We start from the raw sequence: 55773 nt of genomic DNA, 5'->3' as shown, positions 1-55773 counted from the left end.
GCAGACCGCGTCGAACAGCGCCGACTGGAGGCCAGCAGCGGTCTCAACCGCGCCCTCCTGCGGGGCTGTGTCCGCTTGATCGCGACCGGCACTCATACTTACGCGTCCTACATCTGTCCGAATGGATTGTATTCTCGGCGGGGTACTATCGGCAAAATGCCAGTTTTGTCTTAAGGCGTGCTTAACATTAAGCAGCGGAATCCTAGGGTCTGGACAAGCCCCAAGATCGTCGTTTTCACCCTTCCCTATCCCCGTCGAATCCGCGAAAATGGCGGCATGTCGATCAAGCAGCTTTCCGAAACGCTCATCAACCAAATCGCCGCCGGCGAGGTCATCGAACGGCCGGCCAGTGCCGCCAAGGAATTGATCGAGAATGCGCTCGACGCGGGGGCGACGCGCATCGAGATCGCCACATCAGGCGGTGGCAAGAGCCTGCTGCGCGTTACCGACAACGGTTCGGGCATGGACGAGCGCGATCTGGAGCTTGCGGTGCGCCGGCATTGCACCTCGAAGATCACCGATACACTCGACGATATCAGCACGCTCGGCTTTCGCGGCGAGGCACTGCCCTCGATCGGCTCGGTGGCGCGGCTGACGATTTCGAGCCGCCGCCGCGACAGCGATGGCGGGGCGGAGATTTCGGTGGCCGGCGGCAAACTGCAGCATCTCAGGCCCTCGGCGCTCAACCCCGGCACCATCGTCGAGGTGCGCGACCTGTTCTTCGCGACGCCGGCGCGGCTCAAGTTCTTGAAGACAGAAAAGGCGGAGGCGGCCGCGATCACCGAGATCGTCAAGCGCATGGCAATCGCCTTCCCGCAGGTGCGCTTCGTGCTCTCGGGCACCGACCGCACGACGCTGGAATTTCCGGCGACCGGCGAGGACCATCTGGCGCGCATGGCGCAGATCCTCGGCAAGGATTTCCGCGACAACGCGATCGAGATCAATGCCGAGCGCGAGGATGTGACGCTGACGGGCTTTGCCGGCGTACCGACCTTCAATCGCGGCAACGCGGCGCATCAGTATGCTTTCGTCAACGGCCGGCCGGTGCAGGACAAGCTGGTGCTTTCGGCAATCCGCGGCGCCTATGCCGAGACGATCCCCTCGGGGCGCTACGCGGTGGCGGTACTGTCGATCGGGCTCGACCCGGCGCTTGTCGACGTCAATGTGCATCCGGCCAAGTCCGACGTGCGCTTCCGCGATCCGCAGCTGGTGCGCGGGCTGATCGTCGGCGCGATCCGCGAGGCGCTGGCGCGCGACGGCAGCCGGGCGGCAACCACAGGTGCCGACGGCATGCTGCGCGCCTTCCGCCCCGGCTTCCAGCCGAACGGCTACCGTCCGCAGCAACAACCCCAACAACCATGGAGCGCCGAGACCTCGCCGTCACGGCCGTTCTCCGCCGCCCCTGTCGGCTCGTCCGCCTATTCCCCGTCCTATCAACGCCCTGTCGGTAATGGCTTCGGTGAGCGGCCGCAGGCTTCGTTCGATGGGCTGACAATGCCGGCGGCGCGGGCCGAGACTGCGCAGACCTCGTCCTGGACGGCGCCGTCGCCCGCAGCCGAAGCCGAGGCGCCGTCGCGGTTTCCGCTTGGGGCGGCGCGCGCGCAGTTGCACGAGAACTATATCGTGGCGCAGACAGAGACAGGTCTCGTGATCGTCGATCAGCACGCGGCGCATGAGCGGCTGGTGTTCGAGGCGATGCGCAAGGCGCTGCACTCCAAGAGATTGGCCTCGCAGGTGCTTCTGATCCCCGAAATCATCGACCTGCCGGAAGAGGATTGCGACCGGCTGATGCAGTTTTCATCCGAATTCGGCGAGCTCGGGCTTGGTATCGAGCGCTTCGGGCCGGGGGCGATTGCGGTGCGCGAGACGCCGGCGATGCTGGGCGAGGTCGATGCATCCGGGCTGATCCGGCAGCTGGCCGACGAGATCGCCGAATGGGACACGGCCTCGGGGCTTTCGGCCAAGCTCGAATATGTGGCGGCGACCATGGCCTGCCACGGATCGGTGCGCTCGGGACGGCGGCTGCGGCCGGAGGAGATGAACGCGCTGCTCAGGCAGATGGAGGTGACGCCGGGCTCCGGGCAGTGCAATCACGGCCGGCCGACCTATATCGAGCTCAAGCTTTCCGACATCGAGCGGCTGTTCGGCCGGAGCTGAAAACGCTGGCAATGGCGGCTGTGGCGGGTTATGGCAATCCGATGACGGCCTCGTTTTGAGGATTGGCTTTAAGGATTGGAGCGCATGAACTTGTTTGAAGGAAACGGAAACCGCGAAGCGAAGATACGCTATCTCGATGCGGATTTTCAGATCCTGTCGCCGGGTTCCTACGTCGTCTGCGCCATGACGGGCAAGCAGATCCCGCTCGACGAACTGCGCTACTGGAGCGTCGCCCGCCAGGAGCCCTATGCCGACGCCATCTCCTCCTTCGAGGCCGACAAGCGCGCCGGCGTGTTGCCGAACCAGAAGCGCTAGCCGCAAGCCTGACCGCTTTGGCGGGACGGCGGAAACCGCGCCTCGGCCATGGAGAAAACAATGATCAAGATCCTCGCATTGCTGCACAGCGCCGTCGGCCGGGATTGGCAGACCCCTCCCAAGGAGATGGGGCTGAAAACGCTCTATGAGGCCGAAGCGCAGGGCTTCGTCGAAATCCGCGGCGAATTCCAGAAGCGGCAATTCCGCCTGACGCCGATGGGCTTCCAGACCGTCGAGCGCGACCGCCGGCGCCTGGAAGCGCGCAAGAGCTAAACCGGCTCGCCGCGACCTTTCTCACACCGCAAAGGACGAGAACTGGTGCCTATCCGTTCATCCGGCCTGCTCTTCGCCGCCCTCGCCGGGATGGCCATTCTGCTGGGTGCTGTATTTGGGACCGCGGGCTCCGCGCTTGCCGGCCCCTGCGCGCCGGAAACGGTCGAAAACACCAACTACGTGATCTGCACCATCGATCCCGCCAAGGCGGATCTGCGTCTCTTCTGGAAGCGCGACGACGGCGCGCCCTACCGCTCGTTCCCCGGCATCGCCGACGCCATGACCGCCAGGGGCAAGACGCTCGTCTTCGCGCTGAATGCCGGGATGTATCACGAGGATTTTTCCCCGATCGGGCTTTATGTCGAAGATGGCCAGGAGTTGCGGCCGGTGGCGAGCGTCAAGGCGCCCAAGGCGAGCGGTCCGGTGCCGAACTTCTACAAGAACCCCAACGGGATATTCTTTATCGGCGACAAGGGCGCGGGCATCCTGCCAACCGCGACGTTCGAGAAGCAGCGTCCTGACGTCAAGCTTGCCACGCAGTCGGGGCCGATGCTGGTGATTGCAAACAAGATCAACCCGATCTTCATCGTCGGCTCCAGCGATCGGACGCGGCGTAGCGGGGTGGGTGTCTGTGGCGATGGGATGGTGCGCTTCGCGGTCAGCGATGATCCGGTCAATTTCCACGATTTCGCGCGGCTGTTTCGCGATCACCTGCAGTGTGCCGACGCATTGTTTCTCGATGGCGGGGGTGGCGCGGGGTTCTATAGCGCGGAACTGGGGCGCAGCGATTTTTCCTGGCATGGCGGGTATGGACCGGTGTTCGGGGTGGTGGAGTAGCGTAGCTGTCTGATCGCAGACGTCGAGCCAGGATTACCCCCCTCTACCCTGCCGGGCATCTCCCCCACAGGTGGGGAGATCCGCAAGTGGTGAGGTCTACGCCAAACAATGAAGGTTGGGCGAGCGGGAAAGCCCAGCCAATCTCCCCACCTGTGGGGGAGATGTCCGGCAGGACAGAGGGGGGCGCCACACGGCACAACGCCCCTCGTCTCGACAGCGCCCTAATGAAAAGCCCGCACCTCGACAGGCGCCCGACAAGCGATGGCGGCCTTGCGGCCCCAGGCCAGCGCGTCCTCCATGCCATTCGCCTCCAGCACCCAGAAACCGCCGACATGCTCGCTGGTCTTGAGATAGGGGCCGTCGCTCACCGACACGTTTCCATCGGCATCGGCGCGCAACGACTTGGCGGTGTGCGCCCGATGCAGCCCGCCGACGAAGAGCCGGATGCCGGCCGCGACCATCTCGTCGTTGAGCGCATCGATCGCCCGATACATCGCCTCATCTTCCGAGACGGCGGGGTCGTAGTCGTCGGGGTGGTGAATGGCTACCAGATAGCGGGGCATGACGTCTCCTCCATGTTGATCCTATTGTAGAGACGGTTGGGGCTGGCGGCATCCGACATGTGATATGATCGAGGGGGATGACGTGGACATCGAGCGCGGGTTGCTCGGGGCAGACGCGGAGCGAGGATTACCCCCTCTGCCCTGCCGGGCATCTCCCCCACAGGTGGGGAGATTGGCTGGGGGCGGCCGCTCGCTCCAACCTTGATTGTCTGGCGTAAACCTAACCGCTGGCCGATCTCCCCCCTTGTGGGGGAGATGTCCGGCAGGACAGAGGGGGGTGCTCCACGGCAGAACGCCCGTTAACACGCTTACCCCGCAGCCTTCTCCTTCAACCGCCGTTCCCTGCACGCATCGAGCGCGCGGTCGATGATCAGCCCCGGCGCCAGATGGTCCTCGAAGGTCATCTCCACCTCGATCACCCGGCACTTGGACGCCAGTGTCTCGGCCTTGCCGTGATGACCCGTGAGGCGCACGAAGTCCTTGGAGGTGGTGACGATCTGGAGGTCGTCGCGGGCGGCGGTTTCGAGGATGTCGTCGATCTCGTCGTCGGTCAGATGCTCGTGATCACCGAAAGAGCGGCGGGCGACGGTTTCGGCGCCGATGCCATCCACCGTGCGGAAGAATTTCGAGGGATCGGCGATGCCGGCGAAGGCCAGAACCTTCCGGCCCTTCAGGTCGGCGCCATCGGAGACTGTGACCGATGCGGTGAAATAGGGCTTGGCGGCGCGCGCCGCGATGCGCACGATCTGGTCGGCGGCGGCACCCGCGCCGACTTTTAGAAGAGCCGTCGCGTAGCGCAGCTGCAGCTTGATTGGCGCGCGCACCGGGCCGCCCGGAACGATGTGGCCGTTGCCAAGGCCGCGCGTGGCGTCGATGACGAGCAGCGCGTAGTCGATGGCAAGGCGCGCGCTCTGGAAGCCGTCATCCATGATGATCAGGTCGGCACCTTCCTTGACGAGGCGCTTGGCGCCCTCGACACGGCGGCGGGAGATGACGGTGAGCGCCTCGCGGGCGAGAAGCAGCGGTTCGTCGCCGACGGCCACGGCGCGGTGATGGCCGGCATCGACCACGGTCGTCACGTCGAGCGAGCCGCCATAGCCTCGGCTGAGGAAGCCTGGGGTCAGACCCTTGGCCTTGGCGGCACGAGCAATGGCGATCGCGGTCGGTGTCTTGCCGGCGCCGCCGACGGTGAAATTGCCGACGCAGATGACGGGAACAGGCACGGAGGCGCGCTTGGCGTTGACCATGCGGTAGCCCGAGATACGGCCGTAAAGAAAGGAGATCGGATAAAGCGTCCAGGCGCGCCAATCGGCTTTCGTCCACCAGAACGGTGGCGCTTCGGATACCATCTTTGCCGTCCTGCCTTTCGCGCCACCGGCCCGCTCCACGCGGACGTCACCCCTAATTGGGCGAAAAGAGAAGGCAATTTTCAAGAAAAAGCAAGCCTTTGGTCGATCAGGCGAACTGCAGGTCGGGCAGCAGCCCTTCGAGTTCGGTGATATCGTTGAGGCAATGATCGCTGGCGGCGGCGAGCGATTCCCGCGATCCGGTGCCGGTCAAAACCGCGACCGTCAGGCCGACATGCGCGTTGCGGCCCATGTGCAGATCGTGGTTGTTGTCGCCGACGACGGCGACTTCCGAGGGGTCGAGACCGGTGGCCGCGCAGAAGCCAAGCACCATGCCTGGCTCCGGCTTGGTGCCATGGCCGCTGTCGTAGCCGGCGATATAATCGATGTAATCAGCAAAGCCGAAGCGCTTGGCCGTCTGGCGGATCGAGCGCTCATTGTCGCTGGAGGCGACGCCGAGCTTGAAGCCGCGCGCATGCAGGCGGGCGAAGAAAGAAGCGAGATCGGTGACCGGCACGGAGAAATCGGCGGCGTGGGAAAAGAGCTCGTCGAGCCTTACCGTCAGTTCCTCGACCGGAACCGTCGAGCCGGCGGCGACCAGCCCGTCCGATATCTGACGCGTATTGCCGGCGGCGAGCAGGCTGTCGGGAACGATGTGGCCGGTGACGGGATCCATGCCGCAGGCGAGCAGCAGGCGGTCGGCAAGTGCGGCGTCGTCCCTGGCGGCGATGCGTGCCAGCTCGCGGTTCACGGGCAGCCAGCTCTCGTCATAATCGAGAAGCGTGCCGTCCTTGTCGAACAGGATACCCTTGATCGCCTGCATGTCCGAACCTGCTCTCTAACTAGCGTTGCGCCGCCGTCTTCGGCAGCAGTCTGGCCTTCACCGTCAGCGGGTTGATGTAGGGCTCGAGACCCTTCATCGTTGCCGTCAGCGCACCGCGCATTTCTTGCACGGCGGCGGCGCCGGCCTCGATCATATTGCGGCGCGCCGGGTCGTTGGTCAGCAAATAATGCACGCCCTTGGCCAGCATTTCGGTATCGCGCACCATGCGGGCGCTGCCACGGCGGGCGAGCCGCTGATAGGCCTCGCGGAAATTCTGGACGTTGCTACCCGACAGCACCGCGCAGCCGAGCATGGCCGGCTCCAGCGGGTTCTGCCCGCCCTCGCCAAACAGCGAGCGGCCGACGAAGGCGACCTCGGTCATGCGCAGATAAAGTCCCATCTCGCCGATCGTATCGCCGAGGAAAACATCGATATCTGGCGTCAGCGCATCGTCGCGGGTGCGGCGGGCGACTTTGAGCCCCTGCTTGACCAGCTCGGCTTCGATGGCATCGGCGCGCTCGGGATGGCGCGGGACGATGATGGTCAGCTGGCCGTTGCGCTCCTTCAGCGTGCGATGGACGATGCCGGCGGCCTTCTCCTCGCCATCGAAAGTGGAGATCGCCGCCCATGTCTTGCGGTCGCCGACCTGCTGCTGGTAGCGGGCGAAGATCGCGGGATCATAGGACGGCGCGTCGGTATCAACCTTGAGATTGCCGGACATCAGCACCTGGCGGGCGCCCAGATCGCGGAAGCGCTCGGCATCGACATCGGATTGGGCGATGACGAGCGCGAGGTTCTCGAACAGCGCCTCGGCCAGCGCCTGGCGGCGCGTCCAGCGGGCGAAGGAGCGGTCGGACATGCGGGCATTGACGAGGATTTGTGGGATGCGGCGGCGGCCGAGCTCCAGAACGGTGGCAGGCCAGATTTCGGATTCGGCGATCAGCGCGCAATCGGGCTGCCAGTAATCGAGGAAGCGGCTGACGGCGGGCTTCAGGTCGAGCGGCACATATTGGTGGATGACTTCGGTGCCGACGCGCTCGGCGGCGAGTTTGGCCGAGGTCACGGTACCCGTCGTCAGGATGACGTGAACGTCGCGGCGGCGGATCTCGCGGATAAGGGGAATGACGGCGTTCATCTCGCCGACGCTTGCGGCGTGGAACCAGACCAGGGGACCGGCCGGGCGATCGGCGCTGGCATAGCCGGAGCGCTCGAGCCGCCGGGCCCTGTCTTCCTTGCCCTTGGCGGCGCGATAGGTCAGGTAGCCGCCGACGAAGGGCGTGATCAACGTCCCAACCGCCTGATAAGCGCCCAGCGCCAAACGCGCCATGCGGCCGCTCATATAACACGTCTCCGATCAACGATGATCGACATCAACCCATTCCCAAATATCATTGCGGCCGAAATGACCGATCAGTTTGTTCAGAATGCGTCAACAACCGCCCCTATGCCCGGATAAGGCAGGCGGCTGGGTAAAACAGGGCCACGAGGGCCGAAAACTTATTTGCCGGACTTGTCTTCGGGATCAAGCAAGCGGTGCATATGGACAATGAAATAGCGCATGTGGGCATTATCAACGGTCGACTGCGCCTTGGACTTCCAGGCCGTCAGTGCAGATGCGTAATCAGGGAAGATGCCGACGATATCCAGGCCAGAGAGGTCGCGGAACTGCACGTCATCGAGACTTTCCAGTTCGCCGCCAAACACGAGGTGCAACAGTTGCTTCTTTTCACCGGACTTGGTCATTTCAGTCACTTCCTTCATCTGCTCCTCCGCCGTTTCATCTGAGGGATTTTGACGGAAACGTCAACTGCTCAGCGCGCGGCGATAGGGGATAGAAATTCATTCAACAGCGGCTCGGAGCCGGCGCAAAGCTCGCCGTGTCTCACATCCGCGCGGTTATAGGTCAGCGGCGTTCCGTCGAGATTGACGAGACGGCCGCCTGCCCTTTCCAGAATGAGATCGGCGGCGGCCAGATCCCAGTCGTGGGAATTGCGCTTCACGAAGGTGCCGTCGATCGCCGCATCGGCCACCATGGCGACGCGGTAGGCGAGCGAGGGCACGTGCTTGACGCGCTCGATCTTGCCGCGCAACGGCTCTTTGAAGCCGTTCAGTACGTCCTCGGCAATGGCGAAACGGACGGGCGGCTTCGGCTTCGATACGCGGATCGGCAGGCCGTTCTTCAAGGCGATGCCACCGGCGACCGCTTCATAAAGCTCATCGAGCGCCGGCGCGTTGAGCACGCCGGCCACCGGCCTGCCCTTGTGGACGACGGCGACGCTGACGCACCAGAGCTTCTGGCCGGCGAGGAAGCCGCGCGTACCGTCGATCGGATCGATGATGAAGAGCGTGTCGCGCGACAGGCGATCGGCGCTGTCCTCGGTCTCTTCCGACAGCCAGCCGTAATCAGGGCGGGCAGCGCGCAGCAGCGTTTCGAGGATTTCATTGGCGGCGAAATCGGCGGCGCTGACCGGCGAGCGGCCCTCGTTCTTCCACCAGACCTCCGGCGACTGGTTGAAATGGCTGAGCGCCACGGCACCCGCCCGCTTTGCAGCGTCGGCGATCAGGTCCAGATCGCTCTGCCAGCGGGCATTGTCCACGTCGCTCATCCCAAGTTCCAATCCGTCAGCGGCTAGAGCATGTCGCGCAAAAGTGTGAAGCGGTTTTGCGATGAAGACATGCGGTAAAAGAAAGACCTAAAGCGCAACAAGCGAATCTGAAAGATCGCGACGCGCTTTAGCCCGCGATCACCGTCCGGCCAGCGTCATTCCCTCGATCGCGAGGGTCGGAGCAGCTACTCCGTACTTGCGGTCGATATCGTTGGCAGGCGTTACCCGCATGAACATCTCCTTGAGGTTCGATGCAATGGTCACTTCGGAAACCGCGAAGGTCAATTCACCGTTTTCGATCCAGAAACCGGTGGCGCCGCGGCTGTATTCGCCGGTGATCATGTTGACGCCCTGGCCGATCAGCTCGGTGACGTAGAAGCCGTTGCCGACGCCGCGGATCAGGTCCTCGGGCGAGATATCACCGGGCTCGAGCGCGAGGTTGGTCGAGGCGGGCGTCACGGCATTGCCGCCGCGCACGCCACGGCCGTTGGTTTCCATGCCGATCTCGCGGGCGGTCGACGTCGAAAGGAACCAGTGCTTCAACACGCCGTCCTCGATCATCACCATGCGCTCGCCGGAAACACCTTCGCCATCGAAGGGGCGCGAGGCCGGGCCGCGCACGATCATCGGATCGTCGGTGATCGAGAGGCCGGATTTCAGCACCTGCTCGCCCATCTTGTCGCGCAGGAAGCTGGTCTTGCGGGCGACCGACGCGCCGTTGATGGCGCCGGCGATGTGGCCGACGAAGCCGCGGGCGATACGCGGATCGAAGATCACGGTGACGTTCTTGCCGGTATCAACCTGGCGCGGCTTCAGGCGCTTGACGGCGCGCTCGCCGGCGCGACGGCCGATTTCCGCGGGATCATCAAGCTCGGAGAAATAGATGCGGCTGTCGAAATCGTAATCGCGCTCCATGCCGGTGCCCTCGCCGGCGATGACGCTGACGGAGCGGCCGAAGCGCGAGCCCATGTAGCTGCCTTCAAAGCCGTGCGAGGTGACGAGCACCATGCCGCCGCGACCGGCCGAAGCGCCGGCGCCCGAGGAATTGGTGACGCCATTGACCGCAAGGCCGGCCGCTTCCGTTGCAAGCGCTGCCTCGCGCAGCTGGTCGGCGGAGACCTCGGTGTTGTCGAGCAGCTGCAGGTCTGGATAGGATTTGGCGAGCCGGCTCTCATCCGCCAGACACGCGAAGGGATCTTCCGGCGAGACCTTGGCCATGGCGACCGCGCGCTCGGCGAGCACCGCCATGTCGAAGCCTGGATTGGCCGAGACGCTGGCAACACGCTTGCCGACGAAGACGCGCAGCGAAAAATCATCGCTCTCGGAGGATTCGGTTTCCTCCACCTTGCCGAGCCGCACGCTGACGGATTGCGAGCGGGAGCGGACGACCACCGCATCGGCGGCATCGGCGCCCGCTTTTTTTGCGAGATCGATCAGCTGGCTGGCGCGGGAGAGAAGCGTCGAAGAATCAATTTCAGAGGACATGGTTTGGCCTTTCCTTCGCGTTCCATTTATTGTGCGCTACGGAAAGCATCAAGGCCGACGGTGCCGATTCTTTTTCGCGCTGCTTGCGCAACCATGACCATTGAAAGAAGCTTAGCGGATGTCCGAGCCCAACGCCCTCTTCACCGAAACGATCCTGCTGCTCGGCGGCACCGTCGTTTCGGCCCCGATCTTCAAGCGGCTGGGGCTTGGAACGGTGCTCGGCTATCTCGCCGCCGGCGTGGTGATCGGCCCGATCTTTCACGGGCTGACGGATGGCGAGCAGATCCTCAACGTCGCCGAGCTCGGCGTCGTGTTCCTGCTTTTCATCATCGGCCTGGAGCTGAAGCCGAGCCGCCTATGGCAGATGCGGCGCGACATCTTCGGGCTGGGCACGGCGCAGGTCATCCTGACCGGGCTGGTGCTGACGGCGCTCGCCGATCTCTCCGGCCTGCTCGACTGGCGCGGCAGCATCATCGCCGGCTTCGGCCTGGCGCTGTCGTCCACCGCCTTTGCCATGCAGATCCTCGAGGACGACGGCGATGTGAGCACTCGATATGGCCAGCGGTCCTTCTCGATGCTGTTGTTCCAGGACCTCGCCATCGTGCCGCTTCTGGCGCTGATCAACATTCTCGACACAGGCAAGGGCCACGGCACGCCGATCGTCGATTTCGCGATCGCCATCGGCGCGGTGGGCGCGATGATCGTCATGGGGCGCTATCTGCTGACGCCGCTGTTCCAGATCATAGCCAGCACCGGCGCGCGCGAGGCGATGATCGCGGCCGCACTATTCGTCGTCATGGGATCGGCGACGCTGATGCAGATGGCCGGGCTATCGATGGCCATGGGGGCGTTCCTGGCGGGCGTGATGCTGGCGGAATCCTCTTACCGACACGAGTTGGAAGCGGATATCGAGCCCTTCCGCGGCGTGCTTCTCGCCATCTTCTTCATCGCCGTCGGCCTGTCACTGCAGCTCGACGTGCTCTGGGACAACGCACTCGTCATCCTCGTCACCGTGCCTGTTGTCATGGCCGCGAAGGCGCTCATCATCTACGGGCTCTGCCGCGTTACCGGCTCCGATCACAATGACGCGATCCGCATCGCTTTCCTGCTGCCGCAGGGCGGGGAGTTCGGCTTCGTGCTGTTTTCGACGGCGGGCGCTTCGTCGCTGATGCCTTCGAGCACGGCGTCCCTGTTGATCGCCATCGTGACGCTCTCCATGGCGCTGACGCCGATCGGCACCAAGCTTGCCAAGCGGCTAGAGAGCGGCGAGACGACGGAGACGCTGGAAGAGGATTTCGAGGGTGCGGGCGCCGATGTGCTGATGATCGGCTTCTCGCGTTTCGGCCAGATCGCGGCGCAGATCCTGCTTGCCGGCGGGCGCGCGGTGACCGTCATCGACACCTCTGCCGATCGTATCCGCCAGGCCTCCTCCTTCGGCTTCCGCATCTATTTCGGCGACGGCACACGCAAGGACGTGCTGCGGGCATCCGGCATTGACCATGCCAAGATCGTCGTCGTCTGCACGCAGAAGCGGGAAGTGACCGACAAAATCGTCGAGCTGGTGCAGGCCGACTACCCCGAAGCCAAGCTCTTCGTGCGCTCCTACGACCGCGTCCACTCGATCGCGCTGCGCAACCTCAACGTCGACTATGAGCTGCGCGAGACGCTGGAATCGGGCTTGCTGTTCGGGCGCCGGACGCTGGAAGCGCTCGGCATCAGCGAGGCCGCCGCCTACGAGATCGGCGAAGACATCCGCCGCCGCGACGAGCAGCGGCTGGTGCTCCAGGTCACCGAGGGACTGCAGGCAGGCCGCGACATGCTCTACTCGCAACCGGTCAAGCCGGAGCCGCTGGTCAAGCCGAAGCGGACCATGGATTTCTCGCAGGACCCGCTGGCGGGTACAGGGGATGCGGTGGCGGATGCATAAATCATAGCGGCGTTTGGGTAATAGGAGCGTCAAGTGGGATCAACCAGCGACAAGCGAATCGATTGGAACAGCGCACGTCAGCAGCCCTTTGCCGATGTGGATACACCCGACGATTGGCCCAAAGATGTGAAGCCGATGAGCCGGCAAGGAATGAATTTGCTCGGGGCAGACGGAAAAGGCGGTCTTTATTGGGACGGCAAGAAACTAAGGAGTGAGGTAAAGCTCGGCTGGTTCGCTAGTCTAATCGGCGCTTTGATTGCTCTTTCAACCTTCTTTGCCGCGGCAGCGACAATATCGATGTCGGTGTTGGACTTGCTACGTTACTTGGACTGCAAGTGATCAGAGCATCCGACCCGACCACCATATGTATGGCCATCATCATCCCCGCGCATGCGCCTCGATCGCCCCGTCGAGCGCATATTTCAGCTCATCCTTCACGCCTTGAGACATGGCCAGCACTTCGCGGGCTTTTAGAAAATCCATGACGCCGGTGCGGCCGACGGCGGGGCGGAGGAAGATGTGGGGGGGCTGGATGCGGAGTTTGAGGGTGATCGCCGTCTGCATCATCAGCTGGCCGGAGCCGAAGATGCTTTCCATGCGGTTCGGGATATGGGTGCCGTCGCCCTCGGGCGCGCCGACGACATCGATGCCGATGACGATATCGGCGCGGTCCATCAGGCACTCATAGGGGACAGGATTGCTGATGCCGCCGTCGATCATCACCCGGCCATGCAGCCGGACCGGCATGAAGACGGCGGGGATGGCCGAGGAGGCTGCGAGTGCCGGAAACAGCTGGCCTTCGCTCACCAGCACTTCCTGCTGGCCGTAATAATCGGTGGCGGTCACCGTCATCGGGATCGGCAGATCCTCGAAGCGATCGGGGAGATCGGCCGGGAGAAATGCTTTCAGGATGCGTTCGAGGTTGAACTGACCGATGCGCACGCCGTTCGCCACGGCGTCGCGCACCGTCTGCGGGCGCAAGCCCCAGAGACGGCTCACCACGGCGGTCTTGTTGCCGACGGTCATCAGCGCGTGTTCGCGGATGGCCTCGCCGGTCATGCCGGCCGCCATGCCGGCGCCCATGATGGCGCCGATCGAGGAACCCGATATCGCCACCGGGCGGATGCCGAGTTCATCAAGCGTTTCGATGACGTGGATATGGGCAAGCCCGCGGGCGCCGCCGCCGCCGAACGCAATCGCGATACGCGGCGACGCGCCGAAGGCGACATCTTCGAGAGCAGGGAACGCGGAACTGGTCTTTTCGGCCTGCTGTGTCACCCTTTACCCCCGATAGCCGCTACCTACTCCGGCTGGTAGCGGTAGAAATGCACCCTGGTATCGCCGAAAATCCGGCTTTCCAGGAACAGATAGGAAGGATCGACCGAAACGGCAACGTCGGCGCGCTCCTCGAGCACGGCAATCGCGCCCGGAAACAGCCAACCACCCTTGGCGGCAGCGGCCATTGCCTTCTCGCCGAGACCCTTGCCATAAGGCGGGTCGGCGAAGAGGAACTGGAACGGCTCAAGATTGCCGACGCTCCCGAGATCGGTCGCGTCGCGCCTCAGGATGCGCGTCTTGCCGTGCAGACCGAGCGCATCGATGTTTTCCCAGAGCAGACCCCTGCCCTCGACGCTATTTTCAACGAAGAGCGCATGGCGGCAGCCGCGCGAGACGGCTTCCAGACCGACCGCGCCGGTGCCGGCAAAGAGATCGAGTATCCGGGTGCCATCGACGCATTCCGGATAGGCATGGCTCAGAATATTGAACAGGCTCTCACGCGTCCGGTCGGCAGTCGGCCGGATGTCGTTGGATTTAGGCACGGCGAGCGACCGTCCGCGAAACTCACCGCCGACGATCCGCACCGCGTCCTATTCCCTTGCCTTTTGGTCCACCACGCGACGGCCCGCCCGAGGGCTTGCCTCCGCCACCGGGACGATCGCCCGAAGGCTTGCCCGAAAAACTCTTCGCACCCGGCTTGGAGCCGCTTGGCTTGCCGCCAAAGCTCTTGCCGCGTGGCTTGTCGCCACGTGGTTTGTCGCCGAAGGGACGATCACCGCGTGGGCGTTCGCCCTGGGGACGGTCACCCTGCGGACGTTCTCCACGGGGCCGGTCGCCATACGAACGCTCGCCGGCCGGACGCTCGGAGCGAGCCTCGCCGGAGAAACGGTTGGCGCGGGGACGCTCGTCGCCCTCTTCGCGCGGACGGCGCGGCTTGTCGCCGAACGGCCGGTCTCCACGTGGGGGACGATCGCTGAAGGAACGGGGACGGTCGTCGCCATCCTCACGCGGCCTGCGGTCGCCGCGAGGCTTTGCTGCGAACGGACGGTCGCCTGTCGGCCGGTCACCACGGGGAGGACGATCACCGAAAGGCCGATCGCCGCGTGGCCTGTCGCCACGAGGGGGACGGTCGCCGAAGGAGCGCGGACGGTCGCCATCCTCGCGCGGCTTGCGTTCGCCACGCGGCTTGTCGCCAAAGGGGCGGTCGCCACGGGGTGGGCGATCACCATAAGGCCGGTCGCCGCGTGCCGTGCGGTCGCCGCCGGAGCGGTCACCACGATCACCGAAGGAGCGGTCACCACGGGGACGGTCACCGAAGCCGCGATCACCACGGTCGCCGCCGCGCTTGCGGTCGTCGTCGCGGCTCACATCGCTGGAGCGGATCCATTCGCCCTCTTCGTCGCGGGCGCGGTTGATCTGTACGCGCGGACCTTCGTCGTAGCTTGTCGGCTGCGGCTTGGAGCGGCCAGGCTTTTCGCCACGGCGGAGCGCCGTCTGGGCGTTCTTCTCGGCCTTAGCGGCTGCCTTTTCGCCGAGCGGACGGGCGCCGGGCGCCATCCAGACATTGGCGTTGCGGCGGCTGCCGAGTGCGGGACGCTTCGGGCCCTCGTCCTTGCGGTCGCCACCACGGCTTGGGCCACGGCCGCCATCGCGATCGCCGCCACGGCGGTCGTCGCGTTTATCATCGCGCTTGGTGTCGAGGCGGCTCAGCGCGCGTTCGCGCTTGTCTTCCGGCTTCCACGAGCGTTCGCGGCGCTCAGGCTTGGCGTCGGCTTCCTCTTCCTCGGTCACGGCGGGCGCGTTGTAGATCGGCGCGTCGAAATTGGCCTTGGCATCCTCGATCAGGCGTGGGCCGAGCTGGTCGCGCAGGGTGCGGCCACGCACTTCGATTACCGCCCGCTCGGGGATATCGCCGAGCTGGAACGGGCCGTAGGAGATGCGGATCAGACGGTTGACGTCAAGACCGAGCGCGCCGAGCACGTTCTTGATTTCGCGGTTCTTGCCTTCACGCAGGCCCATGGTGAGCCAAACGTTGGAGCCCTGCACCTTGTCGAGCGTCGCTTCGATGGCGCCGTAGAGCACGCCGTCGACAGCGATGCCGTCCTTCAGCTTGTCGAGCGCTTCCTGGTCGATCTCGCCGTGGGCGCGCACGCGGTAGCGGCGCAGCCAGCCTGTCGTCGGCAGTTCCAGCGCACGCGCCAGGCCACCATCGTTGGTCAAGAGCAGCAAACCTTCGGTATTGATGTCGAGGCGGCCGATCGACATGACGCGCGGCAGATCGTCCGGCAGGTTGTCGAATACGGTCGGGCGGCCTTCCGGATCGGCATTGGTGGTCACCAGGCCGGCCGGCTTGTGGTAGAGCCACAGACGGGTGCGCTCGATGCCGCGGATCGGCATGCCGTCGACTTCGATCTTGTCGGTCAGCGTGACGTTGACGACGGGCGTGTCCAGCGGCTTGCCGTTCAGCGTGACGCGGCCATCGAGGATCATGCGCTCGATATCGCGACGCGAGGCAACGCCGGCGCGCGCCATCACCTTAGAGATGCGTTCCGCCTTGCTGTCGCTCGTCACGTCGGACACGGCATCCGCCTTGTCAGCCGATTTTGCGAACTTCCTTGCGGGCTTCTCGCCCGATTTCGCGCCGGTATCGCGCGGGGATGGCTTGCCACCCGGCCGTTTTGGCTTGTCTTTGAATGTCATTTGTTGTTTGCCTGCCTTTTGGGGCCTTCTATCAGTTCGCGCCCCTGCGGTTAAGTGGAAATTGTCGGATCGTGAAGACAAATCAATTTATGGAGCTGGCGCTGGATGAGGCGCGTGCCGCGGGGGCGCGCGGCGAGGTGCCGATCGGCGCGGTCGTCGTCCTCGACGGCACCGTAATCGCCTCATCCGGCAACCGCACCCGCGAGCTCAACGACATCACCGCCCACGCCGAAGTGGCCGCCATCCGCATGGCCTGCGAGGCGCTCGGCCAGGAGCGACTGACGGGTGCTGATCTCTATGTGACGCTGGAACCGTGCACGATGTGCGCGGCGGCGATCTCGTTCGCGCGCATCCGCCGGCTCTATTATGGGGCGGAAGATCCGAAGGGTGGCGGGGTGGATAGCGGGGTGCGGTTTTACGCGCAGCCGACGTGCCATCATGCGCCGGAGGTGTATTCGGGGATGAGCGAGGTGCAGGCGGCGGAGATCCTGCGGGGGTTCTTTCAGGGGAAGCGGGATTAGGGTGTTTTGGCCAACCGGGCGCTGCAGCGCGCCACTTTTCGCCGATCTTCCAATGCTATACAGTTGAAAGAAATCGGAGTTTCTGAATGGTCGGAATGACGACACTGATGGCGAGGAGACGCGACAGGCGGCACAGCGCGGCATCGGCAGCCGTTTCGCAGGTGTTACGCGACGCATCCAGCAAGGGCATCGACATCACGCTCGTCGGATCCCTTGCGCGAGGAGATTTCCGCTCGCATTCGGATGTCGACCTGCTCGTTCGCGGCCCCATGGACCGAAAGCGCCGCGCCCTGGCCGAACAGCTCGTGGCTGACGGGATACGGGCGTCGGAAATTCCGTATGACCTCGTCTTCGAGGCCGATCTTACCTACGATCGCCTTCAGGAGTTTCTGTCGGATTTATTGATTTCCTATCAATAACTTAAAAGAATCTTGGCCGCTCATTCATCCCCGCGCCCGAAACCTGCCCCTACACTATCGGCGTCCCGTCATCGGATACACCGGCAGGCGTGCCGGCAAGGCGGGATCGGCGCTGGGTGTTTGAGGAAGACGCAAGCTCTCTCATCCGGGGTTCGCAGAAAATGGTCTCCCTCCGGTGACGGCGAGTTCCGTCGCAAGACGGGCCTGAGTTGAGCCCGGACGTGCCTGTGAGGCACACATGGTCTCGTCGCGAAGTTGGGCGAGAAGGCAGAGGGACCGGAGTTGCGTTCATAAACCGCTGAACGGGGTGCTGGAAGGCACCATATTTTACCTTACTCAATCGAGGTGATTTCCAGCGCCCCGTCCGAGTGAAGTGCAGGGCATGGTGCAGCTACGGGTCCTTCGGGCGGCGTGGGGTTTTGGTGTGTTTGTGGGGTGTGGTGTGATGATAGAGAGGTCTTGCCGTGGAATACCCCCTCTGCCCTGCCGGGCATCTCCCCCCACAGGTGGGGGAGAGGACTTGTGGCCCGCTCACAGTGCCGGCGTCGACATCGCCACAAGTTAAGCCCTCCCCGGGTTGGGAGGCGTCTTTACCCTACGCGCTCACATCGAACGTTTGTAAAAAGCTCACCGGGCCCGAAGCCTTACTGCAGCAGGTTCCACCACTGCTTGCCGGAGCCGGCGACGGCGGCTTCCTTTTTCTTCTTTTTCATCTTCTTCAGCTCAGGCTCGCCGAGATCGTCGAGCTTGGTGGGATCGTCCACCTGGCGGTATTCGGTCGGCGGGTCGGAGATGTAGCGGCGCTGGTCGATGTAGGCGCCCTTCTGGATGGCGCGAGCTTCGCGGAAGGCCTTGGCCTGGGCTTCCGTCGTGCGGCGGCCGCCTTCGACCTCGTTGTTGGCGAGCGGCGACTGGTAGCCGGACTTGTCGCTGTTCTCGTCGGCTTCCTTGACGAGGCGGGCGCGGGTTTCCTCAGGCGATTCGACCCACTGCGGGTTGTCCTTGCTGGCGATCGATTCCTGCGGCGCGACCAGGTTTTCCTTGTCGCCGGCCTTGGGAACCACGAGGCCCGGACGCGGATTGTACTTCACGCCCTTGTTCTTGGGCTCGGTGCCCGTCAGCGAGGTGGATTGGCCAAGGTCATCGGTCAGCTGCTCGAATGCCGTCTTGTCCGTGCCGTAGCGGGGGCCGCTCGTGCAGCTCGACATCATCGCTGTGCCTGCCATCGCAACAGTCAGGCATGCGCCCAAACGGAACCAACGCTTCGATAACATGAAAACCCTTCCAGCCATGCCGGTGCAATCAATGCTTCAACCGGACATCCTCCCCGTGACGGAAAAATCCGGCCAATTTCAGGCAGCTTTTACCGGATGAACCGCGATAGCGCAATTCATCCGGTAACTTTCTTGCGTTTATGCCGCAAGTTCGCGCAATGCGGCAGCATCGCGGGCGGAAACGTCGGGATACTCGGGATCGGAGCCGACATCCGTCGTGATCCGCCACGAGCGGGCGCACTTCTCACCTTCCGCAAGCTTCGGCTCGACGCTGACGCCGGCCACTTCGGGAAGCCGGAACGCGTCGGACGGCCCCTCATTGCCTTCGACGACGATACCCGAGGTGATGCAGATCTCCTCGAAGTCCTGACCTTCAAGCGCCTTCAGGAGTTCAGCATCGGCGATATGGACAACCGGAGCTGCTTCCAGCGAAGAGCCGATGCGCTTGTCCTTGCGCTCGATCTCCAGCGCGCCGGTGACGACCGTGCGGACCGCGCGGATCTTCTTCCACTTATCGGCCAGCGCCTCGTTCTTCCAGTTGCCCGGAATCTCGGGGAACTGCTCGAGGTGGACGGAAACGGCGCCGGGGTTGCGCGAGAGCCATGCTTCTTCGGTGGTGAAGGGCAGCATCGGGGCAAGCCAGGTCACCATGCAATCGAAGATGTTGCGGATGACATGCAGCGAGGCGCGGCGACGCAGGCTGGATGGCGCGTCGCAATAGAGCGCATCCTTGCGGACGTCGAAGTAGAAGGCCGAGAGCTCGACATTGGCGAAGTCGATCAGCGCGCGGGCGATCTTCTTGAAGTCGAAGGCGTCGTAATTCTCGCGCACCAGCTGGTCGAGTTCGGCCAGGCGATGGAGCATCAGTTGCTCCAGTTCCGGCATTTCGGAGACTTCGAAGGTCTCGCCCTTGTCGTGCGCCAGCGTGCCGAGCATCCAGCGGATGGTGTTGCGCAGCTTTCTGTAGGCATCGACATTGGTCTGGATGATCGTCTTGCCGACGCGCAGGTCGTCGGCATAGTCCGAGGTCATGACCCAGAGGCGCAGGATGTCGGCGCCGGCATCCTTCATGATCTCCTGCGGAGAGGTGACGTTGCCCTTGGACTTCGACATCTTCTCGCCCTTCTCGTCCATGGTGAAGCCATGGGTGAGGACGGCGTTGTAAGGCGCGCGGCCACGGGTGGCGGCCGATTCCAGGAGCGACGAGTGGAACCAGCCGCGATGCTGATCGGAGCCTTCGAGATAGAGATCGGCCGGCCACTTGAGATCAGGGCGATCTTCCAGCGTAAACGTGTGGGTCGAGCCACTGTCGAACCAGACATCGAGGATGTCCATGACCTGGGTCCACTTGGCGTGGTCGTGACCGTTGCCGAGGAAGCGATCCTTGGCGCCTTCGGCGAACCAGGCATCTGCACCCTCGACGTCGAAGGCTTCGAGGATGCGATTGTTGACCTCTTCGTCCTGCAGGACGTTGCCGTCCTCATCGGCGAAGACGCAGATCGGAACGCCCCAGGCGCGCTGGCGCGAGAGAACCCAGTCAGGACGCTGCTCGATCATGGCACGCAGGCGGTTCTGGCCGGCGGCGGGTACGAAACGGGTATCGTCGATGGCGTTCAGCGCACGGGTGCGCAGCGTCGTGCCGTCCTTGAGGTCCTTGTCCATGTAGACGAACCACTGCGGCGTGTTGCGGAAGATGATCGGCTTCTTGGAGCGCCAGGAATGCGGATAGGAATGCTTCAGGCGGCCACGGGCAAACAGCGCGTTGCGCTCGATCAGCGTCTTGATGACGCGCTCGTTGGCATCGCCCTTCTTGCCGTTGTCGTCCATGACGCGGGCGCCTTCGAACCCGGGAGCGTCTGCGGTATAGGTGCCGCTGTCGTCAACCGGGAACGGGATGCGGGTGTCGATACCCCTGGCTTCCAGCTCCTTGGCGGAGGACATCCAGGCCTCGAAGTCTTCGCGGCCATGCGACGGGGCGGTGTGGACGAAGCCGGTACCGGCATCATCGGTCACGTGGTCGCCGGCAAGCAGCGGTACGGGGAATTCGTAACCGCCGCCGAGGCCCTTGAGGGGGTGGGCGGTTGTGATGGCTGCGAGTTGCTCGGCCGAAACACCCCGCAGCCGGCTGAAGGTGAGCTTGGCCTTCTTGGCGGACTCCTCGGCCAGTGCGTCGGCGAAGATCAGCTTCTCGCCGGGCTGCGGGCCGAAGTCGTTTTCAGCGGCCACAACCTCATAGAGGCCGTAGGCGACCTTCGGCGAATAGGCGATGGCGCGGTTGCCGGGGATAGTCCACGGCGTTGTCGTCCAGATGACGACATGGGCATCGGCCAGCTCGCCGGCGCCACCCACGACCGGGAACTTCACCCAGATCATATCACTCTCGACGTCGTGGTATTCGACTTCGGCTTCTGCCAGTGCGGTGCGCTCGACCACCGACCACATGATCGGCTTCGAGCCGCGATAGAGCTGGCCGCTCATAGCGATTTTCAACAGTTCGCCGGCGATGCGGCTTTCGGCGTGGAAGTTCATCGTCAGGTACGGATTGTCGAAATCGCCCTCGATGCCCAAGCGCTTGAACTCGTCGCCCTGGATCTTGATCCACTTTTCAGCGTAAGCGCGGCATTCCTTGCGGAACTCGATCATCGCGTCGGCCTGTTTGAGATCAGGCTTGGCCTTGCCCTTCGCGCGGTAATTCTCTTCCTCGATCTTCCACTCGATCGGAAGGCCGTGGCAATCCCAGCCGGGAACGTAATTGGCATCGAAGCCGCGCATCTGGAACGAGCGGTTGATGACGTCCTTCAGGATCTTGTTCAGCGCGTGGCCGATATGGATGTTGCCGTTGGCATAGGGAGGGCCGTCGTGGAGGACGAACTTCTCGCGGCCGGCGGCGGATGCGCGCAGCTTCTTATAGAGCCCCATCTCCTGCCAGCGGGCAACGGTTTCCGGCTCCTTCTGCGGCAGGCCGGCGCGCATCGGGAAATCGGTTTCGGGGAGATAGAGGGTCTTGGAGTAATCGATCTTTTCGGCTGTATCGGTCATGTCTGGCAATCGTCTCTTCTAGCGATCGTGCTTTACGCCTCGCAAACGGGCGCAACGGACTTGGAAATATCGTGGCGGCGGAAGCGCTCTGAGGTCGAGCGCCGAAAACCCGGACCTTCCGGCCGCTTAGCGCGCGCGGAAGGCCGGGCCGATAATTCGTATCGTGATCGCCAGCCGGAACTTGTTCATCGCGCCGGTTCATAGGCGCTTTTACAGGGAAAAGGAAGGGGAAATTCTGGCCGCCCGATCGCCGCGCCTGCGCTCAGCGTGCGCCTTGTCCAGCCTGCGACAGGCCGAGACAACACAAAAGATGGAATTGCGCGGCATGCCTATTGACGTCAAGACTGGCTTTGTGTTGTGAACGGCCGCAAATGGCACGCCGATCACCCAAAAAAGAGCTGGAACGACCTGCAAAATGCTAATGGATGTTGCGCCTGAGGGAAGTCCAGAAGGGATCGCTCACGTCAGACCGGCGGATCGCATCGCGGTTCTCGTTCCCTGCTATAACGAGGAACTGACCATCGGTGCCGTCGTCGGTGATTTCCGCAAGGCGTTGCCGCAGGCGCAGGTCTATGTATTCGACAACAATTCTTCTGACAGAACCATTGCCTGCGCACAGAAGGCGGGCGCGATTGTCAACACGGTCAGCGAACAGGGCAAGGGCAATGTCATCAGGCGCATGTTCGCCGATATCGAAGCGGATACCTATCTGCTGGTCGACGGCGACGGCACATATGATGCGTCCGCAGCGCCGATGCTGGTCGCGGAGCTTGTGTCCCGGGGGCTCGACATGGTCACGGCAATCAGGATCTCCGACGAGAAGGAGGCCTACCGGCCCGGGCACCGCTTCGGCAACAAGCTTCTAACGAGTTGCGTCGTGCTGATATTCGGCCGATCGCTGACGGACATGCTATCCGGCTACCGGGTCTTTTCCCGCCGCTTCGTCAAATCCTTTCCCGCGCATGCCTCGGGCTTCGAAACCGAGACCGAGCTGACAGTGCATGCCTACGGGCTTCGCATGCCGGTGTCGGAGATTAGGACAGTCTACAGGTCGCGGCCGCCGGGCTCATCCAGCAAGCTCAGCACCTATCGCGACGGCATGAGGATATTCTTGACGATCTTCCGGCTTTTTAAGTCGGAGAGGCCGATGGTCTTCTTCACGATCGGATGTGCGCTCTGCGCGATCGTATCACTGACGCTCGCAACCCCGTTGCTCTTCACTTATCTCGAAACCGGCCTAGTCCCGCGCCTGCCCACCGCCGTGCTCTCCGCATCGTTGATGTTGTTTGGCGCGCTGCTGCAGACGTGTGGCATTATCCTGAACACGGTGACCAGGGGACGAGCGGAGGTGAAGCGGCTGGCCTATCTCGCCATTCCGGGTCCGTGGCGCATCACGCCAAACGACTGAGCCTCCTGGGCTTCACACCCGTATTAGCCGAAACAAACTGTTCCGGTGCCTTCCATATGCCGGCCTGATCCCTACCGGCGAATTGACGCATGAGAAGCAACGCCATGGATACTGCCCGGAGGCTGCTGAACCGGCCCTATGCGCCCCTCGCCGCATGCATCATCGTCCCGATACTTTTCGGGCTCTATTCGCTGGGGCTAGGAGCGGACGCCAATTGGGATCTCTATAACTATCACCTATACGCCCCGTTCGCCCTACTTAACGGCAAGCTGTCGGTTGACCTAGCGCCGTCGGGCTTCCAGGGCTATTTCAACCCGCTGCTCGACGTGCCGGTCTACTTGCTCAACAGCGCGCTGCCGGCGCCGCTCTCCGGCTTCATCCAAGGGCTGCTGCACGGCACGGCCTTCGTGCTCGTGCTCGGAATCGCCTTCAACGTCCTGCCGGAAAGGCCACCTGAAGATCGCCGGCGACTACCGCTTATTCTGGCGCTGTTCGGATGCCTGACAGGCGTCTTCCTGTCGGAAATCGGCAACAGCATGGGGGACAATACGACGGCGCTGCTGCTGCTCGCCAGTCTATATATCCTGACGGCGCGCTGGCAAACGCTCGGCCAATTCAATGCCATCGTGCTGACGCAGCTCACCGTAGCCGGCCTGCTAGCCGGTCTTGCGATGGGCCTGAAACTTACCAACGCGGTCCCTGCCTTTTCCATCTGGGTGGCGCTGCTTCTCTGCCAGCGAGGATCTATTGGCCAACGCTTCAGGATCCAGCTGCTCTTCGGCCTTGCGGCGGTCGCGGGCTTCGCGGTCACTGGCGGCTACTGGATGCTGCGGTTATGGAACGAGTTCGGCAATCCATTGTTCCCGCAGTTCAGTACCATCTTTCCCAACCCGTTGAGCGCTCCGATGAGCGTCGCCGACACGCGCTGGCTTCCCAAGGGGCTCATCGACAGCTTGCTGTGGCCGTTCCTTTTTTCCCTCGATCCGCACCGGATCGGAGAACTCTCGATCCGGCAGATCATATGGCCCGCGACCTATGTCGCTTTCCTCATATGGATAGTGCGGCGGGTGATCGTCGGCCGGAGGCGCAGTGATGCCGGATCAGGCATGAGCGCTGAGGCCGCCTTCATTCTGGTCTTCATTGTCGTCGGCTATCTATTCTGGATGAAGCTCTTTAGCATCGGCCGCTACATGGTGCCGTTCGAGGTGCTTCTGCCAATTGTCCTCTTCGTCCTGCTTCAGCAACTGTTGGCCTACGGGCGAGCACGCCACATCGCGACCTGGCTTCTCATCGTGTCGACGGCCACTGTCATCATCAGCGGAGCGCGCAACTGGGGTCACGAAGGATGGGGCGAGACGCTCTATCACTCGGATGCGCAGCCGCTTGCCGATCCTGCCCGCGCAACGGTCCTGCTTGCCAGCCCTGAAAAGCCGCTGGGCTGGCTTGCGACGCTCTATCCCGCCAATGTCGCCTTCATCGGCATCGGTAGCAGCTTTCCGCAGGCGCCCTATTTCGCAGAGAAGTCGCGGCAAATCGCGCGCGAACGCGGCGGCGAGATAGTCATCATAACCGACGGCGAAGATAACAAGAGGGCCGCACGCATGGCGTCCTACGACGCCATGGCCGCACGCATCGGCCTGACAAACAGCCAATCGGGCTGCGACTTTCTGCGCTCGGTCGTGAAGCGCTTCCATTTGCGTGCCGAGGTGAGTGCATCGGAACAAGAGGACATCGCCTGCCACATCGGCCAGATGTCCAAGGAAAAAATCGACGTCGTCGCTTCCAACCGCATGCGCCAGCAGCGCGCCGCCGACCTGCTTTCGCGTGCCGGTTTCCAGTTGGTCGAAGACAGCTGCATCCCGTTTGGCGCGGGCATCGGCGAAGGCCTGCAGCAATATCAGCGCTGCGAGGCAACCCTGCCCTGATGTCGGAGCCTTTCCGTAGCAAAAGACCGCGGCCCCAATGAAACCGCGGTCGATATTGGTGCCAAAACCCGTTTTTATGTGCGCGCCACCGCCTTGCCCGGCGCCACCGCATTCACCACCACCGCGACGATGATATTCACCGCCAGCGCCAGCAACCCGATGTAGATCGTGAACGAGGTCTCGCCCATCGTCACCGGCTGCAGCGGTTTCAACCCGTTGATCCAGACCAGCAGCGTGCCGCCGAAGAAGCCGACGAACCAGCCTGCGAGAAGGCCGGGGGCGCGGAACCAGTTGGTGTAGAGGCCGAAGACCAGGGCCGGGAGCGTCTGCAGGATCCAGATGCCGCCGAGGAGCTGCAGGTCGAGGGCGAACTGGGTGGGGAGGAAGATGATGACCAGCAGGGCGCCGACCTTGACGACGAGCGAGGTCATCTTCGCGACCTTCGCCTCGCCCGCATCCGTCACCTGGGGGTTTACATAGGCCTTCCAGAAGTTGCGGGTGAAGAGGTTGGCCGCACCGATGCTCATCACCGCCGCCGGCACCAGCGCGCCGATGGCGATCGCCGCGAAGGCGAAGCCGGCGAACCAGCTGGGGAAGAGCGTCTGGAACAGTGCCGGCACCACGTCATTGGCGCTGTCGAGCTTGAGACCGGCGGCGTGGCCCATGTAGCCGAGCAGCGCCAGGAGGCCGAGCAGCAGCGTGTACGCCGGCAGCAGCACCGCGTTCTTGCGGATGGTGTTGCCGCTGTTTGAGGCGAAGATGCCGGTCAGCGTGTGCGGATACATGAAGGCCGCGAGTGCCGAGCCGAGCGCCAGCGTCGCATAAGCGACATACTGGTTCCCGCCAAGCAGCAGGCTGCCGGAACCCTTGGCCTGGAAGGCGGCGTCGGCGGAGGCGAAGACATTGGCATAGCCGCCGAGCTTCGAGGGGATCAGCGCCACGGCGGCGATCACCACGACATAGATCATGATGTCCTTGACGAAGGCGATCAGCGCCGGAGCCCTCAGACCCGCCGAATAGGTGTAGAGCGCGAGCACGATGAAGGCGATGGCAAGCGGCACCTCGCCATGCAGGCCGAGCGCCTTCAGCGCCGCCGTCATGCCGACGAGCTGCAAAGCGATATAGGGCATGGTGGCGATGACGCCTGTTGCCGCCACCGCGAGCTCCAGCCCGCGCGAGCCATACTGGCCGTGGACGACGTCGCCCGCCGTGACATAGCCGAAGTCCCGCGCCCGCTTCCAGAGCACCGGCATGACCATGAAGACGAAGGGATAGACGACGATCGTATAGGGCAGCGCGAAGAAGCCATAAGCGCCGACGGTATAGACGAGCGCCGGAACGGCGATGACTGTGTAGGCCGTATAGAAATCGCCGCCAACAAGGAACCAGGTGATCCATGTGCCGAAGGAGCGGCCACCGAGGCCCCATTCGTCGATATGCGCCATGGTTTCGGGCCGGCGCCAGCGTGAGGCAACGAAGCCCATGACGGTGACGAGGACAAAGAAGAAAATAAAGACGCTGAGCGCCGTGACGTTGAGATCAGTCGTCATTGCGCATGCTCCGGTAGGCGATCCAGGTCAGGAAGGCGGTGATCGGCACCCAGAGGAGCTGATACCAATAGAAGAAGGGGAAGCCGAAAAGAACCGGATCGTGGAAATTGTAGAAGGGGACCCAGAGCAGCCCGATATAGGGAATGATGAGCAGCCAGCAGGCCGCCGTTCCAAATCTTTTGTCCATGGGGAGAGTGCCTTTCGCGGATCGGGCGCGGCTTATCCGCGTCTTATCAGATAGATGACATATGCCAGCCGCGCGGCGCGACAAGCATCTCTGCCGCGAAAAAGACACAGTTTCTCAGAGACGGCGACCACACACCGGCCGCTGATGGAGGATGATTTCGGCGTGAAAGCCTTACGCGAGGCCGCAGAGCTTGCGGTCGAGTTCGCTGATCGGCTGCATGCCCGATAGCACCGCCCTCGCCTCTTCCTTGTCGCGGTTCATCTGCTCGACCAGCGGATCGAGCCCGTCGAACTTCAGTTCCGGGCGCAGGTAGGAGAAGAAGGAGACGGAACAGATCTGGCCGTAGAGATCGCCGGAGAAATCGAAGACGAAGGTTTCGAGCAGCGGCGCGCCGTTGTCGGTGACCGTCGGGCGGCGGCCATAGCTTGCCACCGCGTCATGCATCGATCCATCCTCGAAGCGGAAGCGCACGGCATAGATACCGGGCTTCAACTCGACCTCGGCCGGCAGGCGCATGTTGGCTGTCGGGAAGCCCAGCTGGCGGCCGAGCTTTTCGCCACCGATCACCTCGGATTCGACCGTATAGTGATAACCGAGCAGGCCGGCCGCCTCGCTGACCTCGCCATCCTTCAGCAGCGCGCGGATGCGGCTCGAGGAAACGACGTCGGAATTCTCATCGCGGAAGGCGTCGATCAGGGTGACGCCGAAACCGTATTTGTTGCCGGCCTCCATGAGGAAGGCAGGGCCACCCTCGCGGCCACGGCCGAAGTGGAAATCGAAACCGGTCACGACCTCGGATGCGCCGAGCCAGTCCTTGAGGATCGAATGGATGAAATCGTCGGCCGAGCGCTGCGAAAAGGCGCGGTCGAACGGGTATTCGATGACCGCGCCGAAGCCCATTGCCTCGAGGATGCGGGCACGCAGTGGCGCGGGCGTCAGGCGGAAGACCGGTGTCTGCGGGTTGAAGACCGTGCGCGGATGCGGCTCGAAGGTGAGAACCAGCGCCGGAACGCCGCGCGCCTCGGCGATCTCAAGCGCGCGCTCCAGCACCGACTGATGACCGCGATGGACGCCGTCGAAATTGCCGATGGCGACCACACCGCCATGCAGGTGCTCGGGCAAGGGCTCTCGGGTTTCATTGCGGTGGAAGACGGTCATCGGGCAGACTTTACTGATGCTTCGGGCTTAGGCAAGGCGGCTTCAGGTGCGTGGCGGCTTAAGCCAGTCGCGGCATCCACCACTTCGGCGTTGCCTTCTCGCGTTCGAGATAGGCGGTGAGGATCGCCTCGTCGGTCTCGCCGTTCAGCGTGTATTCGGCCGCATGAATGCCGCCGCTGATATAGAGAAGATCGAGGCCGTAATCGAGGGCGCCGCGCACATCCGTCGGCATGCCGTCGCCGATCGCCAGGATACGGTCCATCTTGAGGTCGCCGCGCATTTCGCGGGCGACCGAAAGCACGGCATCATAGATCGGCTTGTGCGGCTTGCCGGCGATGCGGGTCTTGCCGCCGAGCTGATCGTAATAGGCGGCCATGGCGCCGGCGCAGGGGATCATCTTGTGGCCGCGCTCGACGATCAGGTCGGGGTTGGCGCAGATCATCGGCACATCGCGGGCCTGGAAGGCCTTGAGCATGTCCGTGTAATCCTCGGGCGTCTCGGTCTCGTCGTCGAAGAAGCCGGTGCAGACGACGCAATCGGCCTCCTCGGCGGAGACACGGGTAACGCCGATGCCTTCGATGATGGCGATGTCGCGATCCGGGCCGAGCAGGAAGACCTTCTTCGGGCCTTCGGCGATCAGGCCACGGGTGACATCGCCCGAGGTGACGATGCGATCATAGGCTTCGTCCTGGATGCCGATGTTGCGGAGCTGATCGACGACGAGCGGCGCGATGCGCGGCGAATTGGTGATGAGGACGACCGTGAGGCCGGCTTCGCGCGCGGCCTGCAAAGCTGCGGCCGCCTTTGGGAAAGGCGAAACGCCGTTGTGCAACACGCCCCACACATCGCAGAACACCGCATCATAGTGGCTGGTGATCTCTGCGAAATTCTCGATGCGCTGCGCCATTTCAAAGTCCCGGTTTTCATTCGATGAGGGCTGACATGACAAAGGCCTGCCGCGATGGCAAGAAATTTTGCAATGCAGAACGATGAAATTCTTGCGATCTGGTCGGCTCCGACGGCCTTCAGAGCAGCAATTCAGCACCCTTGATGGCAAGGCCGGCCACGGCGCAAAGCCCCAGAACCTTGACCATCCCCATCTTCACGTAGAACAGCAGGACTGACGCGATCACGAAGATCGCCAGCGCCGCGATATCGATCGTAGACCACTGCGGCCAGGCGAGGCTGACGATGGGGAGGCCCGTGCCGCGCGACAGAAGCGAGACGCGGCCGACCTCGGCGAAGAGCACATGCAGGCCGAACCAGAGCGACAGATTGAGGATCACGCCGACGACGGCGGCGGTGATGGCCGAAAGTGCCGCCGACAGGCCGGCATTGTCGCGCAGCTTCTCGACGAAGGGAGCGCCGGCGAAGATCCAGACGAAGCTCGGGACGAAAGTTGCCCAGGCAACCAGCGTGGCGCCGAGCGCGCCGCCCATCAGCGGCGCCATGAAGAGCGGGTTGCGGTAGCCGGCGAGGAAGCCGACGAAACAGAGGACGAGTACCAGCGGTCCGGGCGTGGTTTCGGCCAGCGCCAGGCCATCCAGCATCTCGCCCGGCTGCAGCCAGGCATAATGGCCGACGGCGACCTGCGCGACATAGGTGAGCACCGCATAGGCGCCGCCGAAGGTGATGACCGCCATCTTGGAGAAGAAGATGAAAAGCGCGCCGAAGACATTGGTCTCGCCGCTGAGCGCCTCGGCGATGAGATCGGATGGCGCATGCAGATTGCGGACGAGCAGCAACGGTGCCTGCCAGATCAGGATCCAGAAGACGAGGATGAGCAGCGGCCGGGCGACGGCGTGGGTCGTAAACGTGGGTAGGCGGCGGGGCGATTGCGTGTTGAGTTGGCCTTGGGCTTGTTGCGTCGGCGCGTGGCGGGGGGAATAGCGGTGCAGCGCGAAACCGGTGAGGCCGGCGAGGATGACGACGATCGGGAACGGCGCGTTCAGCATGAACAGCGCCAGGAAAGAGGCGCCGGCGATGTAATAGTGCGCACGGGTTTTCAACGCGCGGCGGGCAAGGCGCAGCAGCGCCTCGACGACGACTGCAAGGACGGCCGCCTTGAGGCCGAAGAACAGGGCGGGAAGCCAGGTGGTTTCCTGGAACACGGCGTAGAGGGCGGACAGGCCGAGCATCACGACGAAGCCGGGTAAGATGAAGAGCAGGCCGGCGAGGATGCCGCCGCGCACGCCGTGCATCAGCCAGCCAATATAGGTGGCCAGCTGCTGCGCCTCGGGGCCCGGCAGCAGCATGCAATAGTTCAGCGCGTGCAGGAAGCGATCCTCGGAGATCCAGCGCTTTTCGTCGACGATGGTCCGGTGCATCAGGGCGATCTGCCCGGCGGGGCCGCCGAAGCTCAGACAGCCGATCCTGGCCCAGACGCGGAGGGCCTCGCCGAACGGCACCGATGCCACGCTGTCATCCGCCATCACCGCCCCGTCCACGCTCATATATATCCACCCCTTTGCCGACCTCTGCCGGCTGTCTCCTGTCGCTCGATATCATCCGCATGGGGGCTGGACAATCCCGGCCCGGCGGCGTGGCCGAGACGGCGCTTCCTGTTGGCATTTCGCAAATTCCGGACACGGGTTTATGACAAAGCTCGGCGCCGGGAGATGCGGACGGCCCCTGCCCTTTCCGGCATTAACCATCGAAGCGTTTTCCCCGCCTCGACTGGCGCGCGGCAGGTTCACAACTTTGCCATCAAACGGCTATAGACACGGGGCGTCGGAAAATTACGACAGCTTCCCTTGACTCCCCAGATGGCCGCTCCTAAATGCAGGTCGCTAGCACTCACCAGAGGAGAGTGCTAACACCCATCCGTGTGGGCCATACCGGCCTGCGAGTGTCATTTGATCGAGGGATTAGACAATGGCAAGCACCAACTTCCGCCCCCTTCACGATCGCGTCGTTGTTCGCCGCGTTGAGTCCGAAGAAAAGACCAAGGGCGGCATCATCATTCCTGACACCGCCAAGGAAAAGCCGCAGGAAGGCGAAATCGTCGCCGTCGGCACCGGCGCTCGTGACGAGTCCGGCAAAGTCGTCGCTCTCGACGTCAAGGCTGGCGACCGCGTTCTGTTCGGCAAGTGGTCCGGCACCGAAGTCAAGATCAACGGCGAAGACCTTCTGATCATGAAGGAAGCCGACATCATGGGCATCATCGGCTAATCAGCCGGTTTCCCATCCATCTCAGTTCGCTGACACCCCTTTTCAGGAGTTCTCAAAATGGCAGCTAAAGAAGTAAAGTTCGGCCGCTCTGCGCGCGAAAAGATGCTGCGCGGCGTCGACATCCTCGCTGACGCAGTGCAGGTAACCCTCGGCCCGAAGGGTCGTAACGTCGTTATCGACAAGTCCTTCGGCGCTCCGCGCATCACCAAGGACGGTGTATCGGTCGCCAAGGAAATCGAACTCGAAGACAAGTTCGAAAACATGGGCGCCCAGATGGTCCGCGAAGTTGCTTCGAAGACCAACGACATCGCCGGCGACGGCACCACGACGGCAACCGTTCTGGCCCGCGCTATCGTTCGCGAAGGCGCCAAGGCAGTTGCAGCCGGCATGAACCCGATGGACCTGAAGCGCGGTATCGACCTCGCTGTTGCAGAAGTCGTCAAGGACCTGCAGGCCAAGGCAAAGAAGATCTCCACCTCGGCTGAAGTTGCCCAGGTCGGCACGATCTCCGCAAACGGCGACAAGCAGGTCGGCGACGACATTGCTGAAGCCATGCAGAAGGTCGGCAACGAAGGTGTCATCACCGTCGAAGAAGCCAAGACCGCTGAAACCGAACTCGAAGTCGTCGAAGGCATGCAGTTCGACCGCGGCTACCTGTCGCCTTACTTCGTCACCAACCCGGAAAAGATGGTCGCCGACCTCGACGACGCTTACATTCTCCTCCACGAGAAGAAGCTCTCGAACCTGCAGGCGATGCTCCCGGTTCTCGAAGCCGTCGTTCAGACCGGCAAGCCGCTCCTCATCATCGCTGAAGACGTCGAAGGCGAAGCTCTTGCTACGCTCGTCGTCAACAAGCTGCGTGGCGGCCTGAAGATCGCTGCCGTCAAGGCTCCTGGCTTCGGCGATCGCCGCAAGGCCATGCTGGAAGACATCGCCATCCTCACGGGCGGCACCGTCATCTCCGAAGACCTCGGCATCAAGCTGGAATCCGTAACGCTCGACATGCTCGGCCGTTCGAAGAAGGTTTCGATCTCCAAGGAAAACACGACGATCGTCGACGGCGCTGGCGCCAAGTCCGACATCGAAGGCCGCGTTGCTCAGATCAAGGCTCAGATCGAAGAAACCTCTTCCGATTATGACCGCGAAAAGCTGCAGGAACGTCTTGCCAAGCTCGCTGGCGGCGTTGCCGTCATCCGCGTTGGCGGCTCCACGGAAATCGAAGTCAAGGAACGCAAGGACCGCATCGACGACGCTCTGAACGCGACGCGCGCTGCTGTTCAGGAAGGTATCGTACCTGGTGGTGGCGTTGCTCTCCTCCGTTCGGCTTCCAAGATCACCGCAAAGGGTGCAAACGACGACCAGGAAGCTGGCGTCAACATCATCCGTCGCGCTCTGCAGTCCCTGGTTCGCCAGATCTCCGAGAACGCCGGTGACGAAGCATCGATCGTTGTTGGCAAGATCCTCGAGAAGAACGAAGACAACTACGGCTACAACGCCCAGACGTCTGAATATGGCGACATGATTGCCATGGGCATCGTCGACCCGGTCAAGGTTGTTCGTACGGCTCTGCAGAACGCAGCTTCGGTTGCTTCGCTGCTGATCACCACGGAAGCCATGATCGCCGAGCTGCCGAAGAAGGACGCTCCTGCCGGCATGCCTGGCGGCATGGGCGGAATGGGCGGCATGGACATGATGTAAGACCTTCGGGTCTTATGTCTGAGCCATCAGGTTCAGTTACGGAAGGGCGGCCCTCGGGTCGCCCTTTTCGTTTTGTGATTCGCACTCACATTCGCGCGCGGAATTTTTCAACCGTGTGATGAAACGTATAATCATACAAATGGAGAGCCGCTGCGCTTAGCGAGGCTTTCCTGAGGCTTGCTCGACGGGCGATTTTTACCGAGGGGTCAAATTCCCGTAACAATCGAATTTTCGAGCCAATGGTTGTCGCTAAAGGCAGCAAATGCCCGCAACTCCATCAATTTCCTATTATTTAGCAGTGTTTTTATCAACCTTTCCGCTATTTCTGATCGTTGATGATTGAGTGTGAGGGTACGCCAGCGTGTGAAAAACCATTGCCGTTTCTGCAAAAAAACTTATAGATTCGCGTTGTGTTCGGCGCTTCGTTCAGGCGCACTTGCCGCTGCATCGCCAACACCGCTCAGAATTGCATTGACGCATGGACCGAGTTTCTTATCCTGAATTAAATTAGAAGTTGCATATTTTGGAAAGGCTGGGCAGAGTGGGCTCAACTTACGGAGCGACCGCTCGAAACGCTATTTTCCGGCCACCGAGCATGAAGCCCGGCGTCGACTGAATCTGTAATGTTTGCCGGGTGTGCAGCAAGGGAGAACGCTGCGCCCAAACTGGGGAACAATGTGTTTAAAATAACAAAAACCAACGCATCCGCACCGCTGATGCGCGGATCGCTGGAACTCAACGACAACAATCCCGACATGCTCGCTCAGCTCTCGATATCGGAAAGCTGGGTCGGCGACTTTTCCAGCGGCGTGATCCGCCTTCAGGAACGAAGCGCTCGGCTGCATGGCCTGAGCGTACCCGAATGCGGCTTGCTCAGCCTGATGCGCTGTTATGACCCGAAAGATCGCGGCCGCATCGTCCAGATTTTCGAACAGGCCGCGGCGCTATCCTCGTCCTTCTGTTTTTCGACCACGATCATCATGCCCAACGGCTACCGCCAGCCGCTGTTCTGCATGGGTGAATCGAACGGCTACGAAGAGGAAGGCAATGGCAGCATGATCGGCATGTTCATCTTCCCGCGCATCGAGGCCGACACGAACAAGGCCGCCATTCGCCGCCAGTAAGACTACTGCTGTCACGGAAAAGCCGGCCCAGTGGGCCGGCTTTTGACGTTATGGGCACTGCGTTTACGGCGAGGGCTCAGACCGGGCGGGCGGGGATGTTCAGCCCCTTTTCGCTGGCCGGACGCGCGATGCAGCGCTTGAGCCAGTCCATGACCGCCGGGAACTTGTCGTATTCCAGGAGCTCGCGGCCACCATAGAAGACATCGGCGCCGCGCACCCATGGGAATGTGGTGATGTCTGCGATCGTGTAGGTGTCGCCCATGATCCACTGGCGGCCCTGCAGCCGCTCTTCCAGAACGCCGAGCAGGCGCTTCGACTCGTCACGATAACGCTCCACCGGATAGGAATTGTTGGCGACCTTGTCGGCGGCGAACTTGTGGAAGTGGCCGAACTGGCCGAACATCGGCCCGATGCCGCCCATCTGGAAGAAGACCCACTGGAGTGTTTCGTAGCGGCCGGCAGCATCCGCCGGGATGAGCTTGCCGGTCTTTTCGGCGAGATAGACGAGGATCGCTCCGGATTCGAACAGGCCGATCGGCTTTCCATCAGGGCCGTTGGGGTCGATGATCGCCGGAATGCGGCCGTTCGGATTGAGCGACATGAACTCCGGCGATTTCTGATCGTTGGTGCCGAACGAGATCAGATGCGGCTCATAGGGCAGAGCAAGCTCCTCAAGCGCGATCGACACCTTCACGCCGTTCGGCGTCGGCAGCGAATAGAGCTGGATGATATCGGGATTGCTTGCCGGCCAGCGTTTGGTGATCGGGAATGCGGAAAGGTCTGCCATCTGAAGTCTCCATTTGCGGGTCGCTGACCGACCATAGAAGAGCGCGCGGCGCCATGGCAAGCCGACATGATACATGATTGTCGTTCACTATTGCTGAACGAACTGTCCGCTCCCGTCTATCTTTCCATGACGACCAAAAAAGAGGAGAAACGGTGCATACGAGATCGACAACCGTGCCGGGGGCACACCGGTCTCAACACATTCAACCGGAGACAGTTCCATGTCGAATACCCAAAACATTGTCATTCTCGTCGCCCGCATCCTCCTCTCCTTCATCTTCATCTACTCGGGCTTCGGCAAGCTGACCGACCCGGCAAGCACTGCCGGCATGATCACCGGAGCCGGCCTGCCTGCCGCTACCGCTCTTGCCTACCTCGCCGGCCTGTTCGAACTCGTCACCGGTCTTGCCGTTCTCGTCGGCTTCCAGACGAAGATCATCGGCTGGGCACTGGCCGCATTCTGCGTCTTCACCGGTCTCGTCTTCCACTCCGGCACCGTTGCCGTTCCCGGCTGGCCGGATGCCGCTCTCGGCTGGATCAACGCTCTCAACGGCATCATGCTGATGAAGAACTTCACGCTGGCTGGCGCCTACATCCTGCTCGCCACCTTCGGCCCGGGCCTCTACTCGATCGACGCCCGCCGTGGCGCCCTGCCGGTCGCCGCTTAATCGGCACCGCATCCTCCCAAGCATAAAAAAGCCCGCCGTCAGGTCACCTGGCGGCGGGCTTTTTCGTGATTGGTACGACGATAGATATCAGAGCGCGCCGCGGACGGCTTCGATCAGGCGGGCAACGGAAGGCTCGTCGGCGTGGCTGTCCTTACGGGCGCGCACGAGGCAGGCCTCGGAGCGCAGGATGACGCCATCCGACAGGATCTTCAGGTGGTTGGCGCGCAGCGTCGAGCCCGTCGAGGTGATATCGACGATGATATCGGCCGAGCCGGATGCCGGTGCGCCCTCGGTGGCGCCCAGGCTTTCGACGATGCGATAGAGCTGGATGCCGTGCTGGCGCGAGAAGAACTGCTGCGTCAGCCGCCAATATTTGGTGGCGATCGTCAGGCGGCGGCCGTGGCGGGCGCGGAAATCGGTGGCGACATCGCCGAGATCGGCCATGCTGTCGACATCTAGCCAGATCTCCGGCACCGCGACGATGACATCCGCGCGGCCGAAGCCGAGGCGGGCGCAGAACTCGACGCGCTTGTCGGCTTCCGCCAAGCCTTCGCGGATCAGGTCTTCGCCGGTGACGCCGAAATCGACGGTGCCGTTGCCGAGCTCCTTGGAAATCTCGGAGGCCGAGAGGAAGGCGACCTCGACATCGTCCCAGCCTTCGACGCGACCACGATAGGAACGGTCGTTGCCGACGGCGGTGATCTTCATGCCGGCCTTCTCGAAGATGGCCGAGGCGTCGTCCTTCATCCGGCCCTTGGAGGGCAGCGCGATGGTGATGGTCATCAGGCGGCCCTTTCCGTTTCGATGCGATCCAGCCACAGCGAGAAGCCGACAGCCGGGATGCGCTCCTTGGCGCCGAGCAGCGTCATCAGCTTGTCGAAGCGGCCGCCACCGGCAAGCACGGCATCCGAACCCTCGACGCCGATCTCGAAGACGAGGCCGGTGTAATAATCCAGCGGGCGGCCGAAGGCGGCGCGATAATCTATGAGCGAGAGATCGACGCCGGCATTGGCGAGTGCAGCGACGCGGCCATCGAAACGCGACAGGGCATTGCCGAGCTTGAGGCCGGCGGCATCGGCGAAGCCGGAGAGCGCCGCAGATGCATTGATCAGCGGCACGTTGAGCGACAGGAACTCCTGGAGCACTAGGAAGGCTGCGTCATCGAGCCGGGTTTCCGACAGGATCAGCTTTTCCTTCAGCCTGCGGGCGATATCCTGCGGCGAGCGGCTGGCATTGGTGGAATAGCCTGTCGCCTGCATGGTGGCGTCGATATGGGCGACCAGCGCCTCTTCATCGTCGGCGCCGAGAAGGCGGGCGATATCGTCACTCAAGCCGGTGACGAATTGCGGGCTGACAAGGCTGGCGAGCAGCGCTTCGAGATGGGTGGTGTCGCCAAAGGCATGGATCAGCCGCTTCTGCCAGCCGAGCGGCAGGCCGAGCGCCTGGACGACGGCCTCGAAGACGGCCTGATCGCCAAGCGTGACGGCCAGTTTCTTGCCGGGCAGCAGGCGCGACAGCACGCCGGCCGCATCGCCGATGGCACGTGCGTCTGCGCTCGGGATGTTGATATCGCCGAGATCCTCGATGCCCGCCTGATAGAACTCATTGCCGCCTTCGCGGCGCTGGCGGAAGACCTCGCCCAGATAGGCGTAACGCTTCGGCGTACCCATGGCGCTTTCGATATGGCGCAGGCAGACGGGAATGGTGAATTCCGGGCGGAGACACAGGCTGGCGCCGGTTTCGCTCTCGGTCATGAAAATGCGACGGCGAAGGTCTTCACCGGCGATATCGAGAAAGGGTTCGGCCGGCTGGATGACCGGGGTGTCGACGCGCTCGGTGCGGCGGGCGGCGAATTCGGCGAGCAGGTCTTCGGAGAAGGCTGGGAGATTGATCAGGGGCATGGGGTTGGTGTCTCCGGGGAATACCCCCCTCTGCCCTGCCGGGCATCTCCCCCACAAGGGGGGAGATCGACCCGTGGCAGCCTTTCGGCCAAACAATGAGAGTGGAGCGAGCGGGTGCGCCCAGCCAATCTCCCCCCTTGTGGGGGAGATGTCCGGCAGGACAGAGGGGGGTGCTGGCGCCGCCCCTCAAACATCAGAGGCTCGCTTGCGATCTTCCGCCTGCGCCGCCAGGATCTCCTTCACCTTGGCGACCAGATCGGCCTCCTTGACCGTTTCCTGGGCGACGCGGGCCTCGCGCCACGAGGCATTGTCCTCGATCTCGCCGGAGAGGCGCTTGCCCTCGATCAGGTCCTTGATCTGCACGACGCCCTCGGCACGCTCATCGCCGCCCTGGATGATGGCGACCGGGCAGCCGCGGCGGTCGGCGTATTTCAGCTGGTTGCCGAATTTCTTCCAGTTGCCCTGGTACATTTCGGCGCGGATGCCGGCTGCGCGAAGTTCCTGGGTGATGCGCTGATAGCGGCCCATGGCCTCGACATCGCCATCCATGACGGTGACGAGGACGGGTTCGACGACTTCGCTCTGGCCGAGCTTGCCGAGGTTCTTCAGCGCCGTCATCAGGCGCGAGACGCCGATGGAGAAGCCCGTGGCCGGAACCGGCTGGCCCATGAAGCGGGAAACCAGACCATCATACCGACCGCCGCCGCCGACGGAGCCGAAGACGACCTTTTCGCCCTTCTCGTTGGTAACATCGAAGGTGAGTTCGGCTTCATAGACCGGGCCGGTGTAGTATTCGAGGCCACGGACGACGGAGGGGTCGATCTTGATGCGGTCGGACTGGTAGCCGGCGCCGGTGACGAGACCGCCGATGAGGTTGAGTTCCTCGACACCTTCAGCACCCTTGGAGGTGCCGGCGACGAGTTCGGCAAGCTGGGCGGCGCTTTCGGCGTAATCCTTGATGCCGACGAAAAAGAGAACCTTGTCGATCTGGCCCTGATCGAGGCCTGCGCCCTTGGTGAAATCGCCGGACTCGTCCTTGCGGCCGGCGCCGAGCAGGAGAGCCACGCCCTCGGGGCCGAACTTGTCGAGCTTGTCGATGGCGCGGAGCACGTTGAGGCGCTGGGCGGCCTTGTCGTCGCCGCCGAGGCCGATCGCTTCGAGAACGCCGTCCAGAACCTTGCGGTTGTTGACGCGGATGACATAGTCGCCGCGCTTGATGCCGAGGGCTTCCAGCGTGTCCGACATCATCATGCACATCTCGGCATCGGCCTGCACGCCGGGCGCGCCGACGGTATCGGCGTCGAACTGCATGAACTGGCGGAAGCGGCCGGGGCCGGGCTTCTCGTTGCGGAACACATAGCCGGCGCGATAGGTGCGGTAGGGCAGCTGGATCTCGTTGAAGTTTTCCGCGACATGGCGGGCGAGCGGCGCCGTCAGGTCGTAGCGCAGCGACATCCACTGCTCGTCGTCATCCTGCAGCGAAAAGACGCCTTCGTTCGGCCGGTCGGCATCCGGCAGGAACTTGCCGAGCGCATCGGTGTATTCGAAGAGCGGCGTTTCGACAGGATCGAAACCATAATGCTCATAGACTTCCCGGATCTTCGCGGTCATCTCGTTGACGGCGCGAATATCGGCCGCCGAACGATCGACGAAGCCGCGGGGAAGTCTGGCCTTGAGCTTTTGTGGTTTCTTCTGCTTGTCGTTCATTTCCAACGTCTTCCGCTCAGTGTGACAGTGGCGGTTTCCTAGCCGAAAGGGCCGGATGCGGCAAGGGTGGTGGCTGGCGAACACAAAGCCGGACTGCTATTATCCTGGTATCAGCAAAGGATTTAACCATGGGCAAGCGCATCACCGTCGAATTGTCGGAAGAATCATACCGTGTGTTGAGCGAACATGCGGCCGAAGCCGAGATGTCGGTGGAGAAGTATGCCTATGAGGTGATCGAGCAGTATCTTGAGGATATCGCCGACATGGAGGTAGCAGAAGCCGAATACGAACTTCTGGCAAAGGATGATCCGAACTGGGGGTTGAAATAGCTTCGACTGATCATGATCGCAGAAGCCCTCGTCTACGCAGCCACCCTCCCCTTCACCAGCAAGCCGCACCGCAAATATATCCGATACTCCGTCAATCTCTGGTCCCGCGCCAATCGCTGCAGCCGGCAGTGGGCGGAGCATGAGGAGAATACGAGGCGGGCGATCCTTGCGGCAATAGCGGGCTGCAAGCAGCGGCGGACGGCCGTGGTTCTTGGATCGGGCTTGCTGCGCGATGTGCCGATCCGAGAGTTGGCGGCCAGCTTCGATACCGTTGTTCTGATCGATCTCGTGCATGTCGCGACGGTGAGGATGAAGATGCGCCGCAAGGCTTATCGCAATGTCCGGCTGATCGAGCGCGATCTCTCGGGCTATGACACGCTTGCGGCCGGCGAGACGCCGGAGCCGCTGGGGTTCCTGCGCAATGTGCCCTATCTCGATCTCGTGGTTTCGGCCAATCTGCTCTCGCAGATCGGGCGCGGCGTGCAGCGGCGGTTCGAGGCCGAGCGGGAGCGGATGCCTGAGGATACGGTCGAGCAGCTGATTGCGGCGCATCTTTCCGGCCTGTCGCGCATGCCGTTCAAGAGCTGCCTCGTCACTGACGTCTCCTATGCCGTGATCGATCGCAACGGAAAGCCCCATGAAGAGAGCGACCTGATGCATGGGGTTATTGTGCCAGAGGCGCGGGCGGCGTGGGCTTGGCCGGTGGTGCCGATAGGCGAGGAAAGCCCGGACTACCAAGTGATCCATCGGGTGATTGCAGCCTGGTGAATTGCAAGATATCGTGATGCAATCAAAGATTTATTGTATCACTTTTATTTTGCGATATCGTATCGATGAAGATCGTTTGGGATGAGCCGAAACGGCTTGCCAACCTTGACAAGCATGGGCTCGACTTCGCCGATCTCGACGAGGTGTTCTTTCTCGGTGCGCTATTGCGGCCGGCCAAGCGCGGGCGCCTGATGGCGATCGGGCGCTTTGCCGATGGCTCGATCGCCGTGGTGTTCGCGGTGCTGGGCTCGGAGGGCATTTCCGTTATCTCGATGCGCCCGGCGCGCAAGAGCGAGAGGAGGTTGCTGGATGACAGCGAAGAAGACTGAGCTGCAGATCGAATTTAAGGAAGGGCGCGGCTACTCCAAGGACGACTGGGACGAGGTCGGCGACAACCCCGAATGGACCGAAGAGGACTTCAAGAAGGCGCGTCCCTTTGCCGAGGTTTTCCCCGAGCTTGCCGAGAGCATCCGGCGTTCGCGAGGGCGGCCCGCGGTGGAAAGCCCGAAGCGGCAGATATCGCTGAGGCTCGATCCTGATGTGATCGACGCGTTCAAGGCGACCGGCAAGGGGTGGCAGGGGCGGATCAACGATGCGTTACGCAAGGCGGCCAAGCTCGATTAGCGCGACGCGACGTCTTGGCAGCGGTAGCGCGCTTGCCTATGTTTGACCAATGCGGCTTTTCTCTATCGCGACGATGATGCTGGCGTGGTTGACCTACGGAACGATGTTCGCGTGGGCTGGATGTCCAATGTGCGCGTCGATGAGCCAGCCTGCCGCTGTCGACATGGCTGCCGGCAAGCCGCATCATCATATGCAGGGCATGGATATGGGCGAGACCGCCAAGGTCTCCGCGCAGGAGAAGAGCCCGTGTGCTGCCGGCGGCATGGCGCATATGCCGCTCTGTTCCGCCTGTCTGGTCGTGCCCGTCGATGTGATCGTTGATGCCGATGGCAAGCAGGCGTTTTCCTATCCCTCGCCGGCGATCGCGCTTGCCTTTCCCGGCGCGCGGCCGGCGCCGCAGGCGCCCCCTCCCCGACTGATCTGACATCAAGCCCCTGAGAAACGCGGCACGATACGCCGCATCGGACTTTCATTGCCAGACTGAGGAAGGATATCCCATGTCTCTGAAGCTACTCACTCTCACGACCGGTCTTATCGCCGGCCTCTCGTTCATCGCTCTTCCCGCACGCGCGGAGGACAAGCCGATGGATATGGACATGAGCATGCCGATGGGCGACCACAGCCCGTCCAGCCACGCCTTTTCCGAGGCCAACAACAAGATGCACAAGGACATGATGATCGAATACAGCGGCGACGCCGATATCGACTTCGTGCGCGGAATGATCGCCCACCACCAAGGGGCGATCGACATGGCCAAGGTGGAGCTGCAATACGGGAAGGATCCCGAGATGCGCAAGCTGGCGGAGGGCGTAATCAAGGCGCAGGAGGCCGAGATCACCGAAATGCAGGCGTGGTTGAAGGCGCACGCCAAGTAAGGTCGCCTCCGCAGTTATATGCTGGACGCCGGGTTTGCCTCGGCGTCCAGCGTTTCGATTGTGATCAGGCCTTCGGTTCGAACGGCGCGGGGCGGCGGCCGGCGCCTTGGCGGGAGAGCATCCAGCCGGGATATTCGGGGGCCAGTTCGCTTACCTCGTCCAGCTTCTTCAGGTCATCGGCATCGAGCTTCAGTCCGACGGCGGCGAGGTTCTGGTCGAGCTGTTCGATGCGCTTGGCGCCGATGATGACAGTCGTCACGAAAGGCTTCGCAAGCACATAGGCGAGCGCCACGGTGGCGACGCTTACGCCGTGCTTTTCGGCGATCTCGCGCATGACGGCGACGCAGGCCCAGGCGCGGTCCTTGTCGACAGGCGGGAAGTCGAAGGCGGCGCGGCGGCCTTCGCCGTTGCCGGGCGCGCCGGGGCCGTATTTGCCCGACAGCAAGCCGCCGGCGAGCGGCGACCAGACCATCAGCCCGACCTTCTCCTCGTTCATCATCGGCACGATGTCGCGCTCGAGATCGCGGCCGGCGATGGAGTAATAGGCCTGCACGGTCTCGAAGCGAGCGAAGCCGCGACGCTCCGAAATCCCAAGCGCCTTGGCGATGCGCCAGGCCTGCCAGTTGGAGACGCCGACATAGCGCACCAAGCCGCGCGAGACGAGATCGTCCATCGCGCGCAGCGTCTCGTCGATCGGGGTGACGCTGTCGGTGCCGTGGATCTGGTAGAGATCGATATGATCGGTCTGCAGGCGCTCGAGGCTCTTTTCGACCGAATCCATGATGTGGCCGCGCGAGGCGCCGCGATCGTTCGGCTTGTCGCCCATCGCGCCATAGACCTTGGTGGCGATGACGACATCCTTGCGGGCGACGCCGAGGTTCTTCAGCGACTGGCCGAGCAGCTTCTCGGAGTCGCCGAAGGAATAGACGTCGGCGGTGTCGATGAAATTGACGCCCGCAGAAAGCGACCGCTCGACGATCGCATCGGCCGCCTTCTGATCGACGTCGGCAATGGCGCCCCACGGGCTTTTGTCGTCGGCGGCGCCGAAGGTCATGGTGCCCAGGCAGATTTCGGAGACGAACAGGCCGGTATTTCCAAGCTGGTTGTAACGCATGGTCAAACGTTTCCTTGTGAGGACCGCCGTGAAACCGGCGGAGGGAATGATCCCGGTTCTATGATTTTTGGCGGCGCGGCGCTGGCATGGCCGCGCCTGCTTCAGGCATGAACCCATCAGACATAAGTTGCGCGCGCTCGGTTTCAACGGTTCGCGCGGTACGCAGGGGTTGCAGCCATATCGGACGCCCGCAACTCATTGGCGCGCAACCGTGATTGCACCCTGCAATTCACGCTCTTAGTGATTGTATTTACTGCACTTTCCACGCGGATTCATAAAATTCTAATTGATATCCACCTAAACAATCCTCCCAGATGCGGGGGCAATCATGACATTCTTGATTCAGCTTGTGAGTTCACTGCTGCGCAATAAGCGCGGCAACGTGGCGATGATAGTCGCGCTGCTTTTCGTGCCAATGGTCTTGGCCGGTGGCGCCGGGGTCGATCTCGCGCGCTATGAAGCGGTACGCGTGGAAATGCAGGATGGTCTCGATCGCGGCGTGCTGGCCGCTGCCTCACTGTCGCAGAGGCAGAAGACCGCCGACGTCCTTAAAAGCTACATGAACAATCTCCCTTACGGCGCCGACGTGGCCATCGACTTTTCCGAGGCGACGGCGATGAACTCGCGCAAGATCTCGGCCAACGCCTCCTACACGATCAATACCGCCTTCATGCATCTGGCCGGCGTCAAGACGTTGACGATCAAGACAGCGTCGAGCGCCGAAGAGGCCAAGCAGAATATCGAGCTGTCGCTGATGCTCGACATGTCCGGCTCGATGGTGGGCAGCAAGATCAAGAACCTGAAGATCGCCTCGCAACAGTTCATCGACCAGATCCTGACAGACGACACCAAGGACTATACGACGATCAGCGTCGTGCCCTATGCGGGCCACGTCAACGTGGGTTCCGCGGTCTTCGACAAGCTCGGCGGCACGCGCCTCACCGGTCAGGCGCAGCCGACCAAGGATCCAACCTACAAGGGATCTTGCTTCGAGCTCGACAATGCCGGCTTTGGCAGCGATGCGATCCCGAGCTTCAAGGCTCGGTCGAACCTGCCGATCTTCACGAACTGGAACTACAACACGACGGACAAGGAAAAGAGATGGTGGTGGTGTCCCGGCGAAGAGGACGCGATCACCTATTTCTCCAATGACGCGACCTACCTCAAAGCCCGGCTGAGCGCGCTGCAGCTCTATGACGGCACCGGCACGCAGAACGCCATGCAGTGGGGCTACATGCTGCTCAATCCGGCTTCATCCAGCATCGTCCAGGCGGCGATCGCGAGTGGGCAGATGTCCTCGAAGTTCTCCAACCGCCCTTCGAGCTTCAGCGATGCCGATACGATGAAGGTGCTCGTCTTGATGACGGATGGCGTGATCACCGCGCAGTTCCGCCCGAACGACTACAAGCGCTCTCCGGATCTCAGCCCGAGCAACTACACGATGTCAGGCAACACGGCGACCTACTTGAGCAATATCTGCACGACCGCCAAGGGCAAGGGCATCACCATCTTCACCATCGGATTCGAACTCGGCAGCGACACCACGGCGATCAATGCCATGAAGAACTGCGCGACGAGCTCCGCCCACTTCTACCAGGCCTCCGGCTCCGGTATCGGCGACGCATTCAAGTCGATCTCGACATCGATCCGCAAATTGAGACTGACGCAGTAATGAGATTGGCCTTTTTCAGTAGCGCGCGCCGGCTTTTCGGTGACAGCAAGGGCGCGGCGGCGATCGAGTTCGCCATCCTGGCGCCGATCGTCTTCGCCGTCATCTTCTCGATCTTCGAGGCGGGCTGGATCATGACGCAGTCGATCATGCTCGACCGCGCCGTCAGTCGCAGCTCGCGCGCGCTACAGATCAACGGCGCCAAGATGACCTATGCTGACTTCAAGACGTTGGTGTGCAAGGAGGCGATCATTCTTAGCGATTGCGCCAAGTCGATCCGCATCGAGTTCACGCCGGTGGCCAAAGCTTCGGACTTCCCGACGACGGGCACACCCTGCGTCGACCGCTCCGTCGCCATCGATCCTGTCACCAGCTACAATTCCGGTCAGCCGTCGCAGATCATCTTCACCCGCGCCTGTTATGTCGTCGATCCGCTGGTACCGGGGCTCGGCTTCGGCCTGAGTTTTCCCAAGGACAACACCGGCGCCATCCAGCTGACCTCCAGCTTTGCCTTCGTCAACGAGCCGACCTGATGTTGAAGCACGCCCTTTCCCGCCTGATCCGCGAGCGCTCCGGCGCATCCGCGATCGAATTCGCCCTTCTCGCGCCGATCCTGCTGTTCTTCTTCCTGGCGAGCATCACGGTGTTCGACATGTACCGGACCTACCAGAATATCGTGCAGGCCAATGGGATCGTCGCCGACGTGATCTCGCGGCAAACCTCGATCGACAATACCTTCGTGTCCAACCTCTACAGCGTCTTCACGCATCTGCAGCAGAACAGCACGGCCCCGATCGCGCTTCGGATTTCCAGCATCAAGAAGACCGCCGGGGTCTATAAGCTGGACTGGACGAAGGAGAGCGGCACGGCCGGTCTGTTGAAGGCACAGGTTCTGAGCAGCTCGACGCTGCCGCAACTGACGGATGGCGACTCGGTGATTTATGTCGAGGGTGCTGCCGATTACACGACGATGTCGAACATCATGGGCTTCGGCAGCATGACGTTCGCGGAAACCGCCTTCTCGCGCCCGCGCTTCATCGGCGCCATCGTCTATCAGTGACGCCATCCCTTGCGGCGAGGGCGAGAGGCTCCTAATTGTTTTGAATGAACAAGGGGGTGCGCCCATGACGACCCGCACGCTGACCACGATCGGCTTCGATGCCGACGACACGCTGTGGCAGAACGAGCAATTCTACCGGCTGACGGAAACCCACTTCACCGAACTGCTCTCGGACTATGCCGAGGGTACGGTGGTTTCGGAGCGGCTACTGGCTGCCGAGACGCGCAATCTCCAGCATTATGGCTTTGGCATCAAAGGCTTCACGCTGTCGATGATCGAGACGGCAATCGAGATTACCGAAGGCAACGTGCCGGCTTCGGTGATCGCGCAAATCCTCGATACCGGCCGGGATCTGCTGTCGCATCCGGTCGAGACGCTGCCCGAAGTGCGCGAGACGCTGGCCGCCCTTTCCGACCATTACCTGCTCGTGCTGATCACCAAGGGCGACCTGTTCGATCAGGAGCGCAAGCTGGCGCAGTCCGGCCTTGGCGATTTCTTCCATGCCGTCGAGATCGTTTCCGACAAGACGGCGGTCACCTATCGCCGCATCTTCTCCAAGATCGGCGGCGGGCCGGAGCGGGCGATGATGGTGGGCAATTCGCTGAAATCGGACATCGTGCCGGCGATCGCGGCCGGCAGCTACGGCGTGTTCGTGCCGCACGAACTGACCTGGGTGCTCGAGCATGTCGAGGAGCCGACGGAGGCGCCGCGCTTTCGCAAGATCGAACGGCTCGGCGAACTGCGCGGCGTGATCGACAGTTTGGGCTAACCGAAGCTCGGCCTACTTGCGGGACGGAAAGAGTGGCGATGGCTTGCTGTCGTCGGCGGGGGCCGGCGCGGGTGTTGCTGGAGCGGCTGAGGCTGCCTGCGGTTCCACGAGGATGCTGTAGGGGGCGCCGAGGCCGCGCCTTGGCGAGGCTTTCGAATAATAGGGGCGAAGCAGCCAGGTGGCGTCCTGCTTGACCGTCGTCTGGAAGGTCTGCCCGTCCTCGTCGGTGCCGAAGATCGCCTCGTCGTCGGGTGCCGCGAGATCGAAGATCGAGAGGAAAGCGAACTGGCTCTTCGTCGAGAAATCGATCTTCACGTGCTGGCCGGCCTTGACGGGCAAGGTGTAGACCTTGCCGTTGCCGAACTTCGTCCAGCCCTTGAGCTCCATGGTTGCCGCCGGAAACTGCAGCTTTTCCAGCCGTTCTCCGCGCTGCAGCTCGGGTGTCTGCGCCATAGCGGCGGGCGCGATCGCGATTACGGCGATCGCCATTGCCATCAGTTTCAGTTTCTTCATGGACGTACCAATGCGTCGCGCATCGCCTCTACTTCGGGACGGCAGTAGCAGCCTTCGAGATGATCGTTGACGAGACCCATTGCCTGCATGAAAGCGTAAACTGTGGTCGGCCCGACAAAGGTCCAGCCGCGCTTCTTCAAATTCTTGGATATGGCGACCGAGGTGGGCGTCGTGGGATTGGCCATGATCGTGGCGCGATCGACCACCTTGGGGCGTTCGTTGTGACCGGGCTCATAGCTCCAGAAATAATGCGCCAGCGAGCCGAACTCGTCGCGCAGCTCGATCGCGCGCTTGGCGTTGTTGATCGTCGAGACGATCTTGCCGCGATGGCGGATGATGCCGGCATCGGCCACGCAACGCTCGACATCCTCATCCGTAAACAGCGCCACCTTCTCGAAATCGAAGCCGGCAAAGGCCGCGCGGAAATTCTCGCGCTTGCGCAGGATGGTGAGCCAGGAGAGGCCGGACTGGAAGCCTTCGAGGCAGATCTTCTCGAACAGGCGGATGTCGTTAACGACCGGCCTGCCCCATTCCTCGTCGTGATAGCGCAGATAATCCGGCAGGTTGCCGTGCCAATGACAGCGGCTCTTGCCGTCCTCACCGATTGTAATGCCTGTCTCGCTCATCACGTTCCATTCGTTTCAGCGGCTGCGAATCCGGCTTTACCATTTGCAAACCCTGTTTCCAAACCGAACGATAACCCTGACGAAAAGTTTATGGGCCAGTTCGGCTTTTAGTGAACGCGGGTTTACCATTCGCTGGCGAGCGCGGTGGCAGCATGATCGGCAGGTGGCGGATGCCGCCCGTCCATTTTCGGCCATTGTAGAGAGTTCGTCCGATGATGAAATCCGTTTTGCTCGCCGCAGCCCTGCTCGGCGTCTTTTCCACGGCCGCCCTTGGCGACGACCGTTATGTTTCCCGTCCGCCTGTTGTGCTGAGCCCCGATCTCGCGGCACCGTGGATCATGCAGCTCAGCGGCAGCGGCAATGTTCGCCCCGTCGTCTACCAGCGCCCCGTCATCGTGCAGCAGCAGCGCGGGCTGTTTGCTCCGCGCGCCGTTCGTCGCGCGCCGGCAGCTCAACAGGTCTCGGCGATCAATCCCGGCGTTCCGGTGATCCGTGGCCAGATCGAGCCGCAGTTCCTGCCGCAGATGGTCGACTACCAGACCAAGGAAGCGCCGGGCACCATCGTCATCGATACCAACAACCGCTTCCTCTACCTCGTCATGGCAAACGGCAAGGCGCGGCGTTACGGCGTCGGCGTCGGCAAGCCGGGCTTCGAGTGGGCCGGCGTGCACAAAGTGACCCGCAAGTCCGAGTGGCCGGACTGGACACCGCCGTCGGAAATGATCAGCCGCGAGGCGGCGAAGGGCCATTATCTCCCGGCACGCATGGATGGCGGACCGGAAAATCCGCTCGGCGCGCGCGCCATGTATCTCGGCTCGACGCTCTATCGCATCCATGGCACCAATGCCCCATGGACGATCGGAAGCGCCGTTTCCTCGGGCTGCATTCGCCTGCGCAACGAGGACGTCGTCGACCTTTACGAGCGTGTCAAAGTGGGCACGCGGGTCATCGTGATCTGAATTTTCTTATGGCGGCAAGGACACACCTTGCCGCCTACCCCCGCATTTTCAGGGTTTCCAGCTTGAAATCCCGGTCGATTCGGTTAGCTTTGCCGGCGATCGTGCCTTGAGAGGGAAATCGAAATGAAGAAAGTGTCTCTGCTCGTGGCGGCCGTTGCCGTTGCGATGTCGGGTATGGTGGCCGTTGCCAGCGCCGAGCCCGTAATGACGGCGACGGATGCCGTTCGTGGCGTCAAGCACAGCCAGCAGATCAAGCCGCAATACAAGAAGCGTGTCGTCCGCCTCATCACCAATGAAGCGCCGGGCACCGTGATCGTCGATACGGTCAACAAGTATCTCTACCTCGTCGAAGGCCGCAACAAGGCCACGCGCTACGGCATCGGTGTCGGCCGCGAAGGCTTCGGCTGGTCGGGCGTGGTGAAGATCGGCCGCAAGGCTGAATGGCCGACCTGGACGCCGCCGGCTGAAATGCGCGTCCGCGAGGCTCGCGCCGGCCACAACCTGCCGGCCGTACAGCCGGGTGGCCCCGACAATCCGCTCGGCGCCCGCGCCATGTATCTCTACCAGGGCGGCCGCGACACGATCTTCCGCATCCACGGCACCAACCAGCCCTGGACGATCGGCCTCAACCTGTCTTCGGGCTGCATCCGCATGGTCAATGACGACGTCGCCGATCTCTATGACCGCGTGCCCGTCGGCACCAAGGTCATCGTCGTCGGCCCCGGCAACAAGCAGGGCAACGTCGCCTTCGACGACCGCGGCATCGACGTTCTGAGAACGATCTTCGGCGGCTGACGCCTCATGTCATAAAAAGAAGGGCGGCTGGATTTCCGGCCGCCTATTTCGATCCGCAGCTGACCTTGCCATTGAAGGCCTGCGGCGCCGCACCGCCCTCGATCGCGAGTTCGTATGTGCCGGCAAAGGCCTTTGCGTCGTTGCGCTGTTCGGCCGAGACGATCAGATTGGCCGTCTGGCCACCCGCCGCTTTCCCGCCATCATAGAGAACCTCGAGCCTGAGCTCGCCGGCATGAGACCAGTGGTTCGTCAGGCTGTCTGAATCGAGATCGATCCTGCCCAGCGGCTGCGGCGCGGTTTCGTTCTTCAGAATGAGCGCACCGCGGAAGTGATTGAGCACGTGCCCATTCTCCGCCTTGAAGCCGCTTTCGACGGTGAAGCGAACATTCTTGTCGTCGGCGGAACAGAAGAAACGGCTGTCGGCGTGTGCGACTTCGGTGGCGCCAACAAGAGCGGTGAACGCCAGGATGAAACGATGCATGCTTGAGCTCCAAATGCCGCCGGACGATCCGGCCGCGTCAGGCTAGCCCGAAACCCTTAAATTTTTCTGGCCGCTAATTTTGTTGACCGTCAACTTGGCCGTCCTTCAACTTTTCCGGCATGTCGCCGCCGTAGGCCCAATCGAGCAGCTCGACGGTGTGCAGGATGGGGATCGCGGTGGCCGACGCGATCTGGGTGATGCAGCCGATATTGCCTGTCGCGATGATATCGGGCTTCGTCGCCTCGATATTCTTCACCTTGCGAGCCTTCAGCGCGTCGGAAATATCCGGCTGCATGATGTTGTAAGTGCCGGCGGAGCCGCAACAGAGGTGGCCTTCGGCCGGATCGCGCACGGTAAAACCCGCCGCCTTCAACAGCTGCTTCGGCGCCAGCGTGATTTTCTGGCCGTGCTGCATCGAGCAGGCGGAGTGATAAGCGACCGTCAGCCCCCTCGGGATGTGCGAGGGAAGATCGAGCGTCGCCAGGTACTCGGTCACATCGCGGGCAAGCGCGGAAACGCGGGCGGCCTTTTCGGCGTAGATGGGATCGAGCCGCAGCATGTGGCCGTAATCCTTGATCGTCGTGCCGCAGCCGGACGCGGTGATGATGATGGCATCGAGCCCGCCCTTTTCGATCTCACGGGTCCAGACATCGACATTGGCGCGGGCACTTGCCAGCGCCTGTTCCTCGCGGCCCATATGATGGACCAGCGAACCGCAGCAGACTTCCCCCTTGGGCACCACCACCTCAACGCCGAGACGGGTGAGAAGCCGGATGGTCGCCGCGTTGATTGATGGGTCGAGCACCTGTTGGGCGCAGCCGGTGAGGATCGCCACGCGCCCTCGCTGCTCGCCCTTGTTGGCCGCGTGTGTCGCCGGCGTCGCCAGATGCCAGGGCGCAGGCAGGCTGCGCGGGGCGAGCGCCAGCATTGCGGCGAAGGGTTTCAGCGCCTGATGGCGACGGAACAGGCCTTCCAGCGGCCGGCCGATGCGGGCCAGTCGAAGCGCCAGGCGGAAGCGGCCGGGATAGGGCAGAACGGCGGCGAGAATGCCGCGCGTCAGCCGGTTCATGAAGGGGCGCTTGTAGGTCTTTTCGATATGGGCGCGGGCGTGATCGACGAGGTGCATGTAATCGACGCCCGAGGGACAGGTCGTCACGCAGGCAAGGCAGGAGAGACAGCGATCGATATGGGTGACCACCTCCGTGTCGGCCGGGCGGTCGTTTTCCAGCATGTCCTTGATCAGATAGATGCGGCCGCGCGGGCTGTCGAGCTCGTTGCCAAGCGTGACATAGGTGGGACAGGTGGCGGTGCAGAAGCCGCAATGGACGCATTTGCGCAGGATCTGCTCGGAGGCCGCGACATGGGGATCGGCTAGCTGGGCGGGAGTGAAGTTGGTTTGCATGTCAGGCTATCGGTCCCCTGTTGTCGTGCGATGAAGACCCCTCGGACAAAACACCCCTCCCCAACCCCTCCCCACAAGGGGGAGGGGCTAACCTTGGGGGTCCGTCCTGCTTCATTCTCTCGCTAACGGGTGTTGAATGGGCGCTATCTCTGGCGGTGACGTCGCGCCCAGCAAGCCCCTCCCCCTTGTGGGGAGGGGTTGGGGAGGGGGTTTGCTTGAGCGCACCTGGAGACCACACCGTCACCATCCCCCCATCTTCCCCGGATTGAAAATCCCCGCCGGATCAAACCTCTCCTTCACCCGCGCCGACAGCACCGCCACGGCATCGACCTGCGGCTCGAATGCCGAGATCGCCGCGCGCATCGCATCAGGCGCGCGCATCAGCGTGGCGTGGCCGCCGCCGAGTGCCGCCATGAAACGGCGCAGCAGAGCGGCTTCGGCGTCCGCTTCCATGCGCATCCAGACGAGGCCGCCCTGCCAATCGTAGAAGGCATCGACGCCGGTCTCCAGCCTCAGTGCCGCGACCAACTGGTGGCCGACCGACGGCGCCACGGAGACGCGCCAGACGGGACGCAGGCCGCCATCGGCGTAGGGTTTCACGTCGCGGATCTCGCGCCAAAGGGTGGCGCTGTCATCCTCACCGAGACGCGCGACGGGGCCGAAGGCGGCCAGCGCGGCGGCGAGCTTCTCGGCTCTCGTCGCGACGGAGGCCGGCAGGCCCTCGATGCGCAGCACGGTCGCCTCGCCCTCGGGCAGGCGATTGCCGAGGAAGGTCCAGGCGACGGTCATGGGCAGGTGGGCGGCGCCCGAGACCTCGACCGGCAGCGCCATTGCCGCGGCCATGGCATTGGCGGCCTCGGCGTCGTTGAGGCCTGATATGACGATCGTCGCTTCCGACTTCGGCCTCGGCGGCACGCGGAAGGTGACCTCGGTGATGAGGCCGAGCGTGCCGTGCGAACCGGCCATGAGCTTGACGAGGTCGAGGCCGGTGACGTTCTTCATCACCCGTCCGCCGGCCTTGATCGCCTCGCCACGTCCGTTGACGAAGCGGACGCCGAGCAGGCTGTCGCGGGCAGCCCCCGATATCAGGCGGCGTGGGCCGGAAACGTTGGCGGCGAAGACCCCGCCGATGGTCGGCTCGCCCGATGTGCCCATGAGGGGGCGGTGATCCATCGGCTCGAAGGCCATGGTCTGGCCGCTCTTAGCCAACGCCGCCTCGATTTCGGCAAGCGGCGTGCCAGCGCGGGCTGTGAGCACCATCTCGCCCGGATTATAGGCGACGATGCCCGAGAGCGCGGTCGAGCGCAGCCGGTGTTCGGCTGTGACAGTATTGCCGAAGCCGGAGCGGGTGTTGCCGCCAGCGATGTTCAGCGGCGTGCCAGCCTGCCCATGGACGCGGATGATCTCGGCGGCTTCACCCTCTTTGGTCGGGCATAGATCGATCAGTTGGGGCTCGATCATGCGGGTTGGCGCCCTTCGAGCGGGAAGACCTTGGAGGGATTGAGCAGCCAGCCGGGATCGAAGGCGGCGCGGACGGCGATCTGCTGGGCGAGATCCGCATCGGAATATTGATGGCGCATCAGATCGCGCTTCTCGATGCCGACGCCGTGCTCACCGGTGAGGCAGCCGCCGGCATCGACGCAGAGTTTGAGGATCTCCATGCCGGCCGCCTCGGCGCGGGCGGCGTCCTCGGGATCGTTGGCGTTGAAGAGGATCAGCGGGTGCATGTTGCCGTCGCCGGCGTGGAAGACATTGGCGACGCGCAGGCCATGGCGCTCGATGATCTCGGAGGTCTTCTTCAGCACGTAAGAGAGCTGGCTGAGCGGGACGGTGCCATCCATGCAGATATAATCGGCGATGCGGCCGGTGGCGCCGAAGGCGGATTTGCGGCCCTTCCAGATTAAGGCTGCTTCCGTCGCCGACTGGCATTCGCGCACCGTGCTGACGCCATGGCGGCGGGCGATGTCGACGATATCCTTCAGCATGTCGTCCATCTCGGCTTCCGAGCCCTCGACTTCGACGATCAGCAAAGCGCCGACATCAAGGGGATAGCCAGCCTTGGCGAAGGCTTCGCAAATCTCGATGGCGGGCTTGTCCATGAACTCGATGGCGACGGGGATGATGCCGGATGCGATGATATCGGCGACGCAGGAACCCGCCTCTTCCGAGGTCGGGAAGCCGAAGAGCACCGGGCGGGCGCCCTCCGGCTTGGCGATCAGGCGCACCGTGGCCTCGGTGACGATGCCGAGCTGGCCCTCGTGGCCGCAGACGAGGCCGAGGAGATCATAACCGCCGGCATCCAGCCCCTTGCCGCCGAGGTCGATGACCGTGCCGTCGACCAGCACCATTTTCACGCCGAGCAGATTGTTGGTGGTGACGCCATATTTCAGACAGTGCGCGCCGCCGGAGTTCATGCCGATATTGCCGCCGATGGTGCAGGCGAGCTGCGAACTCGGATCGGGCGCGTAGAAGAAGCCATCGGCGGAGACGGCTTCGGAAATGTTGAGATTGGTGACGCCGGCCTCGACAACGGCGGCGCGATTGAAAAGGTCGATCTCGATGATGCGGTTCATCTTCGAGACGCAGACGACGACCGCATCCTCCTGCGGGATGGCGCCGCCCGACAGCGACGTGCCGGCGCCGCGCGGGACGACGGGGATGCCGTAGCGATGGCAGTATTTCATCACCGCCGCGACTTCGGCCGTGCTGCGCGGGAGCGCGACCGCAAGCGGCATGCGGCGGTAGGAGACGAAGGCGTCGGTCTCGAAGGGCATGAGTTCGCGCGGCTCGGAGACCAGGCACTCCGGCGGCAGGAGATCGGCGAGATCGGCAACGATCTGCCGGCGGCGCGCCATGACATCGGCGCGCGGGGCGAGAAACGAAATGGCGTCGGACATGCCTTTCCTCCCTTCGCCACATCAGGCGAAACCGGCTGTATCCTCCATACTGCCAAGGCTTCGGGCTTAACACTTTCCCCAATTCGGCGCAAATGCTAAGCACTTATGACAAAATAAGAAATTATCGGGGCGACATGACCAATCTGGGGGATCTCGAAATCTTCGCCAAGGTGGCGGCGACGGGCAGCATGTCGCTTGCCGGGCGGGCGCTCGGCTTCTCGCCGGCGGTGGTTTCCAAGCGCATCAAGCGGCTGGAAGACCGGCTGGGAACGAGGCTCTTGCAGCGCACGACGCGGCAGATCTCGCTCACCGAAGCCGGCCAGGGTTTTTACGATCGGGTGCTCGGCATCTTGGCCGGGCTCGAGGAGGCGGAGTTCTACATTTCCGGCCGCTCGGCGCAGATGCATGGAACGCTGAAGGTCTCGGCGCCGACCTCGTTCGGTCGCATGCACATCGCGCCGCATCTGAAGCGTTTCATGGACGCTCATCCCGATCTTGCCATCAACCTCGTGCTCTCCGACGAGTTCAGCGACATCGTCGGTGGCGGGTTCGATCTGGCGATCCGCATCGCGGAGCTTACCGATTCCAGCCTCGTCGCCCGCCGGCTGGCGCCGGTGCGCCGGGTGCTCTGCGCCTCTCCCGATTATCTCAAGTCCAATGGCACGCCCGATAGCATCGACGATCTCAAGCGGCATCGCTGCCTGCCGGCGCACAATAACGATGTCTGGCGGCTCGAGGGAGCTGAGGGCGCGCTGTCGATCCGGCCGGAGGGGATGCTCGTCACCAATTCCAGCGAGGTGATCCGCGAGGCCGTGATTGCCGGCCTCGGCATCGCGCTGCGCTCGACCTGGGATATCGGCGCGGAGCTGAAATCCGGCCAGCTGGTGCAGGTGCTGCCGGCCTATGAGGGGTCGCGCAACGTGACACTGTCGGCCGTCTACCCAAGCCGCCAGTTCCTGCCGGCCAAGGTACGGCTGTTCATCGATTATCTCGCGGAGCTTTATGGCCCGGTGCCTTACTGGGAGCGGTGACGGTCAGTTGGCCAGGCGCTCGATGACGTGATCGAGCAGGGCGCGCAGCCGCGCCATCCGCTTCATATCGCGATGATAGCCGACCCAGGTATCGCGCCCCGGCGGCGGCTCGCCGAGATCGACGCGCTCGATCGCGGCCATGCTATCGCCAAGCGGGCGCGGCAGGACGGCGAGGCCGGCGCCGTTGGCGCAGAGCGTTGCCTGCACATCGCGGTTGTTGCTGCGAAGCGCGATCGCGGCTTTCGGCAGCAGGCGCTGGAGCCATAAGACATCTGGCATGCCGCCGAAGGCTTCATCCATGGTGACCAGACGCGCGCCCTCCCCCTCTCCGACAACAGGATGCGGCAGGCCGCGCTTGATGTAGAGGCCATATTCGATACGCAGCAGCCTGCGGGAGATCACTTCCGGTTCCGTGAAGGGCGCGATGCGGAAGACGAGGTCGGCCTCGCGCCGGGAGAGGCTGAGCAGGCGGCTGTCGGTCAAGAGCTCGACGACGACCTTGGGATAGGCGAGAGAAAACTCGGCGATGACGGGCGCCAACAGATGGGTGCCGAACCAATCGGATGAGGACAGGCGCAGGAAGCCGGTGAGGTCGCTTGCGGTGCCGGCCAGTTCGCGCTGCAGGGCAAGCGCCTCCTCCTCGATCCGCTCGGCATGGGCAAAGACCGCCACGCCTTCGTCGGTCAACACGAAACCATCGGCGGTGCGCTGGAAGAGCGTCTGGCCGAGTGCTGCCTCAAGGGCGCGCAGGCGCCGGCCCATGGTCGGCTGGGTCAGCCCAAGGCTGCGCGCCGCCGCACCCAAGGTGCCGAGCCTGGCAATGGCCAGGAACAGCCTGAGATCGCTCCACTCCATGCTCACCCAAACATTTCTGCATGATCTTCATACGTTATCTATGATTTCCATTCGATCTTCAACGACGCATCCTTCTTTCACAAACACGAAAGGAGTGTTCCATGTCTTCGAAATTCACGATGAACGCGCTTGTCGTCGACGCACCGCAGGGTGCGTTTCG

Annotated in this window: 58 protein-coding genes (2 of these 58 only partly in view); 28 read left to right on the top strand and 30 right to left on the bottom strand. The window is 62.9% G+C overall.

What is annotated here, in order from left to right; translation table 11 throughout:
• Positions 1-96: the start of a response regulator gene (locus tag D460_RS0111000; RefSeq protein ID WP_018898600.1), read on the bottom strand. The gene continues 1623 nt to the left of window position 1, outside the view; only the first 96 of its 1719 coding nucleotides appear in the window; it begins with the start codon at positions 94-96; its stop codon lies beyond the left edge, outside the window.
• Positions 97-276: 180 nt separating this feature from the next.
• Between D460_RS0111000 and mutL the strand changes: the two genes are divergently transcribed.
• The 4 genes from mutL to D460_RS0110980 all read left to right on the top strand — a co-directional run bounded on the left by mutL (position 277) and on the right by D460_RS0110980 (position 3582).
• On the top strand, positions 277-2157 hold the full coding sequence (gene mutL, locus D460_RS0110995; protein WP_018898599.1) for a DNA mismatch repair endonuclease MutL: 1881 nt from the start codon (positions 277-279) through the stop codon (positions 2155-2157).
• 84 nt (positions 2158-2241) lie between these two features.
• Positions 2242-2472, top strand: a complete 231-nt coding sequence (locus D460_RS0110990; protein ID WP_018898598.1) for a DUF2093 domain-containing protein — start codon at positions 2242-2244, stop codon at positions 2470-2472.
• 60 nt (positions 2473-2532) lie between these two features.
• Positions 2533-2745, top strand: a complete 213-nt coding sequence (locus D460_RS0110985) for a hypothetical protein (RefSeq protein ID WP_018898597.1) — start codon at positions 2533-2535, stop codon at positions 2743-2745.
• A 45-nt stretch (positions 2746-2790) separates the two neighbouring features.
• On the top strand, positions 2791-3582 hold the full coding sequence (locus D460_RS0110980; RefSeq protein ID WP_018898596.1) for a phosphodiester glycosidase family protein: 792 nt from the start codon (positions 2791-2793) through the stop codon (positions 3580-3582).
• 221 nt (positions 3583-3803) lie between these two features.
• On the opposite strand, the gene D460_RS0110975 is transcribed toward D460_RS0110980, so the two are convergent.
• From D460_RS0110975 to D460_RS0110945, 7 genes are all read right to left on the bottom strand, one after another.
• A complete protein-coding gene (locus tag D460_RS0110975) occupies positions 3804-4145 on the bottom strand; it encodes a YciI family protein (protein WP_018898595.1) in 342 nt (113 codons plus the stop codon).
• 308 nt (positions 4146-4453) lie between these two features.
• Positions 4454-5494, bottom strand: coding sequence for a tetraacyldisaccharide 4'-kinase (gene lpxK, locus D460_RS0110970; protein ID WP_018898594.1), 1041 nt, complete (start codon positions 5492-5494; stop codon positions 4454-4456).
• Between the two features lie 106 nt (positions 5495-5600).
• Entirely contained in the window at positions 5601-6314 is a 714-nt protein-coding gene (locus tag D460_RS0110965; RefSeq protein ID WP_018898593.1) for an HAD family hydrolase, read from the bottom strand.
• A 19-nt stretch (positions 6315-6333) separates the two neighbouring features.
• Positions 6334-7653, bottom strand: coding sequence for a lipid IV(A) 3-deoxy-D-manno-octulosonic acid transferase (waaA, locus tag D460_RS0110960; protein ID WP_018898592.1), 1320 nt, complete (start codon positions 7651-7653; stop codon positions 6334-6336).
• Between the two features lie 158 nt (positions 7654-7811).
• Positions 7812-8057: a DUF4170 domain-containing protein gene (locus tag D460_RS0110955; RefSeq protein ID WP_026283020.1), complete on the bottom strand. Its 246-nt coding sequence runs from the start codon at positions 8055-8057 to the stop codon at positions 7812-7814.
• 68 nt (positions 8058-8125) lie between these two features.
• A complete protein-coding gene (locus tag D460_RS0110950; protein ID WP_018898590.1) occupies positions 8126-8920 on the bottom strand; it encodes a 3'(2'),5'-bisphosphate nucleotidase CysQ in 795 nt (264 codons plus the stop codon).
• A 138-nt stretch (positions 8921-9058) separates the two neighbouring features.
• The gene (locus tag D460_RS0110945) at positions 9059-10405 is read right to left on the bottom strand and encodes a TldD/PmbA family protein (RefSeq protein ID WP_018898589.1); all 1347 of its coding nucleotides are present in this window, start codon (positions 10403-10405) and stop codon (positions 9059-9061) included.
• Positions 10406-10523: 118 nt separating this feature from the next.
• Here D460_RS0110945 and D460_RS0110940 point away from each other — a divergent pair, with 118 nt between their 5' ends.
• Together D460_RS0110940 and D460_RS0110935 are read left to right on the top strand one after the other, a co-directional pair.
• Positions 10524-12332, top strand: coding sequence for a monovalent cation:proton antiporter-2 (CPA2) family protein (locus D460_RS0110940; protein ID WP_018898588.1), 1809 nt, complete (start codon positions 10524-10526; stop codon positions 12330-12332).
• A 33-nt stretch (positions 12333-12365) separates the two neighbouring features.
• Entirely contained in the window at positions 12366-12671 is a 306-nt protein-coding gene (locus D460_RS0110935; RefSeq protein ID WP_018898587.1) for a hypothetical protein, read from the top strand.
• 39 nt (positions 12672-12710) lie between these two features.
• Here D460_RS0110935 and D460_RS0110930 read toward each other — a convergent pair whose 3' ends face one another.
• From D460_RS0110930 to D460_RS0110920, 3 genes are read right to left on the bottom strand one after another with little or no spacing between them, the layout of a single operon-like run.
• Positions 12711-13610: a patatin-like phospholipase family protein gene (locus D460_RS0110930; protein WP_018898586.1), complete on the bottom strand. Its 900-nt coding sequence runs from the start codon at positions 13608-13610 to the stop codon at positions 12711-12713.
• Positions 13611-13633: 23 nt separating this feature from the next.
• Entirely contained in the window at positions 13634-14194 is a 561-nt protein-coding gene (gene rsmD / locus D460_RS0110925; protein ID WP_018898585.1) for a 16S rRNA (guanine(966)-N(2))-methyltransferase RsmD, read from the bottom strand.
• Positions 14175-16310, bottom strand: a complete 2136-nt coding sequence (locus D460_RS0110920; RefSeq protein ID WP_018898584.1) for a pseudouridine synthase — start codon at positions 16308-16310, stop codon at positions 14175-14177. The genes rsmD and D460_RS0110920 overlap by 20 nt, the downstream gene beginning before the upstream one ends.
• 89 nt (positions 16311-16399) lie before the next feature.
• Between D460_RS0110920 and D460_RS0110915 the strand changes: the two genes are divergently transcribed.
• Both D460_RS0110915 and D460_RS0110910 read left to right on the top strand, forming a co-directional pair.
• Positions 16400-16831, top strand: coding sequence for a nucleoside deaminase (locus tag D460_RS0110915; protein ID WP_018898583.1), 432 nt, complete (start codon positions 16400-16402; stop codon positions 16829-16831).
• 86 nt (positions 16832-16917) lie between these two features.
• Positions 16918-17250 (top strand): nucleotidyltransferase domain-containing protein, encoded by a 333-nt coding sequence (locus tag D460_RS0110910; RefSeq protein ID WP_018898582.1) that lies wholly within the window; start codon positions 16918-16920, stop codon positions 17248-17250.
• A gap of 644 nt (positions 17251-17894) precedes the next feature.
• On the opposite strand, the gene D460_RS0110905 is transcribed toward D460_RS0110910, so the two are convergent.
• Together D460_RS0110905 and ileS are read right to left on the bottom strand one after the other, a co-directional pair.
• Positions 17895-18524, bottom strand: a complete 630-nt coding sequence (locus D460_RS0110905; protein WP_026283019.1) for a hypothetical protein — start codon at positions 18522-18524, stop codon at positions 17895-17897.
• A 138-nt stretch (positions 18525-18662) separates the two neighbouring features.
• Positions 18663-21563: an isoleucine--tRNA ligase gene (ileS, locus tag D460_RS0110900; RefSeq protein WP_018898580.1), complete on the bottom strand. Its 2901-nt coding sequence runs from the start codon at positions 21561-21563 to the stop codon at positions 18663-18665.
• 421 nt (positions 21564-21984) lie between these two features.
• Between ileS and D460_RS0110890 the strand changes: the two genes are divergently transcribed.
• Both D460_RS0110890 and D460_RS0110885 read left to right on the top strand, forming a co-directional pair.
• Positions 21985-22971, top strand: a complete 987-nt coding sequence (locus D460_RS0110890) for a glycosyltransferase (RefSeq protein ID WP_018898578.1) — start codon at positions 21985-21987, stop codon at positions 22969-22971.
• Between the two features lie 104 nt (positions 22972-23075).
• Positions 23076-24896, top strand: a complete 1821-nt coding sequence (locus D460_RS0110885; RefSeq protein ID WP_018898577.1) for a hypothetical protein — start codon at positions 23076-23078, stop codon at positions 24894-24896.
• A gap of 74 nt (positions 24897-24970) precedes the next feature.
• On the opposite strand, the gene D460_RS0110880 is transcribed toward D460_RS0110885, so the two are convergent.
• From D460_RS0110880 to chrA, 5 genes are all read right to left on the bottom strand, one after another.
• Entirely contained in the window at positions 24971-26446 is a 1476-nt protein-coding gene (locus D460_RS0110880) for a sodium:solute symporter family protein (RefSeq protein WP_018898576.1), read from the bottom strand.
• Positions 26436-26633 (bottom strand): DUF3311 domain-containing protein, encoded by a 198-nt coding sequence (locus D460_RS0110875; protein ID WP_018898575.1) that lies wholly within the window; start codon positions 26631-26633, stop codon positions 26436-26438. Before D460_RS0110875 ends, D460_RS0110880 begins: the two co-directional genes overlap by 11 nt.
• Before the next feature lie 171 nt (positions 26634-26804).
• A complete protein-coding gene (locus D460_RS0110870; RefSeq protein ID WP_037111138.1) occupies positions 26805-27791 on the bottom strand; it encodes a bifunctional riboflavin kinase/FAD synthetase in 987 nt (328 codons plus the stop codon).
• A gap of 58 nt (positions 27792-27849) precedes the next feature.
• On the bottom strand, positions 27850-28698 hold the full coding sequence (locus D460_RS0110865; RefSeq protein ID WP_018898573.1) for a TIGR01459 family HAD-type hydrolase: 849 nt from the start codon (positions 28696-28698) through the stop codon (positions 27850-27852).
• Between the two features lie 118 nt (positions 28699-28816).
• Positions 28817-30244: a chromate efflux transporter gene (gene chrA / locus D460_RS0110860; RefSeq protein WP_018898572.1), complete on the bottom strand. Its 1428-nt coding sequence runs from the start codon at positions 30242-30244 to the stop codon at positions 28817-28819.
• 421 nt (positions 30245-30665) lie between these two features.
• Between chrA and groES the strand changes: the two genes are divergently transcribed.
• The 3 genes from groES (at position 30666) to D460_RS0110845 (ending at position 33784) form a co-directional block, all read left to right on the top strand.
• On the top strand, positions 30666-30962 hold the full coding sequence (gene groES, locus D460_RS0110855) for a co-chaperone GroES (RefSeq protein ID WP_018898571.1): 297 nt from the start codon (positions 30666-30668) through the stop codon (positions 30960-30962).
• Positions 30963-31019: 57 nt separating this feature from the next.
• Entirely contained in the window at positions 31020-32660 is a 1641-nt protein-coding gene (groL, locus tag D460_RS0110850; protein WP_018898570.1) for a chaperonin GroEL, read from the top strand.
• A gap of 677 nt (positions 32661-33337) precedes the next feature.
• Positions 33338-33784 carry a hypothetical protein gene (locus tag D460_RS0110845; RefSeq protein ID WP_026283015.1) on the top strand — a complete coding sequence of 149 codons (447 nt, stop codon included), beginning with the start codon at positions 33338-33340 and terminating at the stop codon, positions 33782-33784.
• Between the two features lie 76 nt (positions 33785-33860).
• Here D460_RS0110845 and D460_RS0110840 read toward each other — a convergent pair whose 3' ends face one another.
• Positions 33861-34571, bottom strand: a complete 711-nt coding sequence (locus tag D460_RS0110840; protein WP_018898568.1) for a glutathione binding-like protein — start codon at positions 34569-34571, stop codon at positions 33861-33863.
• Between the two features lie 220 nt (positions 34572-34791).
• On the opposite strand from D460_RS0110840, the gene D460_RS0110835 reads away from it, so the two are divergent.
• Complete coding sequence (locus D460_RS0110835) at positions 34792-35238, top strand: DoxX family protein (RefSeq protein ID WP_018898567.1); 447 nt, start codon at positions 34792-34794, stop codon at positions 35236-35238.
• Positions 35239-35325: 87 nt separating this feature from the next.
• Here D460_RS0110835 and hisG read toward each other — a convergent pair whose 3' ends face one another.
• From hisG to hisS, 3 genes are all read right to left on the bottom strand, one after another.
• Entirely contained in the window at positions 35326-36021 is a 696-nt protein-coding gene (gene hisG / locus D460_RS0110830; RefSeq protein WP_018898566.1) for an ATP phosphoribosyltransferase, read from the bottom strand.
• The gene (locus D460_RS0110825; RefSeq protein WP_018898565.1) at positions 36021-37139 is read right to left on the bottom strand and encodes an ATP phosphoribosyltransferase regulatory subunit; all 1119 of its coding nucleotides are present in this window, start codon (positions 37137-37139) and stop codon (positions 36021-36023) included. The genes hisG and D460_RS0110825 overlap by 1 nt, the downstream gene beginning before the upstream one ends.
• A 186-nt stretch (positions 37140-37325) precedes the next feature.
• On the bottom strand, positions 37326-38846 hold the full coding sequence (gene hisS, locus D460_RS0110820; RefSeq protein ID WP_018898564.1) for a histidine--tRNA ligase: 1521 nt from the start codon (positions 38844-38846) through the stop codon (positions 37326-37328).
• 128 nt (positions 38847-38974) lie between these two features.
• Here hisS and D460_RS0110815 point away from each other — a divergent pair, with 128 nt between their 5' ends.
• The 6 genes from D460_RS0110815 (at position 38975) to D460_RS0110790 (ending at position 41442) form a co-directional block, all read left to right on the top strand.
• Positions 38975-39175, top strand: coding sequence for a hypothetical protein (locus D460_RS0110815; RefSeq protein WP_018898563.1), 201 nt, complete (start codon positions 38975-38977; stop codon positions 39173-39175).
• Positions 39176-39187: 12 nt separating this feature from the next.
• The gene (locus D460_RS0110810; protein WP_018898562.1) at positions 39188-39943 is read left to right on the top strand and encodes a hypothetical protein; all 756 of its coding nucleotides are present in this window, start codon (positions 39188-39190) and stop codon (positions 39941-39943) included.
• Between the two features lie 65 nt (positions 39944-40008).
• The gene (locus D460_RS0110805) at positions 40009-40272 is read left to right on the top strand and encodes a BrnT family toxin (RefSeq protein WP_018898561.1); all 264 of its coding nucleotides are present in this window, start codon (positions 40009-40011) and stop codon (positions 40270-40272) included.
• The gene (locus tag D460_RS0110800; protein WP_018898560.1) at positions 40253-40567 is read left to right on the top strand and encodes a BrnA antitoxin family protein; all 315 of its coding nucleotides are present in this window, start codon (positions 40253-40255) and stop codon (positions 40565-40567) included. The genes D460_RS0110805 and D460_RS0110800 overlap by 20 nt, the downstream gene beginning before the upstream one ends.
• A gap of 139 nt (positions 40568-40706) precedes the next feature.
• Positions 40707-40991, top strand: coding sequence for a hypothetical protein (locus D460_RS0110795; protein ID WP_348625618.1), 285 nt, complete (start codon positions 40707-40709; stop codon positions 40989-40991).
• A 73-nt stretch (positions 40992-41064) separates the two neighbouring features.
• A complete protein-coding gene (locus D460_RS0110790) occupies positions 41065-41442 on the top strand; it encodes a DUF305 domain-containing protein (protein WP_018898558.1) in 378 nt (125 codons plus the stop codon).
• 64 nt (positions 41443-41506) lie between these two features.
• Here D460_RS0110790 and D460_RS0110785 read toward each other — a convergent pair whose 3' ends face one another.
• Positions 41507-42556 carry an aldo/keto reductase gene (locus tag D460_RS0110785; protein ID WP_018898557.1) on the bottom strand — a complete coding sequence of 350 codons (1050 nt, stop codon included), beginning with the start codon at positions 42554-42556 and terminating at the stop codon, positions 41507-41509.
• Between the two features lie 328 nt (positions 42557-42884).
• Here D460_RS0110785 and D460_RS0110780 point away from each other — a divergent pair, with 328 nt between their 5' ends.
• From D460_RS0110780 to D460_RS0110765, 4 genes are all read left to right on the top strand, one after another.
• Positions 42885-44228: a TadE/TadG family type IV pilus assembly protein gene (locus D460_RS0110780; RefSeq protein ID WP_018898556.1), complete on the top strand. Its 1344-nt coding sequence runs from the start codon at positions 42885-42887 to the stop codon at positions 44226-44228.
• Positions 44228-44758, top strand: coding sequence for a TadE/TadG family type IV pilus assembly protein (locus tag D460_RS34475; protein ID WP_018898555.1), 531 nt, complete (start codon positions 44228-44230; stop codon positions 44756-44758). The genes D460_RS0110780 and D460_RS34475 overlap by 1 nt, the downstream gene beginning before the upstream one ends.
• Positions 44758-45285: a TadE/TadG family type IV pilus assembly protein gene (locus D460_RS0110770; protein ID WP_018898554.1), complete on the top strand. Its 528-nt coding sequence runs from the start codon at positions 44758-44760 to the stop codon at positions 45283-45285. The genes D460_RS34475 and D460_RS0110770 overlap by 1 nt, the downstream gene beginning before the upstream one ends.
• Positions 45286-45349: 64 nt before the next feature.
• Positions 45350-46054: an HAD family hydrolase gene (locus tag D460_RS0110765; RefSeq protein ID WP_018898553.1), complete on the top strand. Its 705-nt coding sequence runs from the start codon at positions 45350-45352 to the stop codon at positions 46052-46054.
• 12 nt (positions 46055-46066) lie between these two features.
• Here the strand turns inward: D460_RS0110765 and D460_RS0110760 are convergent, their stop codons facing one another.
• Together D460_RS0110760 and D460_RS0110755 are read right to left on the bottom strand one after the other, a co-directional pair.
• On the bottom strand, positions 46067-46567 hold the full coding sequence (locus D460_RS0110760) for a hypothetical protein (RefSeq protein WP_018898552.1): 501 nt from the start codon (positions 46565-46567) through the stop codon (positions 46067-46069).
• Positions 46564-47193, bottom strand: a complete 630-nt coding sequence (locus tag D460_RS0110755; RefSeq protein WP_018898551.1) for a DNA-3-methyladenine glycosylase I — start codon at positions 47191-47193, stop codon at positions 46564-46566. The genes D460_RS0110760 and D460_RS0110755 overlap by 4 nt, the downstream gene beginning before the upstream one ends.
• 212 nt (positions 47194-47405) lie before the next feature.
• Between D460_RS0110755 and D460_RS0110750 the strand changes: the two genes are divergently transcribed.
• Both D460_RS0110750 and D460_RS0110745 read left to right on the top strand, forming a co-directional pair.
• Complete coding sequence (locus tag D460_RS0110750) at positions 47406-48152, top strand: L,D-transpeptidase (RefSeq protein WP_026283012.1); 747 nt, start codon at positions 47406-47408, stop codon at positions 48150-48152.
• A 123-nt stretch (positions 48153-48275) separates the two neighbouring features.
• Complete coding sequence (locus D460_RS0110745) at positions 48276-48947, top strand: L,D-transpeptidase (protein ID WP_018898549.1); 672 nt, start codon at positions 48276-48278, stop codon at positions 48945-48947.
• 43 nt (positions 48948-48990) lie between these two features.
• Here the strand turns inward: D460_RS0110745 and D460_RS0110740 are convergent, their stop codons facing one another.
• From D460_RS0110740 to D460_RS0110725, 4 genes are all read right to left on the bottom strand, one after another.
• A complete protein-coding gene (locus D460_RS0110740) occupies positions 48991-49428 on the bottom strand; it encodes a hypothetical protein (protein ID WP_018898548.1) in 438 nt (145 codons plus the stop codon).
• 73 nt (positions 49429-49501) lie between these two features.
• Entirely contained in the window at positions 49502-50830 is a 1329-nt protein-coding gene (gene glcF / locus D460_RS0110735) for a glycolate oxidase subunit GlcF (protein WP_018898547.1), read from the bottom strand.
• 240 nt (positions 50831-51070) lie between these two features.
• Positions 51071-52276: an FAD-binding protein gene (locus D460_RS0110730; RefSeq protein WP_026283011.1), complete on the bottom strand. Its 1206-nt coding sequence runs from the start codon at positions 52274-52276 to the stop codon at positions 51071-51073.
• A gap of 11 nt (positions 52277-52287) precedes the next feature.
• Complete coding sequence (locus tag D460_RS0110725) at positions 52288-53727, bottom strand: FAD-linked oxidase C-terminal domain-containing protein (RefSeq protein WP_018898545.1); 1440 nt, start codon at positions 53725-53727, stop codon at positions 52288-52290.
• A gap of 134 nt (positions 53728-53861) precedes the next feature.
• On the opposite strand from D460_RS0110725, the gene D460_RS0110720 reads away from it, so the two are divergent.
• The gene (locus tag D460_RS0110720) at positions 53862-54758 is read left to right on the top strand and encodes a LysR family transcriptional regulator (RefSeq protein WP_018898544.1); all 897 of its coding nucleotides are present in this window, start codon (positions 53862-53864) and stop codon (positions 54756-54758) included.
• Between the two features lie 3 nt (positions 54759-54761).
• On the opposite strand, the gene D460_RS0110715 is transcribed toward D460_RS0110720, so the two are convergent.
• Positions 54762-55613 carry a LysR family transcriptional regulator gene (locus D460_RS0110715; RefSeq protein WP_018898543.1) on the bottom strand — a complete coding sequence of 284 codons (852 nt, stop codon included), beginning with the start codon at positions 55611-55613 and terminating at the stop codon, positions 54762-54764.
• 101 nt (positions 55614-55714) lie between these two features.
• Here D460_RS0110715 and D460_RS0110710 point away from each other — a divergent pair, with 101 nt between their 5' ends.
• A protein-coding gene (locus D460_RS0110710) for a zinc-dependent alcohol dehydrogenase family protein (RefSeq protein ID WP_018898542.1) crosses the window boundary here: on the top strand, positions 55715-55773 show its 5' portion. The gene runs 940 nt beyond the window's last position; 59 of the gene's 999 nt are visible here — the first part of the coding sequence; its start codon is at positions 55715-55717; its stop codon lies beyond the right edge, outside the window.

The organism is Rhizobium sp. 2MFCol3.1 (assembly GCF_000377565.1).
Taxonomy (GTDB): Bacteria; Pseudomonadota; Alphaproteobacteria; order Rhizobiales; family Rhizobiaceae; genus Rhizobium.
Note: the sequence above shows the minus strand (reverse complement) of the source record. Positions and strands in the feature narration are given on the sequence as shown.

Bases quoted from the DNA above. Each gene is read 5' to 3' on its own strand.
- D460_RS0110945 (WP_018898589.1), bottom strand. From the start codon at position 10,405: ATGTCCTCTGAAATTGATTCTTCGACGCTTCTCTCCCGCGCCAGCCAG.
- D460_RS0110870 (WP_037111138.1), bottom strand. From the start codon at position 27,791: ATGACCGTCTTCCACCGCAATGAAACCCGAGAGCCCTTGCCCGAGCAC.
- ileS (WP_018898580.1), bottom strand. From the start codon at position 21,563: ATGACCGATACAGCCGAAAAGATCGATTACTCCAAGACCCTCTATCTC.
- D460_RS0110865 (WP_018898573.1), bottom strand. From the start codon at position 28,698: ATGGCGCAGCGCATCGAGAATTTCGCAGAGATCACCAGCCACTATGAT.
- groES (WP_018898571.1), top strand. From the start codon at position 30,666: ATGGCAAGCACCAACTTCCGCCCCCTTCACGATCGCGTCGTTGTTCGC.
- D460_RS0110755 (WP_018898551.1), bottom strand. From the start codon at position 47,193: ATGAGCGAGACAGGCATTACAATCGGTGAGGACGGCAAGAGCCGCTGT.
- D460_RS0110910 (WP_018898582.1), top strand. From the start codon at position 16,918: ATGGTCGGAATGACGACACTGATGGCGAGGAGACGCGACAGGCGGCAC.
- D460_RS0110940 (WP_018898588.1), top strand. From the start codon at position 10,524: ATGTCCGAGCCCAACGCCCTCTTCACCGAAACGATCCTGCTGCTCGGC.
- D460_RS0110800 (WP_018898560.1), top strand. From the start codon at position 40,253: ATGACAGCGAAGAAGACTGAGCTGCAGATCGAATTTAAGGAAGGGCGC.
- D460_RS0110750 (WP_026283012.1), top strand. From the start codon at position 47,406: ATGATGAAATCCGTTTTGCTCGCCGCAGCCCTGCTCGGCGTCTTTTCC.
- waaA (WP_018898592.1), bottom strand. From the start codon at position 7,653: ATGAGCGGCCGCATGGCGCGTTTGGCGCTGGGCGCTTATCAGGCGGTT.
- D460_RS0110835 (WP_018898567.1), top strand. From the start codon at position 34,792: ATGTCGAATACCCAAAACATTGTCATTCTCGTCGCCCGCATCCTCCTC.
- mutL (WP_018898599.1), top strand. From the start codon at position 277: ATGTCGATCAAGCAGCTTTCCGAAACGCTCATCAACCAAATCGCCGCC.
- D460_RS0110725 (WP_018898545.1), bottom strand. From the start codon at position 53,727: ATGTCCGACGCCATTTCGTTTCTCGCCCCGCGCGCCGATGTCATGGCG.
- D460_RS0110975 (WP_018898595.1), bottom strand. From the start codon at position 4,145: ATGCCCCGCTATCTGGTAGCCATTCACCACCCCGACGACTACGACCCC.
- D460_RS0110795 (WP_348625618.1), top strand. From the start codon at position 40,707: ATGAGCCAGCCTGCCGCTGTCGACATGGCTGCCGGCAAGCCGCATCAT.
- D460_RS0110785 (WP_018898557.1), bottom strand. From the start codon at position 42,556: ATGCGTTACAACCAGCTTGGAAATACCGGCCTGTTCGTCTCCGAAATC.
- D460_RS0110770 (WP_018898554.1), top strand. From the start codon at position 44,758: ATGTTGAAGCACGCCCTTTCCCGCCTGATCCGCGAGCGCTCCGGCGCA.
- glcF (WP_018898547.1), bottom strand. From the start codon at position 50,830: ATGCAAACCAACTTCACTCCCGCCCAGCTAGCCGATCCCCATGTCGCG.
- D460_RS0110780 (WP_018898556.1), top strand. From the start codon at position 42,885: ATGACATTCTTGATTCAGCTTGTGAGTTCACTGCTGCGCAATAAGCGC.
- D460_RS0110950 (WP_018898590.1), bottom strand. From the start codon at position 8,920: ATGAGCGACGTGGACAATGCCCGCTGGCAGAGCGATCTGGACCTGATC.
- D460_RS0110890 (WP_018898578.1), top strand. From the start codon at position 21,985: ATGGATGTTGCGCCTGAGGGAAGTCCAGAAGGGATCGCTCACGTCAGA.
- hisG (WP_018898566.1), bottom strand. From the start codon at position 36,021: ATGACCATCACCATCGCGCTGCCCTCCAAGGGCCGGATGAAGGACGAC.
- D460_RS0110790 (WP_018898558.1), top strand. From the start codon at position 41,065: ATGTCTCTGAAGCTACTCACTCTCACGACCGGTCTTATCGCCGGCCTC.
- D460_RS0110805 (WP_018898561.1), top strand. From the start codon at position 40,009: ATGAAGATCGTTTGGGATGAGCCGAAACGGCTTGCCAACCTTGACAAG.
- D460_RS0110815 (WP_018898563.1), top strand. From the start codon at position 38,975: ATGGGCAAGCGCATCACCGTCGAATTGTCGGAAGAATCATACCGTGTG.
- D460_RS0110880 (WP_018898576.1), bottom strand. From the start codon at position 26,446: ATGACGACTGATCTCAACGTCACGGCGCTCAGCGTCTTTATTTTCTTC.
- D460_RS34475 (WP_018898555.1), top strand. From the start codon at position 44,228: ATGAGATTGGCCTTTTTCAGTAGCGCGCGCCGGCTTTTCGGTGACAGC.
- D460_RS0110905 (WP_026283019.1), bottom strand. From the start codon at position 18,524: ATGTTATCGAAGCGTTGGTTCCGTTTGGGCGCATGCCTGACTGTTGCG.
- D460_RS0110915 (WP_018898583.1), top strand. From the start codon at position 16,400: ATGGAGCTGGCGCTGGATGAGGCGCGTGCCGCGGGGGCGCGCGGCGAG.
- D460_RS0110715 (WP_018898543.1), bottom strand. From the start codon at position 55,613: ATGGAGTGGAGCGATCTCAGGCTGTTCCTGGCCATTGCCAGGCTCGGC.
- D460_RS0110885 (WP_018898577.1), top strand. From the start codon at position 23,076: ATGGATACTGCCCGGAGGCTGCTGAACCGGCCCTATGCGCCCCTCGCC.
- D460_RS0110965 (WP_018898593.1), bottom strand. From the start codon at position 6,314: ATGCAGGCGATCAAGGGTATCCTGTTCGACAAGGACGGCACGCTTCTC.
- lpxK (WP_018898594.1), bottom strand. From the start codon at position 5,494: ATGGTATCCGAAGCGCCACCGTTCTGGTGGACGAAAGCCGATTGGCGC.
- D460_RS0110745 (WP_018898549.1), top strand. From the start codon at position 48,276: ATGAAGAAAGTGTCTCTGCTCGTGGCGGCCGTTGCCGTTGCGATGTCG.
- D460_RS0110920 (WP_018898584.1), bottom strand. From the start codon at position 16,310: ATGACATTCAAAGACAAGCCAAAACGGCCGGGTGGCAAGCCATCCCCG.
- D460_RS0110740 (WP_018898548.1), bottom strand. From the start codon at position 49,428: ATGCATCGTTTCATCCTGGCGTTCACCGCTCTTGTTGGCGCCACCGAA.
- D460_RS0110990 (WP_018898598.1), top strand. From the start codon at position 2,242: ATGAACTTGTTTGAAGGAAACGGAAACCGCGAAGCGAAGATACGCTAT.
- D460_RS0110720 (WP_018898544.1), top strand. From the start codon at position 53,862: ATGACCAATCTGGGGGATCTCGAAATCTTCGCCAAGGTGGCGGCGACG.
- D460_RS0110810 (WP_018898562.1), top strand. From the start codon at position 39,188: ATGATCGCAGAAGCCCTCGTCTACGCAGCCACCCTCCCCTTCACCAGC.
- D460_RS0110840 (WP_018898568.1), bottom strand. From the start codon at position 34,571: ATGGCAGACCTTTCCGCATTCCCGATCACCAAACGCTGGCCGGCAAGC.
- D460_RS0110760 (WP_018898552.1), bottom strand. From the start codon at position 46,567: ATGAAGAAACTGAAACTGATGGCAATGGCGATCGCCGTAATCGCGATC.
- D460_RS0110985 (WP_018898597.1), top strand. From the start codon at position 2,533: ATGATCAAGATCCTCGCATTGCTGCACAGCGCCGTCGGCCGGGATTGG.
- D460_RS0110875 (WP_018898575.1), bottom strand. From the start codon at position 26,633: ATGGACAAAAGATTTGGAACGGCGGCCTGCTGGCTGCTCATCATTCCC.
- D460_RS0110825 (WP_018898565.1), bottom strand. From the start codon at position 37,139: ATGCCCCTGATCAATCTCCCAGCCTTCTCCGAAGACCTGCTCGCCGAA.
- groL (WP_018898570.1), top strand. From the start codon at position 31,020: ATGGCAGCTAAAGAAGTAAAGTTCGGCCGCTCTGCGCGCGAAAAGATG.
- hisS (WP_018898564.1), bottom strand. From the start codon at position 38,846: ATGAACGACAAGCAGAAGAAACCACAAAAGCTCAAGGCCAGACTTCCC.
- chrA (WP_018898572.1), bottom strand. From the start codon at position 30,244: ATGAGCGTGGACGGGGCGGTGATGGCGGATGACAGCGTGGCATCGGTG.
- D460_RS0110955 (WP_026283020.1), bottom strand. From the start codon at position 8,057: ATGACCAAGTCCGGTGAAAAGAAGCAACTGTTGCACCTCGTGTTTGGC.
- D460_RS0110765 (WP_018898553.1), top strand. From the start codon at position 45,350: ATGACGACCCGCACGCTGACCACGATCGGCTTCGATGCCGACGACACG.